The sequence below is a fragment of the Paraburkholderia sp. RL18-085-BIA-A genome, assembly GCF_046027075.1.
GTDB lineage: Bacteria > Pseudomonadota > Gammaproteobacteria > Burkholderiales > Burkholderiaceae > Paraburkholderia.
Map to the genome: position 1 here is coordinate 1 of NZ_JARESU010000047.1, position 57671 is coordinate 57671.

Consider the following 57671-nt stretch of genomic DNA (forward strand, 5'->3'; position numbering starts at 1 on the left):
ATGTCACCCGGGCAGTGGTAAATGAACCTTCGGCCCTGCGTGTCAGAGGACGGCATTGCGCGCGCGCCCGCAGGTCCCATCATTCGGCTTGCTTTCTGCGCTCGTGAGAGCTTTCTTCGGCCGGCTCGGTCGCGTAGGCAAGAAAGTTTGAGGAGATGCCCGGCCTGTCCAAGCCGGTCGACGGTACTAACAAAAGAAGCATAGTGTTGCTGGCAGCCGCAAGTCATCTGCGAAAACATTACGGCACGAGAACGTCGGTCGCCTCAGCGCTCGTTTTGGCCGTTATCTAAAACAAGAGTCGCGCAAGATTCCCGCAAGGGCAACGCGTTGATAGGACGTCTCCCGCCCTCCGCCCCTAAAATTTCGACGACGACGTCACGACATTTTCCTTTTGCGTCCGATGGGCCGGTTTTTGTCTTGCAGTGTTTTGAGGCCTCGGAAGTGTTCCGTGCTCACAGCGGAGTACGCACTGTTGAGCGGCGATGGCAATCTTGGGGACGCCGTGTCGGCTTTTTTTATGTCCGACTGCAGCGGGAACGCTCTCGGACAATCTAGCAAACGCCGTAGCAACTCACGACGTCGACAACCTCGGCGTGAAGCGCGCTTGAGTGACGCATCATCAGAGTTCTACCTTGAGCAGTCGTCCGGCCGCGCGTTTGGGGGCGACCGTTAGCAGCCGGCAAGACAGCAACACCCGACCGCTCCTGCAAACCGTCCCCGAAATTCTCAGCCACGACTATCCTGCGCTGGTCGTCGCAAGATTCGTCGGGGCGACTCTCAACAAAAAGCTTACCGCCCCCCAACGCGCGTTAATGGGCCGGAGGCCGGAGCCCGCCCGCCCAGATGCAAAGGTATGCCATCGTCCGGCTCAGCTAAACTCTCGACGCTAAATTTTAGGCAATCGCGCGTTCGCACGGTTCATGGTGACATCCCGCGTTCCTTGCATCTAAAATTCAACGACGACCTCACGAACTTTAGATTTGCTCTGTCAGATATTTTAGACTTGCGCCGGCTACGCCCGTTTGTCTTGTCGTGCTCGGTTACAGGCTCGCGCGTGGGTCGCGGCGTTACGCTTCGGGTCGCAAAGTTTCATATGGGCAGCCGCAGTCGCAAACATGTGTTGATAGTCGAGCCGACATTTGCAGGGCAGATTGTGCTCGTGCTGGTGGACTGACACGTCCGCCCTGGCTTCCGGCCGCCGAAGATGAATGCCGGAAAGTCATGTCGTCAAACGGAGTCTCGCCGGGGGTCGGCTACCAGCTTCAGACCTCGCATCGGATGGATAGTCGTCAGGGGAGGCAGAACGAAGGGCAAGGCCTCGTGCTTGTAAGATTCAACGAGGCGCCCGGTTCGCGGTGCAGTTGAGCCAAGTTAGCGCCAAGCGGCACCCGTGCGAAGGTTTCACGTGACCGCAGGGCGAGATAGCATAGGGCGTGGGCCGGACGCAAACTTTGACTCGCCAACCAACCATCAGAACCATTGATTGGGAGTTTAGGAGCATGGATTACGACGCCGAAGCAAAGAACTTGTTGCGCGCCCAGATGGCGAGCAAAGGAGTTTCGCTGGCTCAGTTGGCTGAGCTGCTGATTGAAGATGGAGTGAAGCAGAATGCGGGACCGCTCTCCAACAAGATAAACCGCGGAAGATTTCCGCTCGCGTTTTTTATCCGGTGCTTGAAGGTCATGGGCCTCGACGGCACGTACGTTCTCATGCCGAAAGAATCCACACGCAGAACTGCGAAGACCAGTCGCACTCAGATATCTCGGCACGCGTCTAACGTGAGCGTCGACGCCACGTTTCCTCCAAAATCGACGCCTTCGACACCGGCTCTGGGCCGACGCAAAAGGTCAGTCAAAGAGCTCGCCTAGGCCCTAATTTAGTCACACGCTTTATCTGCCGTTCAAATTCTCATGCCCGCGCGCCTCTTTTAGTAGAATGCAGACTCTAAATAGAGCGCACGCGCATTTGTAAGTTTTACTAGCGCGGGTCTTGGCGACTGCTAGGCCGCCAATATTTGGGACGGATTTTTCACAAGTCCCAGCAACGTTTCTCGAGCGACCTTAAGACGTTTCGCCCTTAGAACAGGCGGCAACCTGCCGCAGCCTCTCAACCCGATTGACTCCATGAGGAACGCATAAAACCGCTGCACGGACCGATGCGCTAACAGGCCTGGAGCTACCGATTGGACTTTTCGCGAAGTTGGGAATTCTCGGAACAGGACGCAAGTCGTAACCGCCACGAGTAACCGTTTCTTAAGCTCCTGCTCTTTTTGCTTAGCCCTGGAGCGCACCCATTCACTGTGCCGCGCTGATAACTTTGCGCAGTCGTCAGGGAATTTAGCGCGCAACCCTCGCTCGTGTACGTTCAGCATGTCGGCTGCTTGGCGAACTGAAGGCGGGTGCTTTCTAACTAAAAAGCTCTTCAGTCTCTTTCCAATCTTGGCTACATCAAAAGCAGGGCGTCTTTGGAACTGAACCTTCGCCGGTACTACGAGCGGTATGTCGGGATGCCTGCGGCGAGCTCGTCGATTCAGCGCGGCTCCGATAAGCAGTTGCCTCATAGGTACATCTGATGCGACAGACAAAGCAATCAGCATCTCCACGGTCGGCCGAGTTTTCTCAGACATTAGCGTGCTTACGGTGCTTTTGCCTACATTCAACGCCCGACAGAGCTCTGCTTGGCTCTCAAAGTAGTGCTCTGCTGCAAACTTCAGAATTGTCCCTGACCCAAGCGAAGCGATTCTGGTGTCGTTTAACGCATCCATTAGGCCTTTCAACATTTCGCTAACTGCAAGCTCATATCGGTTGGCGCTTTCCGAAACGACAGATTGAAAGCTTGGTCCACCTAACCAAGCCCCGCAGTTACCACAGCACCCGACTCGCTTGTTCGTCCGGGTCCGCCCGATGTTGCTGCCGCCGCATACAGAGCAGTGTCTGGTCATGCACACATGATGTTTGGCGCAGATGGTGTAGTCCCGCAACGACCAGCAGAGGGGCTGATAGACCGCGCTCGGTCGCATCTCCCGTAGACATTCAACGCAAACAGAGCCAATCTGCAGGAGGCTTCCTTCGAATCGAATTGCGTGCATTCCGGGCAGGAATGTCAGTCTGGATAAATTTTCCTGTCCGGTCAAAGCCTCAAGCGTGTCAACCCAAAACCTCGTGTACATGCCGCCGAGGTTAATCAACTTCACTGCAGACGACATCGAATGATTCTCCGGCCCCCTCCAGCTCGCATCAGTCCAAATAACTCGTCTAATCAAGTCACCGACAACCATGTGATTCCATTCCGCTAACCGACATATATAGCTCCACAGACTCTCGCGTTCCCAAGTTGTCTGGTTGCCGGGGTCCAAGCTCCACAGTTTTGGCATGGCGCTACTCTAGCAACAGCTTCTCACCATCAGCCGCGTCAAGAATGATTTGGGTCGAAGCAGCACTCTTGAAGGGAAGGATATGCCGGTCTTTGTAGTACCCGATTTGGTCGATGCTAAAGAGTTTCTCACGCGCTTCTGGGTCGCTCATAGCGCGCCAAAGAGCGTGGTCATTGTCAAGTAACGTACCGATGCCTCCGTCTTCCATGTGCCGTCTAATGCATTCAAACAGCAAGTCCGCTTTGAGCGGTTCTCCCGTCTCCCAAAGTGCTTCGTTCACTGCGTAGCCAATCATATCGAGAGCGATACGAACACGCCCTCTGACCAAGGCCATAACCCTCAACGAATGTGTAGCGTCCAAGGTTCCTGACACAATGTACTCGCCGCCCAGGTCACTCTCGACGGCGCCTAAGATTGCCATAAAACGTCCTGCATCCAATCCGTTTTGTGGGTCGTATGGCTCCGTCGTCACTATCGCGATGTTCGCACCGGTCTCCGCAGTCTCCCAGCACAGAGGGGCAAGCTCGGGGCCCGCGACCAAGACAATGGAAGAGCGAGCGTCGTTTGCCAAACGTCTTAGAATCCCAACCACCTCCCTTGCCTTACAAATCCGAAGCGCCAAGAAGACTTCCAGTGCGTTTTCAACGATGACTGTCCTTCGATTCCTCTGCAGCACATTTGCCAATGACTCGAACAGAGCGATTACCGTCGGCAGCTTGCCGGCCCGGGGAATCAAAGCAGTGGATACCGCCCCCTCAGTAATCGGCCCGATGCTCACTTTGTATTCTGGACAAACATCACCCTGACGAACCAGCGCGTCAATAAGCGCCTTCTTCAAGTCGACACGGTTACCGAAGACAGGCAGTTGAATCCGCGCTGTCTCCCATGTCGGGCGCCCAAGCGCTCTCGCCCTTTCGATTGAAAGTTGGTCCGCTATGTCTGCGACCTCTTCTCTTCCAACTCCACAGGGTCCAAGCAAAACTATGAGTTTTCCACGGGCATTGAACTGCATCAGACTAATCAGCTTTTTGACCGAAGCCTCGAGATTGGGGTGATACCTAGACGAGTCCGTGGTACACGCAACAATGTGGTTGAGACGCTCTTCGTCGACCCAATTGATGCTTCTATATATCTTCTTGATGTTGAACGTCATCTCTTCCCCAACAATCAAGCGGGTCACGGACCCGAGCCGTCTAAGCGAGCAACTGATAGTTCTCCAGACTGCATTAGCTGGAGCCGAGCTAGGCTGAAGACCGGTCAAGAGCTGCTGTCGGCAACGTGCACGGTTGCCGACCCGGCATCGGATAGGTCACCCAGGTTCGTGGGCTACGCTTGACAGCCCGCTGTTCTCCTCAGAGTAGGAGATTTGCTAGCGGAAGCAAGAAGTTCCTGCATTTTTCTGACTTTAATCCCCCCGAAATCCCAGTCTCTCATGCGGGTTTACGATGAGCAACAAGCAATTTGCTTCATTTAAGATGATTTCTGCTCATCCGCAGTTTACATCGGCAGCCTGACCGCCTATAACACACTCAGGCCTTTACATGCAGTTCGGCGCTCGTAGAACTTTCGGTAGGCCAAGCCGGTAGGGTTCTGTCTATCAGGCATGTTGTGCAGACTCCGCCGGCGATAACTCGTCAGGCAGGAGTCCTTCCAGTCGCCGGCGTCACTTTTCGTGCCAAAACGTGATAGGCCTCAGGCCGATGCATTGATAGATGTTGCGCCGCTGACATCGCAATTCACTGAGCGACGCTGCGTGCGGTCTGAAATGGTCCCGGCGGCAGCGAGGTCATGAGGTGAATGATGGAAGAACCAGTGACGCAATTTGGGCGACTGTCAAACAGCCTTCTTGACAGGTTGTTACTTCGCGCTGGCGTAACGAAACCGGTCGCGCATTGATTCGAACGATTCGCGAATCGCCACCGAGCCAAGCGGGTACCGCCGGAATATATAGGTCGAGCCTTATGGGCTTCGGCATCCAGCTGGCGAATAGGCGAGACAACCTCGCGATGTTTATCGATTTGGACAACCATGTCCGGCACCCGAAATTGATTGAATATTGGAACGCCCCTTGCATCCTTCCCGTTGTCTACCGTGACAGCAACGGAAAACGTTCCGGAAAAATACAATATAGGCCCCAGTGCCTTTGTATTGAGGAGGAAGAGGTATATTTCCTCGACATGCTTCGTCTAGAAAAGCTGCAAAAGGTCGAGAGTAAGGGTGGGAATCTTTATCAACGTACGTCAAATGGAGAATGGGCCTCTGGTGCCATATACGAGACCCTAATGGGGCTTGGCATCAAGCATAAGATTTGGACGTCAGAGCAGTTTGGCCGCATTTTTAGGGGAAACGCGCTTTTATTAAGTGCAGAGTTCGAACCAGCGCGCGAGCCGCCGCCCCAGCACGTCGTTACAAGTGTAGTCAACCTCGTTCAAGCGAAAAGAGTCGTTTTGTTGAGCGAACTCGTCGAAGCTGGTTTCAAGGCGGACGACGTCAGATGGATGGTTGCGCATAGAGATGTCTATTTCCCTCTCGATACCGAAAATTTTATCAGCGAACAATGTCGAATTTATATCGACGAACAAGCCTACGCTGACGTGCTGTTTCAGCGCCGCGAAGAAGGTGCTGGCTCCCCGCCGCCAGCACTCATAGCTCTCCCGTCCAAGGACCAGAAAATCGACTGGAATGGACAGTCGTGGATTGTCGTCAATGACGGCAATCCATACACTCTTATCAACGGCAATGGTAGGCTCTGGAACATCCAATTGCGGGATGTATGGAACTACGTGACATCAAAGGAATGGAAATACGACGCTCCCGTTCAACCAATGCAAGTGCATCTTTCGCCGGCAAGGGAGCATGAAGCACTAGAGAAGCTGGCTTGGTTCACCCATCCCGGCACAAGGCCAATTTGGACTTTTGGAGGGAGGAAAGGAAAGAAAGTCTCTGACTCGTCCATCGCGCGCGCTAAGGCAAAGCTGGTAGCAGCAGACTTGCACGGAACGTCGCGCATCCTAGCCTTAGCGAACAGTTACGATAACTGTGGCAACCGCTCGACGTGGGTCGACCCGACCGAACAAGAATGCTGGAACCACGCGCTGGATTCTGCGTATCTGCAGAACTATCGGCCAAGGTTTTCGTATGCAATTAGTGTTTATCGAATTCTTTGTGAACAAAAGAACGTGGAGCCCCGGAGCGAGTCCACACTGAGAAAGCGATTGGCCGAGCTGGATGATTCGGAAGTCGTGGAACTCAGAGAAGGCCAATTTGTGGCTTATCAGCGCGGGAAGTACACACCCGACCTTGAAATCGATTGGACGATAAAGGGCCGAATTCCTTGGGAAGTTGGCCACATAGACCACGCGATGCTGAAGTTATGGCTGCGCTCTAAGATAAATGGGGAAATCGTCGAAGCAGAGGCATGGCGCACTGTTCTAAGGGATGCATGCACCTACCGGGTATTGGGGAGTGTTTTTTACTTCAATAGGCCCTCTTATATCACCTTATACCGTCTTGTGTTGGATGTCGTTCGGCGATGGCAGCGGCTTCCACGTCTAATCATCTGCGACAACGGCCCCGAACTTAAAGGCTATAACTTTCAGAATATCCTTGCGCAACTCAAGGTCATTCTTCTTTACCGTCGTGTGCGACAACCGCGCGATGGGCAAACAGTTGAATCGGGGTTCAAAAAAGACGTTGAGATATATACTGCCAATTTACCGGGAAATAAAATAGGAGAACCGCCCTACCGCTCGCAAGCGGCGGGATTCAGACCCAAAGATAGCGCGCTTCACACACTTGAGGAAGTCGCGAAACTGTTTACGACCGGCTACTACATCGAAGAACCCAAGTATCCTAGCTCTCGGACCTATGGAGAAAGCATTCTTGCATACGAGTCTCGTCTACTGAAGAAATACGGGGAAAACCACATCCGGGGAGTGCGGTACGACACGGATTTGATATTTGATTGCATGCCGGGCGTCGAACGAAACGGAGGCAACCGAATAGTGATGCCAGACGGGACGGTTGAAACCAACGGATTCCAATACTTTTCTGAGGTCTTTGAGAAGCATGGCCTGCTCGGTAGCAGCGTAATACCTCGCATCGACCCGGAGAATTGCGGACGCGTTTTCTGTTGGGCACAAGGAAGTCATGAGTGGATTGAGTGCCAAAGCAAGGAGTATGAAATACTCTGTGAGTTCACGCACGCCGAACGAAATGAAATCGAAACATATCTAACTCAGTCAGGCCATATCGATAAAAGCATCCCCCGACGCGCCCTCGCAGAAACGATTGCAAGGGGAATCATGGAGCTTCGTGGGGATGCTTGGCTCACGCAACTGCACGACAATGCCCGGCAAGGCTATCCCCGTATCGATGGTCTAGTGTTCAAGGACGGCAAGCCCTTCATCGACATTCCTGCAGTTTCTGAACCGACCGTCGCAGAGGTTACACCGGACATTCAGAGCATCGCTCGTGAGGCGGCCCAAAGGATGCGCGACTTCGAATAATCTTGATTGCGGTCGCGGTCGCATGCCGTGCGCAAATCCGGCGCATCTTCTCGATACACTTTAATTCCCGCATGTCCCGTTCTCGCACCCGCGCCTAAAGGACCTGGAGCACCTTCTCCTCGTGCCTCGCTACCTGCTCTGCGGTCGTCGGGACGTTCGCCTCCTCGCGGTTCACACAGCCCACAAGGCACTTTCGCTTTCACGGAGCTTGGCAGAGTTGTGGCACTCGCCAAACTTCGACTTGATTCCGACAGACTGTCAAAGTTAGAGGAATTAAAGGGTCGCCAAGGCGACGTTATCGGCAACTTCTACTTGGCAAAGAGTCAAACTTCCCCGGGGTGTCAAACTCAAACTTCACCGAGGTCAGCACACGGTGCTGTGCGGCTTCCTGCCTGAGTCCGCGCCTCAAACACTCACACGACTCGCCATCACGAGTTTTGATCGGTTAGCGTAGCGTTTCGACAATCGAAACGCGCCGACCTTTCCGATGAACTCAAGCCCTAGCTTCTGGATGATTCCGCAGGCCCCGACACCCGTCGGGCCTTTCTCCCACGCCGCCGAAGCCGACGGCTGGGTCTTCCTGACCGGCCAGATGCCGACCTCGCCCACCGACGACAGCGCGCCCTTGCCGGACGGCGTCGTCGCGCAAACGCAGCGCGTGATGGACAACCTGGTGCTGGTGCTGCAAGGCCTCGACATGGGCTTGCAGCACGTGGTCGCCGCGCGCACCTTCCTGACCGAGTTCAAGCGCGACTATGCCGCGATGAACGCCATCTACCGCGCCTACTTTCCCGCCGACGCGCTGCCTGCCAGAACCTGCATCGGCGTGACCGCGCTCGCGCGCGATGCGCTGGTCGAGATCGACTTCGTCGCGAAGCGGCCGGGTTGAAGCGGCCGGGCTGACCTGGTCCGCTGCGCGTCGCGGCACGTCCGTGCAGTGGATCATCGGCCAGGCAGTCCAGGCTGAACTGATCATAGGGCTCGTCGCGCAGCGAAATCGCGCGTGCGACTTCGAGCAACGCCCCCGCCAGTTCGTCAGATGACACCGGCTTCGCGACATACCCGCGAAGCCAGGCTCGCGCCAGCTATCGTTGCGCTGACCGTCCACGCCCGCGCTAAGAGCCAGCGCCGGAACGCTCGCGAGCGACTCGCCCGGCACACTGACGCGCCACGGCAACCTGGCCCCATCGACACAACCTTGCATTAACGGCAAGACACCTCACAAACCTGAGTGGTTTACTGGGAGACCCTAAAGACCGAGGGGTTAATTGCCGTTATTCCTTGCGAACAAGTCAGCGCCGCGCCCACGCGCGACAGCCATCTGCAAGGAAAGTCATGCGCAACAACCAGCCTGTCACTGGGCACGAGTACGAATTCCCGTCGTCCCACATGCTTGTTTCCGCGACCGATCTGACCGGCCGCATTCAGTACTGCAATCCGGCCTTCATCGCCGTGTCGGGTTTTACGCGCGACGAGCTGATCGGCCAGCCCCACAACCTGATCCGTCATCCGGACATGCCGCGCGAAGCGTTCGCCGACATGTGGGCGACAATCCGCGCCGGCCGCCCGTGGACCGCGCTCGTCAAGAACCGCCGCAAGAACGGCGATCACTACTGGGTGCGCGCGAACGTCACGCCGGTGGTCGAGAAAGGCGCGGTGGTGGGCTACCTCAGCGTGCGGGTGACACCGCAACGCGATGCGGTGCGCGCCGCCGAATCGCTGTATGCGCGCATGCGCACAGGCGAGTCGCGCGGCCTAATGCTGCGCCACGGCGTGGTGGTGCGCACCGGCTTGCGCGGACATCTGCAGGCGCTGATGCGTCTGCCGGTCGCGACGCGCGCCGCGGCCGGCTACGCGCTCACGCCGCTGGCGTTGCCGCTGACCGGTCTCGCAGCAGGCACGCCGCCCGCGCCGTTCTGGATTGCGTTCGGCGTCGCCACGACGATCAGCGTCGTGTCGTGGCGAGCGCTGACGCGCCAGCTCGCCGCGCCGATCGCCGACATGTCGGGCTTCGCGACCCGTCTGGCCGCCGGCGATCTGACCACCGATCTGGAGATCGCCCGGCACGATGACCTCGGCGACGTGCTGCAGGCGTTGAACCAGCTGAAGGCGAATCTCGCCGCCATCGTCTACGACGTGCGCGCGCAGATCACCGGCATGCTCGACAATGCGCGCGAAATCTCCAGCGGCAACGTGGATCTCGCGCGCCGCACCGAATTGCAGGCGGCGTCGCTCGAAGAGACCGCCGCCACCATGGACGAGCTGACCACCACCGTGCAGGCCAACGCCGATGCGAGCGTGCGCGCGCTCGACCTGGCGCGGGACGCCCAGGCCGCGGCGGCCGAAGGCGGCAAGATCGCGGGCCAGGTCGAGCAGACCATGGCCGGCATCACGGCGGCGTCGCGGCGTATCGCGGACATCACCGGCGTGATCGACGGCATCGCGTTCCAGACCAACATCCTCGCGTTGAACGCCGCCGTCGAAGCGGCGCGCGCGGGCGAAGCCGGCCGCTCGTTCGCGGTCGTCGCGAGCGAGGTGCGGATGCTCGCGCAACGTTGCGCGGCGTCGTCGAAGGAAATCAAATCGGTGGTCGAAGCGAGCGCGAGTGAAGTCGCCGCGGGCACCGAGCTGGTCGCACGGACCACATCGCAGATGCGCACGATCGACGAGGCGGTGGGCCGCGTGTCGTCGATCATCGTCGAAGTGGCAAACGCGAGCAGCGAGCAGGCCGAGGGGATTCGCCAGGTCAACCAGGCGGTCTCGCATCTGGACGGCGCGACCCAGCAGAACGCCGCGCTCGTCGAGCAGGCGGCGGCCACCGCGCAACGTCTCGCGGAACAGGCCGACGTGCTCGATGCAGCGGTGCGTCTGTTCACGGTCGCCGAGGCCACGTCCGCGCCGCGTGGCGCGGGCGGCGCGCAGCGCACGTTTGGGGCCGGTGCGGCGAACCGAGCGGCGCCCGCACGTCTCGTCAGCACAGCCGCCGTCGAGCAGGAAGAAGCCACATTGATCTGACAGATCGGCATTACTCCCACCTCGACAGGCCACTATTGGCGCGTGAGGATGCAACCGTCAGCGCCCACTTGTTGTATGGGCAGTTTGACCCGAGTAACAACGGCGTTTAGCAGCCCGTCCCTTTCCGGACGGGCTATTTTTTTGCCTGCATGGTTGCGCTTCGAGGGATGGTTTGAAGCCGGAGCCTGACTTGGCTCGCGAGCAGGGTTGCGATGCGCCGGAATAGCCCGCTAAGGTGAGCCAATACGGGAGCCTTTGTCCACGCGGTTGCCGCCCGCCGCCGGTGCGCTCACACTTGAGTGCGCCTATGCCGGTTGCAACCACAGGAGGCCGACGTGATCCCTTCCGACTCGCCGCGCGCCAACTCGCTTGCCGCGCACTTCCTCGCGATGGCGCGCAACAACGCGTGGTCGAATCTGCGCCTCTACCGTGCGTGCCTCACGCTGACCGACGACGCGTTCGCCGAGCGCCGGGTGAGCTTCTTCCCGTCGCTGCAGCTCACGTTGAATCACATCCTGCTGGTGGACCGGTATTACTTCGACGCGCTAACCGGGGGCGGCGAGGGGCTCACCATTTTTGACAACGAATTGCCCTATCCGCGCGCAGCCGACTTGTGGGATGCACAAGCGTGGAGCGACCAGCGGCTCGTCGCCTTCTGCGAGTCGCTCGCCGACGGAGATCTGCAACGCGACGTCCAGATCGACCGCGGCCCATTGGTCGGCATTCAGCATGAAGCCGTCGGCAGCGTACTGCCACATATGTTCGTCCATCAAATCCATCATCGTGGCCAGGTCCACGCGATGCTGAGCGGCACCACGGCCGCCCCGCCGCAGCTCGACGAATTTTTTCTCGCCGCCGACGCGCCACTGCGCACTGCCGACCTGCGCGAACTGGAGCGCTTGAGCACGCCGCGCTAACCCGCGCGCTTGTAACCGGAACGTGCGTCAGCAGCATGACAGCAATGGAGAAGAGCCGCCCCGCCACGGGGCACGAAAAATGCGTCCGTGGTAGCGGGGAGTCGCGTTAAACTGGTTGCCACGCTTGGGATGTCACGGCACGCACTGTCCGGCGAACCGCGCCGGGCGACCTTCGGGACACTATGCGGGCGGCGGCATCCCTGCGAGGCGGGCGGGCGGCGCGCAGGCCACATGCAACGCGCGACATCGCGGGAAAGACGGCGCGCCAGCCTGCCCGTACAATGGTTCGATCAACAACGGAACAAGGACAACTTCGATGCGCACTTCCGGGTCCTCCGGGTCAATGGCCCTGCTCACCGAATACGACGACGCAACGGCGCGCGAACTCCGCTCGCTGCGCCTCGAATCGACAGAAGACGGCAAAGGCATTCTTCTGATCGAGGTCGACGAGCGCAAAGCGGGCATACACCGCGAAGTGCGTTACGAAATCACGCCTGCCGAGCTGATTGCCGCGATTCGCGCGCATGGCGCCGAATTGCCGGGCGAACAGCACAATCATCGTCAATGAAATAACACATGCGGTATTGCGCTCGCGCGAATGCCGCATGTTTTACCGGCTCTGCCTGCTATGAGTGGTGAGTGGCGAGATACGGGCACACGCCGTTCGCAGCGCTCCAACGGACACGGTTCGCGCGCTTGCATGCCGGGCGGGTTTCAATCTTTTTCTGTTTGTTTCGCTTGCGCCGCTAATCCGCGCTTTGAATCATTCGGCGCGCCGCAATAGCGCTTTTACCACCCGAATATCGGGCACCTTTTCAAGCCGTTTGCACGTCTTGAAAATGCGTCCATAATCCTTGCATTCTCCTTTGCTTTTGCTACCGCGCCGCACCCGAAAGGGCCGCGGTTGTAAGCCAATGCTACATGATCTCGTCGAGCAATATGGGCCGGCGCTCATCTTCGCCAACGTGCTGGCCGCCTCACTCGGGCTACCCGTGCCGGCGATGCCGTCGCTCGTGCTGTTCGGCGCGATGGCGGCAATGCATCCCGGCTCGGTCGGCACGCAATTGCTGCCGGTTCTGATTCTGTCGATCTTCGCCACGCTGATCGGCGACAGCGCGTGGTATCTCGCCGGCCGCGTGTACGGCGGCAATACGTTGAAGACGATTTGCCGCCTGTCGCTCTCGCGTGACACCTGCGTGAAAAAGACCGAGCGCTTTTTCGGCCGTTGGGGCGTGCGCGTGCTGGCCGTGGCCAAATTCGTGCCGGGCCTGTCGATCGTGTCGATTCCAATGGCCGGCGCCATGGGCACGCGCTACCGCACTTTTCTCACCTACGACAGCATCGGCGCCGCGTTGTGGTCCGGCACGGGCTTGATCATCGGCGCCTTGTTCGCGCGGCAAATCGACATGCTGTTCGCGATCGCCGGTCGGCTCGGCCGCACTGCCGCGCTCGTGGCCGTTGCGCTGCTGCTGTTGTACGCGGCGTATCGGTGGTTCCGGCGCCGCCAGTTGATTTCGAAGCTCGCGTCCGCGCGCATCGAAGTCGAGGAACTCGCGAAGCTGTTCGCGGCCGGCAAATCGCCGGTGCTGTTCGACATCCGTTCGCAGGAGAAGCGCAAGCTCGATCCGTACGTGATTCCGGGCTCGCAATTCGCCGATGAGCGCCAACTCGACGAGATCGTCGCAACCTATCCGCACGATCAGAAACTGGTTATCTACTGTTCCTGCCCGAATGAGATTTCCGCGGCATGGATGGCCAAGCAACTGAACGAGGCCGGCTTCTCCGACGTGCTGCCGCTGCGCGGCGGCATGGAAGCCTGGCGCGACAAGGGCAAGCCGGTCGACGCGCTGCGCGACATGCCGCCGCCGGCAGTCACGGTCGACGACATCGCGCCGAAGGCCGTATAGCGCGAGCGCATCCGCATCGGCGCACCTCGCGCGCCGCGCCGCTTCGCCTCCCGTTCAAACCATCAATGAACACCGAAGGAGCGGTTCAATGCTTTCGATTCAGGAAGTTTCGACTCAGGAAGTTGAAGGACAACAGACGGTTGTCGCCGACGCGCCGTTTTCGTCGCTCTCGACGCGCATGCATCAGATGTTCCCCGCGCTCACCTGCGCGGAAATCGACCGCCTGCGCCGGTTTGGCGAGATCGGCCACTGGAAAGCGGGCGAATTGCTGTTCGAGACGGGTCATACCGGGCCCGGCATGTTCGTACTGCTCGAAGGACGCGTGAAGATCTATCAGCGCGACGGCATTGGACGCGAAGTCGTGATCAACGAACATGGCGCGGGGCATTTTCTTGCCGAGGTCGGCCAGTTGTCGGGACGGCCCGCGCTGGTGAACGGCCTGGCGCTCTGCGCGGTGAAAGCGTTGCTGATTCCTCCCACCGGGCTGCGTGCGCTGCTCGTCGCCGAAGCCGAACTCGGCGAGCGCATCATGCGCGCGCTGATCCTGCGACGGGTGTCGCTGATCGAAAAGGGCGCGGGCGGTCCGATCCTGGTCGGCAATAGCAGCGACGCGCGGCTCGTGATGCTGCAAGGCTTTCTGTCGCGCAACGGCCATCCTCATTCCGTGATCGACGAGCGCGACGAAGACGCGCTGCGTCTGATCGAGCAGTTCGCGGCGCAGCGGGAAGACATGCCGCTCGTGATCTGCCCGGACGGGTCGGTGCTGCGTCATCCGAGCATGCCGGAACTCGCCACCTGCCTCGGCCTGCTGCCCGACCTCGACGACTCGCATGTGTACGACGTGGCGATCGTCGGCGCCGGACCGGCGGGACTGGCGACCGCCGTCTACGCGGCGTCCGAAGGACTGTCGGTGATCGTGCTGGACAGCCGCGCGCCGGGCGGCCAGGCGGGCGCCAGCTCGCGGATCGAAAACTACCTCGGCTTTCCGACCGGCATCTCCGGCCAGGCGCTGGCGGGCCGCGCGTTCGTGCAGGCGCAGAAGTTCGGCGCGCACGTCGCGATTCCGGTTCACGTGACGGCGTTGAAGTGCGCGGAGTCGCCGTATCGGCTGGAACTCAAGTGCGGCGGGCATATCACTTCCCGCACGATCGTGATCGCGAGCGGCGCGGTCTACCGGCGGCCCGCGCTCGAAGGCCTCGACCGCTTCGACGGACGCGGCGTCTACTACTGGGCGTCTCCGGTCGAAGCCAAACTGTGCAAGCGCCAGGAAGTCGTGCTGGTGGGCGGCGGCAATTCAGCCGGCCAGGCGATCGTCTATCTGGCGACGCACGCGGCCAAGGTTCACGTGCTGATCCGCCGCAGCGGCTTTGAAGCCACCATGTCACGTTATCTGATCGACCGTATCCGCTCGCTGCCGAATGTGTTCGTGCATCCGAATTCGGAGGTTGGCAGGCTCGAAGCCGATGAAAGCGGGCTCGCATCGGTCGGCCTGAAAAAGCCGTTGCCCGACGGCGTCGATCACTTCGACACGCGGCACCTGTTCCTCTTCACCGGCGCGGACCCGAACACCGACTGGCTGCGCACCTGCGGCGTGCAACTCGACGCCAAGGGCTTCGTGTTGACCGGCACCGGCGCGGACGGCGTGGCCGCCTGCGATCTCGCGACGACTGTCGAAGGCGTGTACGCGATCGGCGACGCGCGCGCCGGCTCGACGAAACGGGTGGCGGCGGCGGTCGGCGAAGGCGCGGCGGTGGTCGCGCAGATTCATCAACTGCTGGCGGCTTCCGCCGGGGAAACGATCGCACTGGGCGCCTGACTCCACAAGCATCTCGCCGGGCCTTCGCGCTGCCGGCGCCCAAGCTCCATGCCCAAGGCTTAATGCCTGCAGGCCGGCGGGTAACCTGCTGTTACACACGCCTTCAACTCGTTGCACCTGCGTGTCTTTCTGTCTCGTAAGATTGTCGTCAGCCGTTCGACAGGGAACGGCCGGCCCTTTCGCACGGGACCGGAGCCAGCGCCAAAGCGCCAACTCCGGATCGACATTGGAGACACGCATGATCAAACGCGCGATCGTATTCGCCGCCTTCGGCCTTGCCACCGCCTGCGCATCGACTGCCGCCCTCGCGCGGGTGGACGTCGGCGTGTTCGTCAATACGCCGGGCCCGGTGTACGCCGCACCACCCGTCGTGTACGCGCCGCCGCCGGTCGTCTACGCGCCGCGGCCCGTCTATGGTTATGGATACCGCGACGATTACTATCGCGGCCACGGCTGGCATCACGACCATGGCCGCCACCGCGGTTGGGAACGGCATCATGGGCGCGACTGGTAAGCACGCCTCGCGGTGCGCGCCGCGTTCGGTTCATCTTCTCTATTCACGCTACAGTAGCGGCTGCTAATCGAGGTCGGGCTTCGGGCCCGTCCCACTCGCCGTCACTCACTGACCGACGCTCGCGTGAAGACTCTGCCGCTATCCGCAGCCCGCACCCTGCATCTGGCCGCGCAAGGCCTGTTGACGCCGCCGCGCCGCAAGGCCGTCAAGGCCGACGTGCTCGACACGATCCGCCGCATGACGCAATTGCAGATCGACACGATCCATGTCGTCGCCCGCAGCCCTTATCTCGTGCTGTTCAGCCGGCTCGGCGCGTATCCGCAGCAGTGGCTCGACGAACATCTCGCCGAAGGCAGACTGTTCGAGTACTGGGCGCATGAAGCCTGCTTTGTGCCGATCGAGGACTACGGCCTGCTGCGACATCGCATGCTCGACCCGAGCGGAATGGGCTGGAAATACGCGGCCGAGTGGCACGCCAGGCATCGCGAGGACATCGACACGTTGCTCTCGCGTATCCGTGCGACGGGTCCGGTGCGCTCGGCGGATTTCGTCAGCGAGACGGGCAGGAGCAACGGCTGGTGGGACTGGAAACCGGAGAAGCGTCACCTCGAAGTGCTGTTCGCGATCGGGCAACTGATGGTGGCGGAGCGTCGCAATTTCCACCGTGTCTACGATCTGACCGAGCGCGTGTTGCCGGGTTGGGACGACGCGCGCGACTTGCCGCCGGCCCACATCGTCACCACCGAGGTGCTGCGCCGCACCTGCCGCGCGCTCGGCGCCGCGCGCGCCGATTGGGTCGCCGATTACTACCGGCTGCCACGCCGTCCCTATCGCGACGAACTGCACGCGCTCGCCGATGCGGGCGAGCTGATTCCGGTGCAAGTGGAAGGCTGGAAACAGGACACGTTCGTCCATCGAGACTTCGCGCCGATGCTCGACGACGCGGCGAGCGGCAAGCTCGCGTCGAGCGTCACGACGGTGCTGTCGCCATTCGATCCGGTGGTGTGGGATCGCAAGCGCGCCGCAGCGCTGTTCGACTTCGACTATGCAATCGAATGCTATACGCCCGCGGCCAAACGCAGATACGGCTACTTCGTGTTGCCGCTGCTGAGCCGGGGCAAGCTGGTCGGCCGCGTGGATGCGAAAGCACATCGGACTCAGCGTGTGTTCGAGCTGAAGTCGCTGCACATCGAGCCGGGCGTGCGTCTGAGTGCGCGCCTTGCCGGCGATTTGCGCCGCGCGCTGCAGCGTTGCGCGGACTGGCACGGCACCCCGCAACTGGCGATCACAGCGGCGCCGCCCGATTGGCTCGAAGCGCTAAGCGTCGACAACGGCATGGACGCGTGACCATACCGCGCAAACGCACGCTCAATGCAGCGCAGCCCACGCGAGCGACGGCGAAAACACGCCCAGCACGATCGACGCGCCGCCCTGCACCCTCACCGCGCAACAGCGACGGCGACCACGGCAGCGCATGTGCCGCCTGCGCGAGAAAGCGTCCCCATACGAAAATCGACACGAGACGGCCGGCCAGTTCGGCCGCGATCAGCGGCAACGAGTGCCGTACGCCATGACGCAAACCGGCCGCCGCCAGCAGCGTGTTGGTGGGCCCCGGCGCAATCAACGCGACGATGCCGACAGCCCGCAACGCGATTGCAGGCGCGGAGAGCATACAAACGGCGCAGTGTTGGAAACAGTGCGCCTTTTATCACAAACAGGAGAATCACCGTCATGCGGCGGCGAATGAGTGGACGGCCAATGCGCGGACGTATCGCAATCGCCGCTTGCAACGGCTACGCGTGTTCCGCATCGGCACGCATGCCGACGCTTATGCCGATGCAAACCGCGCCGTCCACACGCGGCGGCGCGCCCTTGCTTCAGCGATCCAGTTTCGCGCGCAATTCGCGCGCGGCTTCCAGCAGCCCTTCGTAGCCCGAACGCGCGTGCTCCGGCAAATCGGGATCGCCAACGAACGTACCGAGCGTTTCGATCAGGCTGTACAGAATGCCCTTTGCTGCGCCCGACGCAATGCTGCCGGACGATACCTGCTGATCCACGTGACTGAGCGCTGCGTCGAGGTTTTCCAGATCGGGCCGGTCGCCCGTGGGCGGCTTTGGCGAAACGTCTTGCGTCATGATCGAACATCGCTCCGGTTGATGCAGCGTGAACAAGTCATCCTTTCACGTTGTTATATACCGATCGTGCGCCGCCGTCCATTCGTGATCAGCACGCACGCGGCACACATCAAGGCGTCCACCGATACATCAGGATTTTCGCGCGAGCGTCGTCTTCCAGCAGCACCACGTACTCGCCATTGGCGCGTTGCACCGCGCTAATGCCGAGGTACACGTCGACCCAGCCGCTCGTGTTGCCGACGCTCGCGCCCGGCGTCATGTAGCCGACCGCCTGGCCAGTGCGCGCGTCGTACACATCGACCTTCGCCGTGTACAGTTCCGCGACGAAAATGTAGTTGCCCGCCACCGCGACGCCGACCGTGGTCGTCTGCGGATTGCTCTGCGTATTCCAAGGCAGCGAGATCGCGTACTGTTGCGTCGGCGTGCCGGAGCTCCAGTTGTCGTAGCGCGCGAGCACGGGGCCCGCTTCCTTCCAGTGCGTCGAGTCCCACGGAATCGCGCTCGTGAAACCGGACAGATACATCGTGTCGGTCTCCGCGATGTAGACGAGCCGCGCGAGCCGCGTGAACGGTTGCGGCATCGCGAACATCTTCGAACTCGCGTACGTGTAGATCGGATTGCCGGCGGAGTCGAACCCCTGCAACGGCATCTCGCGAACGCCGCTCAACGGCGTAGCAAGCCATACGTTGCCTGGCGTGTCGACCCACCAGAAGCCGTTGCCGACCGTGCTGCCGGTCGAAGGATTGCTGCTGATTTCGCTGGCCTCGACGCTGCCGTTGCCATTGCTGTCGCGCCACAGCCATTCCCCGTAAGTCGGCTGCCCAGCGGGCCACGTGCCTGGCAGCGGATTCTGCGCGAGCAGACCCGACGGAATCGCCATTTCGCCATGCGCCGCGTCGAAGCGATAGACGTTCAGATAATGCGCGCCAGGATCGAGCGTATAGAGAAACGGCTTACCGTTGATCCGGCGCACCATCGGCTCGCCACGTACACCGCGCGGCTCGTGAAAGGCGGGGTCGTCGGGATAATCGAAACGGTCCAGCGTGAAGGCCGCATACGACCATTCGTGGCCGACCGGCTGGTTGTAGTCGAGCGCGAAGCGCTTCGAGCCCGTGTACACGGAATTGGGCGTGGCCGGATCGAACGCGGCGCTGTCGACGAACGTCAGGCCGTACAGCCGCCAATTGACCGCATGCGAGTTGAACACGTAGCTTTCGAGCACCGCGCCTTGCCCGACCGACGCCGAGCCCAACGCGCGGGGCCCCTCGCCGTTTTGCGCGACATACAGATTGCCCGCCGGATCGACACCGATACCCGTGATGCCGTTGAAGCGCACGTTGCCCGGTACGCCTTTGACCGCGTGAAACAGGCCATTGCGCGTGCCGATCGCCGTGCCAGCTTGCGGCTGACCGCTGGCGTCCTTGTTGAAGACGAGAATCTGCTGCGACGGCCCATTGTCGGCGACCAGGATTTGCCCCGACGGTGCGACCGCGATGTCGGACAGCACCGTGCCGGCGGGCAGCGTCAACGCGCCGAGCGCAGTGCCGTCGGCGGCGTAGTGCCCAATAGTTAGGGTTCCGGATGAAATGCCGCTCATCACCCATAACGTCGAATCGGTGTCGACCGCGATACGTCCCGGCGACGTCACGTTCCACGCGCGCAAAGGCTGCATCGACTCCGCGTCGAACACGACGATCCGGTTGCCGTAGGTGTCGGCCACGTACAGTTCGGTATCGGTGGCGGCCAGGCCGCGAATGCTCGCGTCGGTGCCGGTCGTCACCGTGTCGAGCGCCAGGAAGCTGTTCTTCGTCGCGTTCGCGCTATTGCCGATGCCGCCGCTGAACGGCGCACCGCTCGCCAGATTCGCGAGCGTGCGGCGCGTGATGCCGTACCAGGTCTGATTGGCCGGCGGATAGTCCGAGCCGACCAGCGCGTTGCTCTCGTTGCCGATCGACATCGCCGCATACAGGTACTTATGATTCACCGCGACCGCGTCACCGCCGGCCGCGCCCCAGCCATGCGTCGAACCGGCTACCGCGAGTTTGTCGCCTGCACGATAGGCGGCAATTTCGCTGCCGCTCTCGTCCCAGGGCGCATTGGTATAAACGGTGCCGTCGGCGCCGACGCTAATGGCCTGAATATCCTGCTGCATCCATTTGCCATCGCCAAAGCCGAAGCTATTGCCGATCCATGAAGTGGTGTAGCTGAGTTGGGATTGCGCGGACGCATTCAGCGGAATAAAGCTGTGAAATATAACCACAGCCAGGCCCAGGCGAGAGAGAAGTTTCACGGCGGTATTTCCTTACGAGTCGCGAAGCGCGCATGGCAGGCATGGCTGGCGCGCTTTCGCAGATATGCGCAGGCATCAACTCATGCGCATACGTCAATGTTGACGTTTTATCCTCTCATAGAAAATGCGTAAATAAATTCTAAAAAAATTGTTGATAAGCTTTTAGCCACATCAATTAATACGATGCGCATAGAATTACGCGGCAATAACTTGCTGTTTGAGTTTTATATGCGGATGTAATCGACATGTCACCGCGAAGGTGCATGGCATTGCATTGCGGCGTAGGGCGGGGACCGGCTTTTAGATGACCTGGGCGAGCGCGGTGACTCTAGCGAAATGAGCGGGCCTCCGCTTCTTCGCGACGAAACGGCGAAACGAAGCGAAGGCCCGTGTGCAGCAAGACGACGTTACGAATGGGTGGCGTGCTCCGCGACCGCCGCATGCGCGGCAGCCGCTTCGGCAGCGACGACAGCAGGCGACACGATCGCCGGTTTCCCCGTCTGCCCACGCGAACGCCCTGAACTCAGATAATCCGCGATCGAATCCTGCGTGACTTCGCCGATATAGCGGCCATCGCCGTCCAGCACCGGCATCCACGACGAATTGAACTGGTACATCTTCGAGAGCACGATGCGCAGATGTTCGTCGGCGCTGACGGTCGCCTTGAACGCGGTGAGATGATCGCCGCACACGCCCTGGCCCGCGCGCGCCGCGCGGCGCGTCACATAGCCGAGCGCCTGCTGGTTGTCGTCGACGATGGTCAGATAGCGATTGTCGCTGTCGTCCATCATCTGGAACGCGCGCGCCACCGGCATCTCGGCGCGCGCGGTTTCCGGCTGCGTGGCGGCGTCGCCGGCCTTCACCAGCAACAGGCGCTTCAGCGTGCTGTCCTGACCAACAAACGCGCCGACGAACTCGTCGCGCGGATGCGCAAGCAGCGTATCCGGATGATCGTATTGCACCAGCTGACCACGGCGGAACACCGCCACACGATCGCCGAGCTTGATTGCCTCGTCGATGTCATGGCTCACCATGATCACCGTCTTGTTCAACTGACGCTGCATCTGGAAGAACTCGTTCTGAATCGACTCGCGATTGATCGGGTCGACCGCGCCGAACGGCTCGTCCATCAGCAGCACCGGCGGATCGGCGGCCAATGCGCGAATCACGCCGATACGCTGCTGCTGCCCGCCCGACAGCTCGCGCGGATAGCGCTTCAGGTATTGCTTCGGATCGAGCGCGACCATCGACATCAGCTCGATGGCGCGCTCGCGGCAGCGCTTCTTGTCCCAGCCAAGCAGACGCGGCACGACCGTGATGTTCTCCTCGATCGTCATGTTCGGGAACAGGCCAATCTGCTGGATCACATAGCCGATGTGCCGGCGCAATTCGACTTCGTTCAGGCCCGAAGTGTCCTCGCCGTTGATCAGCACGCGGCCCGAGGTCGGCGCGATCAGACGGTTGATCATCTTCAGCGTAGTGGTCTTGCCGCAACCCGACGGCCCCAGGAACACGCAGATTTCGCCTGCGCCGACGGTGAGGCTCACCGAGTCGACCGCCTTGACCTGCTGGCCGTCCTTCTGCGTAAACGTCTTTGTCAGTTTGTCGAGTTCGATCATGTCTTTTGCACTCCCTTCGGTGTCAGCAGGCGTTGCAGCGCTTGCAGCAGCAGGTCGGCGACGATCGCGAGCACGCTCACGAGCACCGCGCCCACCAACAGTTTCATCATGTTGCTCTGGCCGATCGCGCGGATGATCAGCGTGCCGAGGCCGCCCGCGCCGATCACCGCGGCGATCGTCATCACGCCGATGTTCATCACCACGGCCGTCCTCACGCCGCCGAGAATCACCGGCACCGCGAGCGGCAGGTCGACGAGGCGCAGCCGTTGCCACACGGTCATGCCAATGCCGATGCCGGCTTCCTTGATGCCGGCGTCGACGTTGCGCAACGCGAGGTAGGTGTTGCGCATGATCGGCAGCAGCGAATAGAGGAACACGGCGGTGATCGCCGGTACCGCGCCGATGCCCTGGCCGAAGCGTGAGAACACCGGAATCATCAGGCCGAACAGCGCGATCGACGGCAAGGTCAGCACCACGGTTGCGACGCTCAGCAACGGCGCGGCAAGCCATTCGTGGCGATTGATCAGGATCCCCAGGGGAACGCCGACAATGATCGCGCAGCCCACCGCGATCCCCACCAGCCACACGTGTTGTGCGGTCAGTTGCAGCAGTTCGGGCCAGTTGGCCGATAAATAGTCGAATACAGTCATAGAAAGGTCTCCGCTCAGGGCAGCTTGTGCGTGCGTAGGAATTCCGCCGCGACTTCCCGCACCGGCTTGCCGTCGATGTCGACCTGCTTGTTCATCTCCAGCATCGCGTCGTTGTTCAGGACGCCGGAGAGTGCGTTCAGTTGCGTCGCGAGCTGCGGGTTCTGGTCGAGAATCGCCTTGCGCACCACCGGTGTGGCGTTGTATGCGGGGAAATAGTGCCGGTCGTCTTCGAGCGGCACGATGTTGAAGCCCTTCACGCGGCCGTCCGTCGTGTAGATCAGGCCGATCGGCACCTGGTTGTTATGCAACGCGGTGTAGACGAGACCCGGGTCCATCTGGCGCGTTTCGGCGCGGCTGAAGTCCATGCCGTAGGCGGCTTCGAGCGGCTTCAGGCCATCCGGGCGATTGGCGAACTCCGCATCCATCGCGAACACGTGCTTCTTTTTCGGCTCGGCCGCGAGCTTCGCGGCGAGTTCCGAAATCGTGCGAATGCCGGTTTGCTGCGCTAGTTGCTGCGGCAAGCCGAGCGCGTACGTGTCGTTCAACGGTGACGCATCGAGCCAGACGAGGCCCCGTTTCGCGTCGAGCTCCTTCACGCGCTCGTACATCGTCTTCGCGTCGAGCTTCTCGGTGATCTTGTTGTAGACGAGCGCGGCCGTGCCCGTGTATTCCCAGACCACGTCGATCTGGCCGTTCTCCTGCGCACTTCGCATGAGCGTGCTACCGAGCCCCGCGCGCGGGTCGATCGTGTAGCCCTTCGAGCGCAGGTATTGCGACGTGATCTCGGTGAGAACGTACTGCTCGGTGAAATTTTTTCCACCGACAACGAGCGTCGCCGCGCTCGCGTGAAGGCTCGTGAAGAGCAGCGCGCCTGCCGCAATCCAGCGGCTGCGCTTGAGCAGATTCATCATGCTGTCACCCCGCGTCGTGCGAGCAGGTAACGGCTGCCGGCCGAAACGATGCCGTCGAGAACCAGCGCGAGAATCGCGGTCGCCGCCGCGCCGAGCAGAAGCTGCTGCTGATTGTTCAGGTAGATGCCGGGGAAAATCAGCGTGCCGAGACTGTCCGCGCCGATCAGATACGCGAGCGGTGCGCTGCCCACGTTGATTGCGAGCGCGGTACGCACGCCGCCGATGATGATCGGCATCGCGTTGGGCAACTCGACGCGCAGCAGCGACTGCCATCCTGTCATGCCGATGCCGCGCGCGGCTTCACGCAGCGCGGGCGACACGTTCTTCATGCCTTCGTATGCGTTGCGCGTGATTGGCAGCAAGGAGGCGAGGAACAGCGCGACGAGCGCCGGAATATCGCCGATGCCGAAGATGCCGAGCGCGATGGCGAGTACCGCCAGCGACGGGATCGTGTTGCCGATGTTGAAGATCTGCATGAAGCGTTCGGCGTGACGCGCGAACGATGGACGGCTCAGCACAATGCCGGCCGGTATGCCGACCAGCAGGGCGAGGGCCATCGAGTAGCCGACCAGAAGCAGATGCCGTTTCGTGTAGTAGACGAGATCGGGCGCATATTGCTGCAATGCGCCGGGGTCGATCGCGTGGCCCAGCAAAGCGACGACCAAGCCGATGGCTACAAGACTGCCGATCAGTCTGGCAGGACGATGAATCATCAAGATGCGCCTCCTTGTTCGGGCGACGCGCGGAAATAGCCGCGCCGCACAGGCGTCGTAACGACGCTGCGAATGGGAAGTTCGGGACGCGGCAGGTGCCGCGAGTTGAACCGAGTGATGCCGGGATGGTGTGATTTGCCCGGCGCGAGGGCGGTGCGATGAACTGCTCGTGCCCTCGGTGGCTAACCAGTTAACAAACTGGCGCCAGATCCTTCGATGAGGTGGACAGCGGCGCTAGGTCGCTTGTCCGGCGGGGGTTTGGGAGCCCCTCGGAAATGCAGGTCTTTTACCGACAATGGGCAGGATGCAATGTGGCACTCATTTGCATTCAACCCCTTCTAACTTAGCCTATCTGGCTGCGATTTCGCGGTTAGGGAGCAGGGATTATACGGGCGGACAGAGTGTTCGTCTACCCATGTGGTTAATTTATGGGCAGCCGGGCAGGCTGTGGACGATAGAATCGGCTCCCGGAAACGCTCACCATTTCAGTTTTTTGTGCGTTGGCGGCTCCCGGAAATCCTCACCTGAAACGGCCGCCGCAGCGGCCGTTTCATACGATTCTTCATGCTCGTGTGTCGCGTCAGGCGACGTCGGCGATGACGTGCTGCATCACGATTTCGCCAGCGTTCTCCGCGTAAAAATCCGTCGCGTCAAATCGAACGCCACCAGATTGCCGGCCACCACCAGCATCAGTCCGACCACCGCCAACGCGGACCACCGGTAACCTTCGAATACCGTCGATGCGGCCAGCGCCACGATCGGAAACAGCACCGTGCAATACGCGGCCCGTTCGGGACCCATGCGGCCGACGAGCATCAGATACGCGGTAAAGCCGATCACCGAGCCGAACACCGCGAGATACGCGAGCGCGCCGAGATAGCGCACGGTCGGCTCGACCGCGAACGAAAAGCCCGCCACAAGGCTGCCGACCGTCAGGATGCTCGCGCCGATCAGCATCGCCCAGCTATTGGTGGCGAGCGGGTGCAAGCCCATCGACTGCATCCGGCTCGACAACAAACTGCCCGTCGAGAAACACAAGGTGCCGAGAAACGCGATTCCAAGTCCCATCAACTCGGTGCGATCGCCGAGGTGCCCCCCCATCTGCTGGACGAAGAGGCACAGAATGCCGACGAGCCCCAGCAATGCGCCGGCAATCGCCGTGGGTTGCAGCGGCCGGCCCATGAAGAGGCGTCCGTTGATCGAGTTCAGCAGCGGCGCGATGGAAAACACTACGGCCACCAGCCCGCTCGGCACCGCCTGCTCAGCGTAGTAAAAGCATAGAAAGTTCAGGCAGAAGAGCGTGAAGCCTTGCGCGAACAGAAAGCGCCACGCGGCGCGCGGCGGCCAGATCGGCCTGCGCATGATGCGCAGCAGCGCGAAGAGCAACAGCGCAGCGATCCAGAAGCGCCACGCAATCGACACCGGCGGCGGCACCGTGCCGAGTTGCCATTTGATTGCGAGCCACGTGGTGCCCCAGATCAGAACAGTGGTGACATAGAGCAAAAGATTCATGGTCGAGGTTGCGGCAGCAGATACGGAAGCTCGACTATGCGGCCGCGCGAGCCGCCGCACTTGTCCAGGATTGCTCACTTTTTCGCGCTAAGGTGCCGCCGCACGGGTACACACGTATACTCGTGCTCATCCAGTCATCAAAAACCGTTTGCCGTGAACGCCAGCCCGCCCGTCCCTGTGATGCCCGCTACCGAAACGCCGTTCGGCCTTCAGTCGGTGTGTCACACGCTGAGCAGCGCGGACGCGCATCTGGACCGCTTCGCGTGGCTCGGCGACGGGCTCGCGATCGCGTTATGGACGCGCGAGACGAAAGAAACTGAAACGGTCTACGAGCGGCCCGGCCATCACACGCTGTCGTGCTATCTGGATGGCGGCTATCGCACCGAGCGTCAGAAAATGCCCGGGCACTACGGCGCGCCGTCGCGGCTTTGCGCACTGCCTGGCGAACACGAATCGCGCTGGTGGGTGCGCGGCTACATGCACTTCATGCATCTGTATTTCCTGCCCGAGCACTTCACGCAGCGCGCCGTGCAGGAACTCGACCGCGAACCGCGCGAACTGACGCTCGCCGATCGCACCTATTTCGAAGACGCCCGCATCGCCAGCTTGTGCCAAACGCTCGTCAACGAAGAGTGGCAGAGCCCCGACGGTCTGTTGCGCACCAACGAAACCGCGCACGAAGTGCTGAGCCTGCTGCTGCGCGCGCAAGGCGTGCGCCGCAGCGGCGTGTCGCTCAAAGGCGGTTTGTCGGTGGCGACGCGGCGGCGTCTGCGCGATTACATCGAAAGCCATCTCGCGCAGCCGCTCACGCTCGGCGAGCTGGCCGGCGTCGCGGCGTTGTCGGAGTATCATCTTGCGCGCATGTTCCGCGAGTCGTTCGGCCTGCCGCCCGCCGCGTGGATCGCGCAGCAGCGGCTCGAACGCGCGCGCGCCCTGCTGCGCACGACGACGCTGCCGCTCGTGCAAGTCGCCGAGCAATGCGGCTATGCGAACGCCAGCCATTTCAGCCATCGCTTTCGCGAGAGCGTCGGCGTCGCGCCCACTGTGTTCCGGCAGATTGTCGGCGTTTGAGCGCGGCTAACACGGCTGGCGCTGGCGTCGCCAGCGTGATTACTGCAACGCCATCGCCAGCACGCGCGCCACGTGGATCGCGTCGACACCCGCGCCATCGTGGATCTGATGCCGGCAACTCGTGCCGTCGGCGACCATCACCGTATTGCCGTCGATCTTGCGCACCGCCGGCAGCAGCGACAATTCCGCCATCGCCTGCGACGTCGCGTAGTGCTCGGCTTCGTAGCCGAAGCTGCCAGCCATTCCGCAGCACGACGATTCCACCGTCGATACCTTCAGCTCGGGAATCCACTTCAGCACCGTCTGCACGGGCGTGAACGCGTCGAACGCCTTCTGATGGCAATGACCATGCACCAGCGCCTCTCGCGCGGCCAACGGCTTCAACGCAAGCCGCAAGCGGCCGGCCTTTTCCTCGCGCACCAGAAACTCCTCGAATAGAAACGCGTGCTGCGAAAGCCGCTGCGCTTCTTCGCCGAAGCCATAGTGCAGAAACTCGTCGCGCAACGACAGCAGACACGAGGGCTCCAGCCCGACCACCGGCACGCCCCGCTCGACGAACGGCCTGAACAGATCGAGCATGCGCCGCGCTTCCTGCTTGGCTTCATCGACCAGACCCGCAGCAAGGAACGTGCGCCCGCAGCACACTGGGCGCTCGCCCTGGCGTACGTTGAAGTGCACCGTGTAGCCGGCGGCCTCCAGCACTTGTTGCGCGGCGCGCGCGTTATCCGGTTCCATGTTGTTGTTGAACGTGTCGACGAACAGCAGCACTTCTTTCAACGCGCCGCTGCGAGCCGCTTTGCGTCGCACCGCATCGGACAGAAACGACTTCCTGAAGCGCGGCAAACTCCGCTCGGGCGCGAAGCCCACGGACCGCTTGAACCACGCCGACAACACCGGCACCTTATCGGCCAGCGCCATCAAACCTGGCATACGGCTCGCGGCGGCGGCATAGCGCGGCATGAACGCGACCAGCCTGTCACGCAGACGCAGGCCATGCCGCTTGACGCGCGCCGCCCGCGCCTCGATCTTGAACTTCGCCATGTCGATGCCGGTCGGGCAATCGCGCTTGCAGCCCTTGCACGACACGCATAGATCGAGCGTTTCCTTGACGTCGTCGCTCGCGAGACCGGCTTCGCCGAGCTGACCGGAGATCGCGAGGCGCAACGTATTCGCGCGACCACGCGTGACGTGCTGCTCATCCTTCGTCACGCGATAGCTCGGGCACATCGTGCCCGCGTCGAACTTGCGGCAGTGGCCATTGTTGTTGCACATCTCCACGGCCTTCGCGAGGCCACCGGACAGATCGTTGCCGCTGCCGGGCCGCGTCTCCTGTCCGGTCAACGGATCGCGCTCGACGTTCCATGCCGACCAGTCGAGCGCCGTATCGATGCGATGCTCCTTGTAGCCCGGCGCAAAGCGGAAATTACGCGCGTCGTCCATCTTCGGCGGACGCACCATCTTGTCGGGATTGAAGCGATTGTCCGGATCGAACAGCGTCTTGATCTCGCTGAACGCCTGGTTCAGCCGCGGCCCGTATTGCCACGCGACCCATTCGCCGCGGCATAGCCCGTCACCGTGTTCGCCCGAATAGGCGCCCTTGTATTCGCGCACCAGCGCCGCCGCTTCGTCGGCGATCGCGCGCATCTTCACCGCGCCGTCGCGGCGCATGTCGAGAATCGGCCGCACGTGCAGCGTGCCGACGCTCGCATGTGCGTACCAGGTGCCCTCGGTGCCATGCCGATGAAACACCTCAGTCAGACGGCTCGTGTAGTCGGCCAGATGTTCGAGCGGCACCGCGCAATCTTCGATGAAGGAGACTGGCTTGCCGTCGCCCTTCATGCTCATCATGATGTTCAGCCCGGCCTTGCGGACTTCCCACAACGCCTTCTGCTCGTTCGCGTCCGGCATCTCGACGACCGAACCGGGCAAGCCGAGATCGGCCATCAGTTCCGTGAGTTGCTTGAGCGACGCGAACTGCGCGTCGCGATCCTCGCCCGCGAACTCCACCAGCAGAATCGCCTGCGGCTCGCCGACCAACGCGCGGCCGATCACCGGACGGAACGCGGGATTGCTCATCGCCAGATCGATCATCGTGCGATCGACCAGTTCCACCGCCACCGGCTTCAGCTTGACGATGTGCTGCGTCAGTTCCATCGACTGCCGGAACGTCGGAAAGTTGACCACGCCGAGCGTTTTATGCGCGGGCAGGGGTGCGAGCCTGAGCGTCAATTGCCGGCTGAACGCGAGCGTGCCTTCCGAGCCGACCAGCAGATGCGCGAGATTCGCGATGCCGTCATCCGTATAAGCGCGCGGGTTCTGGCAATCGAACAGGTCGATGTTGTAGCCCGCCACGCGCCGCAACACCTTCGGCACGCGCGCGACGATTTCATCGCGCTCGCGTTGAGCGATGCGCGTCACGCCTTCGAGAATCTGCTGCAAGCGCGCGCCTTGCGGCGTTTCGCGCAGCGACGCGAAGCGCGCTTCGCTGCCGTCGGCGAGGATCGCGTCGATCGCGTCGACGTTGTGCACCATGTTGCCGTATTCGATCGAGCGCGAGCCGCACGAGTTGTTGCCGGCCATCCCGCCAATCGTGCACTGCGCCGCCGTCGACACGTCCACCGGAAACCACAGGCCGTGCGGCTTGAGCCACGCGTTCAGATGATCCAGCACGACGCCGGGCTCGACCGTCACGGTGCGCGCTTTTGCATCGAACGCGACGATGTTGTTCAGCCACTTGCTCGTGTCGATCACCAACGCTTCGCCGACCGTCTGGCCGCATTGGCTAGTGCCCGCGCCGCGCGCGAGCAACGGCACTTTCTCGCTGCGGGCGATCTCCAGTGCGATGCGCAGATCGTCCTGATCGCGCGGCACCACCACGCCGACCGGCATGATCTGATAGATCGACGCGTCGGTTGCGTAACGGCCGCGGCTCGCCGCATCGAACAGCACGTCGCCGCGCAGCGACTTGCGCAGATGCTGTGCGAGCGGACTCGTCAGGCGCGCGGCGGACGGGACCAGATGAATCGGCTTGACGAGTAAAGCGGAAGTGGGGTTCGTCATATCGTCGGCCTGTGGAAAAGCTGGGGAATTGAAAAGCGGGCGAAGCCGCTTAGTACAACGTCACGCTGACCGGCGCGAGTCCTTCGATGCGCCCGCTCGCCGTGCCCGCCTCGCGCGGAAAAAACATCCCCGTGTACGACCCCGTGGTCACGACCATCTCCGGTGTCACCGCGATGCCGCGCGAACTCGCGTGATTGACGAGCCACGTCAGCAAGCGCCGCGGATCGCCGGCCGGATTCGCGGGCGCGGTTTCGACCACATCGTGTCCGTCGAAACTAAAATGCAACGACGGCGCGACGAACGGAAAGTCCTCGCGATACGGCATGAACTCGCCGACGATCAGCGCGCCGTGATTCTGCAAGTCCGCGAGTTGCGCGAGCTTGTCGATGTCGGGCCACGCGGCATAGCGGCTCGCGACGACTTCGATGGTCGCGCCGATCGAACCGATGCCCGCCTTCACTTCGTCTTCGCTATAAGGCGTGGTGGACGGCTCGAAGCGGCGGCCGAAGCGAAACGCGATCTCCAGTTCGAGCCCGAGCGGCGCGAAGCCTTCACGCGGCAAACGCGCCCCATCTGCGTGCAGGTCGACATCGGGCAACGGCGCGCCCTGGATCGGGCCGCTCGCGGACTTCGCGCCGATCTTCCAGCCGCCGATCCGCGCGCCGGACGCGCTCAGGATCTCGTGCTGGATCGCATAGGCCGCGCTGGCGTCCGCTGGGATTTGTTCCGGCGGCAACGTGTCGAGCGTGACGCGAACGCGGCGTGCATCGGCAAGACGCCGGCTGAGTGATGAGGTCATGTCTTTAATCGCGAACAGTGAGTGAACAGTGGATTGCGCTTACACGCCCATGCGGGTGGAGACTTGCGCGTTGTCCGCGGCATCGAGCGTGAACTTGCTTTCCGGCTGCATGCGAAACGCCAGCACCACGCCGACGCCCATTAACAGTATGCTGCCGACGAACGGCAAATCCCAGTTGCCGAAGTAGTCGATCAGAAAGCCGCCGACTACCGGCGAGATGATCGCGGCCAGCGCCGAACCGGTGTTCATCATGCCGCTCGCGGTGCCGGCAAATTCCGGCGCGATGTCCATCGGAATCGCCCACATCGGGCCGATCGTCATTTCGGCGAAGAAGAAGCCGGACGCGAGACACGCAATCGACAGATACAGGTTGTGCGTGAACATCAGCGGAATCAGCGAGAGCAGGCAGAACAGCATGCAAATGGACACCATCCAGCTGCGCGCGCGTTTCAGGCTGCCGGTGCGCTTGAAGATCCAGTCGGTCACGATGCCGCCGAGCGTATCGCCGAGCACGCCGGCGAAGAACACCACCGACGCGAAGATCGCCGACTTCTGCAATTGCAGATGATGGTTGCGCAGGAAGTACAGCGGAATCCAGCTCAGGAACAGCCACAGTGTCCAGCCGTAGCAGAAGTACACGACCGTAACCGGCGCCATGCGGCGAAACAGTTTGCTCCACGGCACGCCGGCCGCTTTCGGCTTCGGCGTGGGCAGCACGGCGAGTTCTTCAGTCGTGATGCGCGGATGATCTTTCGGATGTTCGGTGAAGGTGAATGCCCACACGGCGACCCACAACAGGCTCAACACACCGCAGATGTAGAACGATTCGCGCCAGCCCCAGGTTGCCATCACCAGCACGATCAGCGCGGGCGCGATCGCATTGCCGATGCGCGACGCCGCATGCGTGATGCCCTGCGCGAAGCCGCGGTTTTCCTTCGCGACCCAGCGCGACATGGCGGACGTCGCGGCGGGAAACGTGGCGCCCTCGCCGAAGCCGAGCAGCACGCGCGCGGCCAGCAACGAGGCGAGGCCGCCGGCGAGGCCGGTCAGCACGGTGGCCACGCCCCAGATCGCGCCGCACCACAGCAGCGTGCGTTTCGCGCCGAAGCGGTCGCTCACCCAGCCGCCTATCACCTGAAAGATCAGATACGGATACGCAAAGGCCGAGAACACGAGGCCGACCTGCGTATGCGAGAGCTGAAATTCCTTGCCGAAGCCGGCGGCCGCGGTGCTGACGTTCACGCGGTCGAGGTAGGTGATGAAGTACATGATGCATAGCATCAACAGCACGATACTGGGTGCACTGGTCAAACGAAACCGCCTCATCGTCTCTCTCCATTGCATGTGTCGACGGCGCGCCTGGGATGGCGCGCTGCGTCGTTGACCGGCAGCGGCACACGTCGCTGCGGACGTCTTGCATGATGTTCTGCCCGCGTTCTATGCGCGGCTTTTTTAGTCTCGGGGGAAGTGCTCCCCGCCTTCCCTTTCCGCCTGCTGCTTATTGCTTGTTCTTTTTAAGGCTGACGGCGCGGCACTTGCGGCGCGCGCCGTGCGATTGCGCGCGGCGCGCTTCAGGCCGCGGCTTTCAGTCCCGAGGCCTTGGTCGGCTGGCTCAACCACTCCATAGCGGCAGGCAAGCCGCTTTCCTTGAGCGGCACACCCGCGAGACGCAGACCCATTTCGCAACCAGCCAGCGTGGCGAGCAGCATCAGGTCGTTGCAATCGCCCAGGTGGCCGATGCGGAACATGCGGCCTTTCATCTTGCCGAGGCCCGTGCCGAGCGACATGTCGAAGCGTTCGTAGATGATCTTGCGCACCGCGTCGGCATCGACGCCGTCGGGCATCATCACGCCGGTCAGCACCGGGCTATACACGGCCGGGTCCGCGCACTGGATCTCCAGGCCCCACGCGCGCACCGCGCGGCGGGTCGCTTCGGCGAGACGCTCGTGACGGGCGAACACGTTGTCGAGCCCTTCGCCGAGAATCATCTCCAGCGCTTCGTGCAAGCCGTAGAGCAGGTTCGTGTTCGGCGTGTACGGCCAGTAGCCGGTCTTGTTCATCTCGACGATTTCGCTCCAGTCCCAGAAGCTGCGCGGCAGTTTCGCGTGCTTGCTGGCGGCCAGCGCTTTCGGCGAGATTGCGTTGAAGCTGATGCCCGGCGGCAGCATCAAACCCTTTTGCGAGCCCGACACGGTCACGTCGACGCCCCATTCGTCGTGGCGATAGTCGGCGCATGCGAGACCCGAGATCGTGTCGACCAAGAGCAGCGCCGGATGGCCCGCGGCGTCGATTGCGCGGCGCACGGCGGCGATATCCGACGTGACGCCAGTGGACGTTTCGTTATGCACGACGCACACCGCCTTGATTGCGTGCTGGGAGTCGGCGCGCAGACGCTCTTCGATCATCTGCGGCTGCACCCCGCGCCGCCAGCCTTCGATACCGGCCAAGCCGAGAAACTCGGGCTTGAGGCCAAGGCTTTCCGCCATCTTTTTCCACAGCGTCGCGAAGTGGCCGGTCTCGAACATGAGCACCTGATCGCCGGGGCTCAGCGTGTTGGACAGCGCGGCTTCCCATGCGCCCGTGCCGGACGCCGGATAAATCACCACGGGTTGCTGCGTCTTGAAGATCTTCTTGATGCCGTCGAGCACCTTCAGACCGAGCTCGCCGAACTCCGGGCCGCGATGGTCGATGGTGGGATTGCTCATTGCCCGGAGGATCCGGTCCGGCACCGGGCTCGGACCCGGAATCTGCAAAAAGTGACGACCAGCGGGATGAAAGTCTAGTTTGAGCATTTGGCTCCTCCGATTGAATTTTGCATGCAAAAAACTATATCAGACGAAGTGCTACGTTCCCAAGACGAAATTAGCGCCCAGAGACCCGTGTTTACCCGCGCTATTAACTAATCTTTCAGCTTCCGATAAAATCCCACTCATGTTAGATGAGGGTTTTTGTATGCAAAATTCGGATTTCAATGCGGGTGTCACCGCGTCCCCGCTGATGCCGAAGGTCGAGCGGCAGCGCCTGCACGACACGGTGGTGGAGCACATCCGCCGCTTTATCGTCGAAGGGGCGCTGGAGCCGGGCAAGAAACTGAATGAGCGGGAGCTGTGCGAAACGCTCGGCATTTCACGCACGCCGCTGCGCGAAGCGCTGAAGGTGTTGGCCGCAGAAGGGCTGATCGAGATTTCGCCGAATCGCGGCGCGTCGGTGTCGAAGATGTCTGAGGCGGAGTTGCGCGAGACCTTCGAATTGATGAGCGGTCTCGAAGCGTTTTCCGGCGAGCTGGCGGCGGAGCGCATGACCGCCGCCGAGCTGGCCGAGATCAAGGCGCTGCACTACGCGATGCTCGCGTGCCGCACCCAGAACGATCTGCCTGGCTACTACAGCCGCAACCAGGCGATCCACGACAAGATCAATGAGGCGGCGCGCAATTCAGCGCTGCGCCAGACGTATATCGCGGTGAACCGGCGCTTGCAGGCGCTCAGGTTCCGCTCGAATTTCCAGACCCCCAAGTGGGACAGTGCGATTCACGATCACGACGAGATGCTGAAGGCGCTCGAAGCGCGCGACGGCAAGAAGCTGAGTGCCATTCTGCGACAGCATCTGCTCGACAAGCGCGATGCGGTTTTGCAAGTGCAGTCGCAGGAAACGGCGGCGGCTTCGCCATTGAAGACTTAAGCCACCTAAAGGTGTTTTGCGTTCGGCGTCGTGACGGCCGGCGCCGTCCGAACGCCCGCGTCGAACGCAAAAACTTGTCCACCTAAAATGTTCGCAAGCCTGTGGACAACGTTCGCATATCCGAGCCAAGTGGTTGATGAAGCAGCAGTATCGGCTTGCGGCTCATGTGTAGGCACGGTGGGTCGTTACGTGGTCCTTGACGCTGCGGAATCCGTTTAGCAAGGACGCCATACGAGCCGCGTCCGACGCCACTCCTAGTTGTCCACATAATTTGGGCACAAGCCTGTGGACAACCTGCGCACAGCCCAGCCAAGTGATTGATGCCACAAGGCTATCTTCTACCGGCTCAGTCGCGTGCAGCACCCGGCGCATCGTTTTTCCGAATGCCAACAGGCCGCCCGCGCTTATTCAAATCACGCTCACTGCGCCACTTCCTCCTTACGCCGCAGCGACTCGGGCAATCCGTACAACACGATCAACGCGCAAACCACGCTCATCGCGCCGATCACGTACAGCGCCGGCGTGGTGCTTCCGGTCAGATCCATTACACGCCCCACCATGACCGGGCTTACGATCCCGCCAAGCTGTCCCAGCGTATTGATCAACGCGATCCCGCCGGCCGCGCCGGCGCCCGTCAGGAGCTTGGGCGGCAGCGCCCAGAAGGCCGGAATCGATGCCACCACACCCGCGCCCATCACGGCCAGCGCGACGACCAGCAAGCCGGTCTGCTTGTCGAAGAACCCCGCGGCAAAGAAGCCGATCGCCGACATCACCAGCAAGCCGAACACGAACTTGCGCCGCTCGCCGGTCGCGTCGGACAGGCGTCCCACCACCACCATGCAGATCGCGCCGCACACGTAAGGCACCGCCGTCAGCAAGCCGATGAAGGTCGGGTTGTGAGTGCCCGACACTCGAATCAGATGCGGCGCCCAAAAATTCAAACCGTACGACGCCACCTGAATCAGGAAGTAAATCAGGCCCAGCGTGAGAAAGCCGGGTGTCCTGATGGCACCCATCAGCGAACGCCCCACGTCGTGATGACGGCTTTGCTGCGCAATCTGTGCCGTCAGAAAAGTCTTCTCCGACGACGACAGCCAGCCCGCGTCCTCGATACGATCCTTCAGCAGCTTCAACACCATGAAGCCGAGTACGACACACGGCAGCCCGCCGAGCAGAAACAGCCAGTGCCAGCCCGGCATGCCGAGTACGCCATTCATGTGCCCGATCACCAGGCCCGCGAGCGGCGCGCCGACCAGGCCCGAGAACGCGGATGCGAGAAACAGCATCGACGTGATACGCCCGCGATAGCTCGGCGGGAACCACAGCGTCAGGTAATACAGCACGCCAGGCGCAAAGCCTGCTTCCATCGCGCCGATCACGAAACGCAGTCCGTAGAACTGCCATTCGTTGCTGACGAACACCATTGCCGCCGTCGCGAGGCCCCACGAAATCATGATCCGCGCGATCCAGCGCCGCGCGCCGACCTTGTACAGAAACAGATTGCTCGGCACTTCGAACAGCACATAGCCGATCACGAACAGACTCGCGCCCAGACCATACGCGGTATCGGACAAGCCGAGATCGCTCTGCAACTGGAACTTCGCGAAGCTGATGTTGATGCGGTCGAAGAACGCGAACAGATAGCAGATCATGATGAGCGGCATCAGCCGCCATGCAACTTTACGGATGATGGCCGCGGCATCGTCCGCGCTGTGCTCACGGCTGCCGCTTGCGACTGCGCCCAGGTCACTCATGCTTGTCTCCAATGCCGGATTCGGCGAGGCCGTCCGGTCGTTTAATCAGTTAATGGTCAGGGGATGTTCAGATCTGTAGAACGTATTCAGGTACCGGATGCAGGTCGCAATTGCGGCCCGCCTTCGCGAGTTGCCCCGGCACGTCGTGACCGAGCAAGCCGGGCAAACCGCGCGACAGCGCGATGAGCTTTTCCAGATCGATCGCGGTGGGGATGCCCATCTCGTCGCACAGATTCACGAGGTCTTCCGTGCAGATGTTGCCGGATGCGCCCGGCGCGAACGGGCAGCCGCCCAGGCCGCCCAATGCGGCGTCGAAGCGGCGCGCGCCGGCATCGTAGGCCGCCAGCACGTTGGCGAGGCCGAGCCCCCGCGTGTTGTGAAAGTGCAGCGTGAGCGCCGCGGCCGGCAGCCGTCCGAGCACGCGCGTCACCAACCGCGCCACCTGGCGAGGGTTTGCCATGCCGGTCGTGTCGGCGAGCGTGATGCCTTCGATGCCCATCTCGCGATAGGTATCGACAATGCCGACCACGCGGTCTTCGTCGATCCGTCCTTCGAACGGACAGCCGAACGCAGTTGCCACCGTCGCGTTCAGCAGCACGCCCGAACCCTTGACGTGCCGCACGATGTCATCGAACGCCAGCAGCGACGACTCGCAACTCATGCGCATGTTGGCGCGGTTGTGGGTCTGACTCGCGGACATCACGAGATTCAGTTCGTCGGCGCGCGCGGCGAGTGCACGCTCGGCGCCCTTCAGGTTCGGCACCAGCGCAACGTAGATCACGCCGGGATGCCGCTCGATCTGCTGGAACACGGCCTCGCCGTCGCGCAATGCCGGAATCGCTTTCGGCGACACGAATGAGCCGGCCTCGATACGCGTGAAACCGGCGGTGGATAGCGCGTCGATCAGCGCGATCTTGTCGGTGGTCTCGACCCACGTAGGTTCGATCTGCAAGCCGTCGCGCGGCGACACTTCCTGCACGATCAGCTTGTCGAACTGGGTGTCATGAATGGGGGCGCTCATTGCACAGCTCCTTCGCGGCGCAGCCGCTCGATGTCTTCGTTGGCGAATCCGAGTTCGGCGAGCACGCTGCCGGTGTGCTCGCCGAGCGACGGTCCTTGCCAGCGCACTTCGCCCGGCGTGTCCGAAAGCTTCGGCACGATGCCCGGCATCTTCACCGACGCGCCGCCCGGCAATTCCGCCTGCAGCAACATGTCGCGCGCCTGGTAGTGCGGGTCGGCGACGATATCGGCCACCGAATAGATCCGGCCCGCCGGCACTTCGGCGCTTTCGAGCGCGGCCAGCACGTCGTCGATTGCGTGGTGCGAGGTCCATGCGCTGATGGCCTCATCGAGCAGCGCGCATTGCTTTACGCGGCCGTCGTTGTACGCGAGCGCGGGGTCGTCGGCGAGATCGGGGCGGCCGATCAGATGCATCAGGCGCTTGAAGATCGGGTCGCTGTTGCCGGCGATCACGACGTAGCCGTCGTCTTCGGTGCGATAAGTGTTAGAAGGCGCGATGCCCGGCAACGCGCCGCCGCTGCGCTCGCGCACATGGCCGAGCAGATCGTATTCCGGCACGAGGCTTTCCATCAGATTGAACACGCTCTCAACCAGCGACACGTCGACCACCTGGCCTTCGCCCTGGCCCGTCTTCACGCGCAGCAGCGACATCAGCGCGCCGATCACGCCATGCAGTGAAGCGAGCGAATCGCCGAGACTCACGCCGACGCGCGCCGGCGCACCGTCCACTTCGCCGGTCGTATAACGGATCCCGCCCATCGCTTCGCCGATCGCGCCGAAGCCCGGCCGGTCGCGATACGGGCCGGACTGGCCGTAGCCGGAGATGCGGACCATCGTCAGTTTCGGGTTGATCGCGTGCAGCACGTCCCAGCCAAGGCCGAGCTTTTCGAGCGCGCCGGGACGCAGATTTTCGATCACCACATCGGCTTCGGCGGCGAGCCGCTTGACAATCTCGACGCCGTCTGCCGACTTCAGATTCACGCACACCGACTTCTTGTTGCGCGACTGCAGATACCACCAGAGCGAGGTGCCTTCATGCAGCTTGCGCCATTTGCGAAGGGGGTCGCCGGTTTCGGGCGCTTCGATCTTGATGACGTCGGCGCCGAACTCGGCCATGAGGCGCGCGGCAAACGGCGCGGCGATGAGGGTTCCGATCTCGACGACGCGAATACCCTGAAGGGGTCCACCCATGATGCTGTCTCCGAAGCTGGTTTCGTGTTGGGAGACAGCTTAGGAGCGGCGCGGCGACGGCGTCCAACCGCAATTCGCCAACGACCGTTCGCGAACGGCGAACGCTCAGCGTTTGGCGGCGGCCGGCGGGGCTTTGGGGGATACGGTGGCGGCGTCGGTGGCTTTGGCGGCTTCCGCTGCTTCGATCGAGCCCAGGTGGTCGAACAACAGGCGGCTCACCGGCGAAAGCGCGTCGACATCGCGCACCACCAGCACGAGGCTGCGCTCGGACCAATCGTCCTCGAGCGGCGCGCCGGCGAGTCCGAGCGGGGCGCCCATCAGTTCGAACACCTTGCGCGGCAACACGCCGACGCCCATGCCGGCCTGCACCATCCGGCAAACCGCGTCGAACCCCGGCACATGGATGCGCAAGCGCAGCGGCTTGCCGGCCTGCCGCGCGGCCAGGTGAGTGCGGGCGTTGATCGAACTCGCGGCATGCAGGCCGACGTGATCGCCGTCCAGGGTTTCGGCGAAGGCGATACTGGCCCGCCCCGCCAACGGATGATCGTCGCGCATCACGAGCACCAGCGAGTCGTGCCGATAGTGCGTCACGTGCAGCTCGTGCGTGTCGGCGTCGCCGGAACAGATGCCGAGATCGGCGAGGCTGTCGTCGACGGCTTCGACCACGCCGCCGCTCGGCCGCTCTTCGAGGTCGAGCTTGACGCGCTCGTGCTGCAACTGGAACGCGCGCAAATCCTCGGGCAGAAATTCGACAATCGCCGACAGATTGGCCATCATCCGCACGTAGCCGCGCACGCCGCTCGCATGACCGGCCAGCTCGATGCCGATGTTCTCGATGTCGCGCATAACGCGGCGCGCGTGATGCAGCAGCGTTTCGCCGGCCGGCGTCAACGTCATGCCGCGCGCGTTGCGCTGAAACAGCGTGGCGCCAACCGCCTGTTCGAGTTCGAGTAGACGCTTGCTCGCGGCGGACACGGCAATCGCCTCGCGCTCGGCGGCACGCGTGAGCGTGCCTTCTTCGTAGACGGCGAGAAAGAGCTGAAGCGTGGTGAGGTCGAGCCTTCGGAGAAGGTTTTTAATTACCATAGCGGGGCGCCGCGTTGTGTGCGAGTCATCTATTCTGACGCCAGACGCGCAAAATAGGGCAGCGCCCTGTCAATCGCTCAATCCTTCCAGACCGAGCCGAGAATCATCGTGCAAAAATTCTCGCGATGGTAATGCGGATCTTTCAGCGCCAGCACATCCGTCTTCACGTTGCCGAAGGTCGTCTCCGGTTTGTGAATCGTGCCGTGCGCGATCGCGTCGATGATGCCTTCCTTGAAAGGCGCGCCACGCGGATGCGCGTGGAACACCTCGTGACGCTGACAGCGCGACCACCGGCTTCATATGCTACGGAATGCCAGGTGTGGTGTGCAGCGCGATCGAGTTCCACACCTGCTCGATGTCGTTCTCGCGGCTGCCATGGCGCCGCAGGAAATCGCGCGCCGCGTTCGCGCCATCCACTTCGAAGCGCTCGTGCTCGCGGCTATTCGGCGCAACGAGTACCATGTCGTGAAACATCGCGCCGATGTACAGTCGCTCGGAAACGTACTTCAACTGTTTGCGCTCGCCAGCCAGCGAGCCGAACAGAAAGACGCGCCGCGAGTTGTGATACAGCAGTTCGGTTTAGGCATCGCGCACGAGTTGCGTGGCTTCGCGCGCCGTCATGCTGTCGGCAATCTGAATGCCTGCGATCGTGGTCACGTGATGTATTCCGTGACGGATTCTGACGAACGGGACGCGCGATCCTCGCGACTTCAAAGCGCGTTTCGTATGCTCGTTTGCGGCGTTCCTGATACGGTTCAGGCCGCGCGTCCGAAGAAGCTCAGAATTGGTCAACGCTCCGCCACGGACAATCGCCACGGACCGTTGAACACTGCCAAAACGCGCCGCGTTGACCGCCGCGTCGCGCGAATTCCGTCCCTCGTCAAAGGAAGTGTTTTGATGCCCACTGTCGCGATCACGATCTTCCCCGGTGTGCAAGCGCTCGATGTCGCTGGTCCCGTCGATGTCTTTTCCGAAGCCAACCAGTTCATCGCGCCAGACCAGCACTACGAGGTCAAACTGGTGAGCGCGGAGTCCGCACCGCTGCGCGCGTCGAACGGTATGACGCTGATCGCCGACACCACGTTCGGCGACGCGTGCGAGCCGTTCGATCTCGCGCTGGTCGCGGGCGGCCCCGCGCTACCTCACGACCCCGCGCCCGATGCGCGCCTGCTCGACTGGCTGACGAACGTCGCCACACGCTGCGGCCACTACGGCTCGATCTGCACCGGCGCGTTCGCGCTCGGTCACGCCGGCTTGCTGGACGCGCGCAACGTCACGACGCACTGGCAACATGCGGCGCAACTGGCCGCGCAATTTCCGCACGCGCGTGTGGATTTCGATCGCATCTATCTGCGCGACGGGCCGCTTGTCACGTCGGCGGGCGTGACGGCCGGCATCGATCTGTCGCTCGCGCTGGTCGCGGAGGATCACGGTCCGCACATCGCGCTGGCCGTCGCCAAGCGGCTGGTGGTGTTCGCACAGCGCCAGGGCGGTCAGTCGCAATTCAGCCCCTACCTCACGGCGCCCGCCGACGACACCTCGCCGGTCGCCAGAGTCCAGGCGCACGTCATGGAACGGATTGGCGAGAGCTTCACCGTGAAGCAACTGGCCGATGTCGCGGGCATGAGCGCCCGAAACTTCGCCCGCGTGTTCGTGCAGGAGACTGGCGTGACGCCGCACGAATTCATCGAGCGGGCTCGCATGGATGCGGCGCGCAAGCTGCTCGAAAGCAGCGGCGCGGCGCTCAAGGCCGTTGCATACGATTGCGGCTTCGGCACCGCGGACCGCATGCGGATCGTGTTCGGCAAGCGCATCGGCGTGACGCCGATGCAGTATCGCGAGCGCTTTCGCTCGGCCTGAAAGCGCCGCGCAAGCAAACCTGTATGAGAGCGCCGCTGCGCGCATGAAACACTGCATGAGAAAATGACGGCCTTCGCAAGCCAACGCTCACAAGGACCGACATGACTTCCACTTCTACGATTCGCGCGATCGTCACTGGCCACACGCGCGGCCTGGGCGCGGCGCTCGCCGAACAACTGCTCGCGCGCAACGTCGCGGTGCTGGGCTTGTCGCGCTCGCGTCATACGACGCTCAACACGCGCTTCGCGGCCCAGTTCGAAGAAATCGAACTGGAACTGGCCGACCCCACGCGCGTTGCGCAATGGATCGCGACCGATGCGTTGCGCTCGTTCGCCAGCGGCGCGCAAACGGTCGTCCTGTTCAACAACGCGGGGATGGTGCAGCCCATTGGGCCGATCGAAGGGCAGGACGCGGCGGCTATCGGGAGCGCGGTGAGCCTGAACGTGGCCACGCCGCTGATGCTGGCAAGCGCGCTCGCCGGCGCCACCGCCAATGCGAGCGACCGGCGCATCGTGCACATTTCCAGCGGCGCTGCTCGCAATGCGTACGCTGGCTGGAGTATCTACTGCGCGACCAAGGCCGCGCTCGATCATCACGCGCGAGCCGTCTCGCTCGACGCGAATCGCGCGCTGCGTATTTGCAGTCTCGCGCCGGGCGTGATCGATACGAACATGCAGGCGGAGATTCGCGGCAGCGGCGAAGAGCAGTTCCCGATGCGCGCGAAATTCGAAGACCTCAAGCGCAACGGGCAGTTGTCGTCGCCGGACCAATGCGCCGCTCAACTGATCGACTACGCGCTTGGCGATGCGTTCGGGCAGACGCCGGTGGCCGACATTCGCGAGATCGCAAAGCCGGTGTGATGGTCGTGCCGGCGCTATCGGCGGCTCCCGAAAAGCCTCACCTTTGACACGAAACGGTGGGGATTCGGCGCAAGGCATCCACCGGATTACTCCCGAAAACGCTCACCTTTCGAGCTTGGGGGCACAGCGCAAAGGCATGCTGGGCTTGGCACGGAAGGTTCGGAATGGGCTACTCCCGCAAACTCTCACCTTTGGAGCGCGCGGAGTAGTCTGCATACCCAGGTAAGAGGTTGCAGGTTGGCGTGGTTCGCGCGTTGAAGAAAGCGCGCGGGTGATGAACTTCGCGCAGATGCCGTAGCCGACGCAATCGCGCAGCGCGCGTGCGTTGCGCTGTCTGTGCGCTGGACCACGTTACAGCGGGTCATGTGAGCCGTGAGCACATACGTGTGCAAGATCGTCGCCGGAATGTCCGCAGGCGAAAGGTGAGGCGCAACGGAGCATACGCACTCACGTATCGCTCATCGCGGCCGCGCTCCCGAATATCCTCACCTTTTGCGCAATCAGACTGCTGCGCACGGGCGGCCGCGCTCATTGAGTCGATCGATTTACCCCTGAAATCAAGGGGTTTCGACAAACATCGCGCCTACGCAACCGCCCTTTGAAAACATCTCGCTTGCCGCTCCCGAAAACCCTCACCGTTCAAGAGTCGCGCCACGCCTGAGCCGCTTAGCTCGCCAGCTTACGGAACGTTTCCAGCACCGCATCGCCCTTGAACGGCTTGACGATCCAGCCTTTGACGCCGGCCGCCTTACCGCGCTCCTTCATCGCCGGACTGCTCTCGGTCGTCAGCATGATGACGTTTACGGTCTTGTTCGCCATTTCGCCGCGAATCTTCTCGACCATCGTCAAGCCGTCCATATTCGGCATGTTGACGTCGCTGATCACGAGCTTGATGCCGGGACTGGCCTTCAGTTTGGCGAGACCGTCCTTGCCGTCCACCGCCGTATCGACATCCAAACCGTTCTTCTTCAGAAAGCCGGCCACTTCGTCGCGCACCGTGCTCGAATCATCCACCACCAGAATTTTCGACATGTTGTTTCCTTTGACACTACTCAGAACAGATCCAGTTCGCCTGCCGCGACCATCGCGCCAACATCGCCCGTGACTTCACTGAAGTCCTCCGGCGACCAGTTCAGGCTGAACACGAAACGTTGATGCAATCTGACCGCGCGGCCCGACTGCGGGTCTCTCAGCCAGTACATGAAGCACAGTTGCGGATTGCCGCTGCCGAACGAGATGTACTTATGCTTGTGATTCACCAGCAGCGGCACCTGCACATCACTGCGTTGCCACGCTTGCGCAACGCCGACGTAGCGGTTCTTGAACGAGCCCCACACGAGATTCGTCACTTCGCCGAGCACGCTATTCAGATCGCGGAAATCCGCCTCGCCGTCCGGTGCGTTGCCGGTCATCCGGTAACGGTCGAGCAGTTCGAGAATCGGCGCCTCTTCGGCCTGCATCATCATGTAGCCCCTGCACCACGCGCTTTCCAGCGGAATCAGGCTGAACACTTCGCCGAAGATAATGCGGTCGCGCACGATATGCGGCGTGTCGCACGTGATGGTCAGATCCTTGAACACGTCGCCGAGAATCGCCTGGGTCATCTCGGCGATGCCGCGCACCAGCGCGTTCGGATAATCGAGGCTGAAGATGTATTCGTCGATCACACGGCGCAGCGGCGCCATATCGTGCGCGACGTAAGCCGCGCAGATCACACGACGCAGGCTCTCGGGCAGGCCGTCCATGCTCGGGTCATGGTCCCGGCGCATGATGATCGGCAACTCGGGACGCACTGCGTTGATCCTGATCGCCAGTTCGGCGCTGGCCTCGGGCGAGCCGCCATAACTCTCGGCGAACAGAACCGCGCCCAGATCGATGTTCGAACGCAGCACCGACGGCAAGCGGTTCTTGCCCACTTTCACGCCGACCAGATGGCTCTCGTCGCAAAAGCGCTTCAGCGCATCCTTGTGCACCGGGCAGTCGTCCAACACCAGCACCTTGCTGACCGGTTCGTTGAAGTTCATTTCACTTTCCTGCTCACTTTCCTGCTCATTTCCCTGATTACGGCGGCGGTCGCTGCCGCGCTCAAAACAATTCCAGCTCGCCGCTGGTTTCTTCGACAGCGCTCGTGTCCGCAACGAAGTCGAGCGGCGCATGCGTGCACACGCACACAGTCGCGGCCAGCGGCACCGCACCGTTGAGCATGAGCGAATACGACGACACGTGCGCCGGTTTCAATTCATGCAGATGCGGCAGGCAACGCGCGTTCAACACATACGGCGTCGACATGCCAAGGTCCGAGAAATAGTGCAGCAGTTCCTGGTTCATCGCGCCGCAGCACAGGTTGCAGATTTCCAGAAATACTTCCTGGAAGGGCCGCTCGTCGCCGTCGTTCAGGTAATAGCCGCGCGTGGTGTCGTTTTCGTCGAAATGCAGAATCAGCAGCAGCCGGAACACGATCGACGAAATGGTCAGCACGACCACTTTCGATTCGCGGTTTATGCAAGCACCGGCTTTTGCCATCGGCGCGATCTCGCACAGGTCGCCGGCAGCCACCGGCAGACGCGCCTGCGCCGCCTTGCGGAAGATGCGATCGAAGCTGTCCTTCGCGTGGGCCGAGATCACATCGGCACCTTCTCGAGCTGCGCATGAAACCGGTTGGCGAGCGATTCGACGCTGGCGAGCGACGCCGCGATCATCTTGCCGCCCGCCTGGATGTCCTGGAACGTGGACGTCGTGGTCAAGTCGTTGCGGTGGAGGCTGTCGCGATAGCTCTTCGACAGCTCTTCGGAACGCGCGGCGAGCGCGCGCACTTCGCTTGCCACCACCGCGAAGCCGCGACCGGCCGGACCCGCGCGCGCCGCTTCGATCGACGCGTTCAGCGACACGATCACCACATGCCGCACGATCGACGACAGCTCCTGATTCTTCGCGTGCATGTCGTGGTTTTGCGTCATCAGCGAAATCATCTGCTCGTGCCAGCGCTCGAACGTCGCGCCGAGATGCTTCAGACGCGCGGCTTCGGCGGCGATCTGCCGCGCCTGGTTCGTCCACTGTTCGCGGTCGACGTTCACGACGTCGAGCGTTGCGCGCAGTTCGTCGGCGCTGGCCGATTGCTGCATCAGCTCGTCGCGCAGTTGCGCGGTCAAAGCGTGCAGCGTTTGCTCGGCCTGCTCGCGTTCACGCAGCGCTTCTCGATGAGCCGCGTGCTCCACTTCGAGCGTGTTGATTTGCGCTTGCGCTTCGGCGCGCAGCCGTGCCGTCAGCTTCGCGCTGTGCAGCTTGTGCGCGGTCCATGCCAGCAGCGCGGTCGATGCGCCGCCAGCCAGCGCCGCCAATAAGTACTGTTGAATCACAACCATTCCTTGCGAAGTCCGTCGATCCGCGCTTAGTTCGCCATCGCGTCGGCTTGCAGTTCGCCGGCTTCGCCAGTGTCCCCGCGCAATTGTTCACCCAACGTGTCGACGGCGACGCTGTCCGGCAGGCAGATGATCGTCTGGAACTGACGGAATGCCGCGCCCTTGTGGTCATCGGTAAAGCGCAGCTCGATGCCGCCGTGCTCGCGCCGCAGAAAGTCGCGCACGGCGTCCATGCCGACGCCGCGGCCCGACACTTCGGTGACCGTCTGCGCCGTCGAGAAACCCGGCCGGAAAATGAACTCGGCGATGGCCTCGTCGCTCAGCGTATCGTCGTTGCCGATCCAGCCGCGCTCCTGCGCGATCCCGCGAATCCGTTCGAGCGCGAGGCCGCGGCCGTCGTCGCTGAGCGTGAATTGCATTGCGCCGCTGTCCACGCCCACTTCGATATCGATCGTACCGGCCTGCGGCTTGCCTTGCGCGCTGCGCGCCTCGGCGGTTTCGATGCCGTGGTCGAGCGAATTGCGCAGCAGATGCATGAACACGTTGCTCAGCGTGCCGCCTGCGTCGCCGCGCAAGCGGTAGCCGTTGTCGTCGATTCGCACGTCCGGCGCCGGCTTGCCCAGCTCTTGCGCGAGCGACGGCAACGAATCCAGCACACCGGACAGCGCGTCGCCCACGCTCTGGCTGCCCAGTGCGCGCAGCGTGCGGCGCACTGCGTCGCGCATCGCTTGCAGTTCGTGGAGTTCGCCGGCATTGGTCTGCTCCAGCAGGCCCAGGGTGCGCTGAATCTCGTCTTTGTCGACCATCACGTAGCGGCCCGCATTGCCGGCGCGGTTAGCCGGGCCTTTGCTCTTGCGTCCGAGGCTCTGCTCGTTGATCTTCGCGTAGCTCTCGATCGCCTCGCGCACGCGCGTCAATTCGCGCATCAGATGCTCCTGATCCCACGAGCGATCCGCGTCCGGCTCGCGCAACTCGTGATAGCTGCGTTCGGTTTCGTGCACGACGTCGGTCAGATGTTGAAGGTTGTAGGTCCGCGCATTGCCCTTGATGGTGTGCATGTTGCGGAACAGCTCGGCAATCGCCGCGTGATCGGCTTCGGAATGCTTGCGAATGATGCGCTCGTTCTCGCTGACAAAGCCGGCCGAGCTTTCGATAAAGTGCTGGAACTTCTCTTCGCTGACCGCGAGAATCTCGCCGATCATGTCGAGACGGCGGCGCTGTTCGCTCGCTTCGGCCGCGAGCTTGCGCAGCTCGGTGACGTCGCGCACGCACAGCATCAGCCGCACCACGGTGTCGTCTTCATCGGTAATCGCCGACCAGCTCAGGTCGAGTATCTTCACCCGGCCATCCGGCATGCGCTTCTCAATCTCGCCAACCAGCAAGTGCTGATTAAACGCGAAGTTGATGCAGTCTTCGCCGAGGCACGCATGCGTTGCTGCGTCGATTTGCGAAAGCGCGTCGGCGCCCAGCTCGGTGTCCGCGAAAACCAGATCCATCAGCGCACGCCCGGCGATGTCCTTGGTTTCGAAGATGTCTTCCAGATACGCCGAGTACTCAGCGTGGATCAGCGCGCCGTCGACCACCGTCAGAATGCCCTGCTGCATGTTCTGCAACATCGCCTGGATGTCGGCGGTTTTCTGCTTGAGCTGCGCGGAGCTTTCCTGAATCTTCTCGATCATGCCGTTGAAGGCGACGATGGAGTGACCGATCTCATCGAGCCGCCCCACCGGCACCCGGCGCGTGAAGTCCTGGCTCGACGCGATCTCGCTCATCATGGCCTGCATGCGGCTTAACGGCCGGGTGATCTGGCGATACAACAGCGCGCCGATCGAAGTCAGCAAAATGATCGCGATGCCGGTGACGAACGCAATTGCCGTGGCGGTGGTCGCGAGCGTGGCGTTCAGCGACGTGATCGCGTCGTCTTTCTCGCGATTCTTCTCGACGCGCAAGGTTTCGACAATGCCTTCGAGTTCGTCGCGATACTGCGCGACGTTGGCGAACAGATACGCCTGCGCGAGTTCGTTCTTGCCGTCGGCCTTCATTTTCGCGGTCTCGGCAATCGCGGAAAAATAGTTCTCCAGACTGTCGTTCGCCTGGGCAACGAGGCCTTGTTGCGCGTGGCTTGCCGCCTGCTTGGCCTGCGTCGCGAGCGCCTGTTGCAGCGAGGCTTTCTTCTTCTTCAGCTCGTCCTGTGCCTGGGCGACCATGTTGGCGTCAGGCGCGTAGACCAGCGTCATCGTGGCGAGTTGCACGTCCTTGACTTGCGACACGAGGTCGGCGGAGGCGAGCGCGCTGGGCACCACGCCCTCCGTAACCTTGCGCACTTCGGCGGCGCCGCCGCGCGTCTGGTAGACGGCATAGCCGCTGATCGCCGACAACGCGACGAACATGAGAACAACCAATAGCGTGATGCGATGACGGATAGTCATTGGAACCCCCCGGGGTCTGGCCTTCGCGTTCGCTCTCGATCGGAGCGCGCGTTGTGTGCGAAACGTAATCTGACTTGCAGCGCTGCGGAGTATTGCCGATGCATATTACTGAGCGATGACTGCGTGGTTTTTGTGCACGCCAGCGGGGTGAAATTTCGTTCTCAAGTTTTCGTGCGAAAGGCCGTTAATTCAGGGCCTTTCTTTCGCGGCGAGGATGACGCGAGCCGGGCTTCGAGGAAGCGGTGGGGGTGGAAACCTCACCCGCGAGCACAGCCGTCAGCGCTCCCGAATTCCCTCACCTTTGCATCCGAAGTGCGCCGACAGGTAGCGAGATTCTCACCTAGCCGGCTCCCGAATCTTCTCACCTATGCGCTTTCAGCCGCTCTCCCAACCGCCGCCGAGCACCTTGTAAAGCGTCACGAAGGGCTTGCCGCGGCAGGCTGTCGGTCGCGAGTTGCTGCTGCGCGGTGAAGAGCGTGCGCTGCGCGTCGAGATACGTGAGAAAGGCGTCCGTGCCCGCCTTGTAGCGCGCTTCGGCGAGCGTGTAGTAGCGCTGCGCCGACGCCACATAGTCGCGATCCGCCTGCACCTGATCGACGTAAGGAGCGCGCGCCGTCAGTGCGTTCGACATTTCCTTGAACGCGGTCCGAATCGCGCTTTCGTAGTTCGCCACCTCGATCTGCTTCTCGATCTGGATTTTGCTCGCGAGACCGCGGACGCGTCGCCCAACACGAGCGTCGACGCGCAATGCCGCCGGCACTACGGCGACAGTCTCGCGGACGACGCGCTCGTGCGTTTCGACCTGCAAGCCGGCGATGGCTTCGGGCTGCCGCTCGTCGACCTCGACCGGGTTCTGACGACCCTCATTGAGAACGCGCTGACCTATTGCGAGATGCCAGTTGAAATCGCCACGTTAAGGCACGACGGGCATTACGCGCTGCGGGTGCGCGATCACGGCAGCGGCACTCCCGGCAATCAACTCGGGCGCGCGTTGCAACCGTTCGTGCGGCTCGATGAAGCGCGCAGCGGCGATGCGCACTGCGGGCTGGGGCTGGGGCTGGGGCTGGGGCTGGGGCTGGGGCTGGCGATCGTGCGACCACTCGTGCGGTATAACGGCGGCGGTTTTCATGCGGATAACGACGACGATGGGGGTTTTGCGGTGTCGATGACGTTTCGTGCTTAGGGTGGTCGTTTGACTTGTTGCTGAGGTTGTTTGCTGACGCTGCCTGAACGGTTCGCTGTTCAGGTAGCCGCGCGGTTACTGCATCGCTGCCGCAGCGTCGCTGCATGGTTGCCGCGCGACTCACGCCGGATTCATGCCTCAACCCTGCGCGACGTTGTCAGGAACGATGATCGCCCCACGCGGCCCGTCGCCTCCGCCCGGGCCACCACCGCCAGGTCCGCCGCCGCCTTGACCGCCACCGCCCCAACCCGGCGGCGGCCCCCACCAGCATCCGCTCAGGGTCGCGCTCAGAGCGGCCAGTGCCGCGATTGCCAACAACTTCTTCATGCTTTCTCCTTCGCTCAATCTACGGTCGCGCGACATCGTCGCTCGGGTGTCGAGTGACGATGCGAAGCGTCGTCCGCAACTTATCAATCGGCGGAAGATCATGCTTTACGGAGCCGTTACAAGCTCGGCCAGGAATCGCGGCTGAGGGACAACTGGTCCGCGTTGTATATCACCGCGCACGGCGGCTCACACGGCAATCGCGGCATCATGCAGGACAAGAGCACGCGCTCACGCTTTGTTCGTATATGGAAGAGGATGTAAGGAGATTGGCGGCTTCGGCCACATAGCGTGTGCACGATGAGTGAGTTCTTTGAAGGCGTGGCACGTCACCTTAAGGGGCTATGCGACGGACTCCCTGGAAATTCTCACCTCGGCATAGGTGCGAATTCAGCGTGGCAATCGCTCACCTCCTGGAATCGCTCACCTTTGCGGCTGATCTCCTGGAACGCCTCACCTTAAGGCACTTCCGGAGGCCTTCACGGTGCCGTTTGGCTCCTGGAACGGCTCACTTTCCAGCGAATAGGAAAACGTCTCCTGGAACTCCTCACCTTTGATCTCAGTTGAGGCGATCTCCTGGAATTCCTCACCTTTGCGCGCGACGGCATCATCTCCTGGGAACCCTCACCGTTCAGCGCGAGACCAGCATCTCCTGGAAATCCTCACCATCTTCGAATTTGCTGGTTGCTGCAACTGGCTTTGCGCTCCGCTGATGCGGTGTTCGACGTCGGGCCCGCTATTCACGCCGGCACCTCAGCGAGCCGTCGCGACGTTGCTACTTTGGAGACGGCGACTCTTCTGCAATGCCGGCTGTCAGTTCGAGCGCAGAACTCAGCCGCCAGAAGGGATGACTTGCCCAGCTTCGGGGCCTTCGTGGAACATCCCTAGGTCTTTCCAGAAATGTGACCTATTCTCGTTTTGACATTGCAGAGCCTTGGGATCATCGAAAACGGACGACTAATGAGGGCCAGCCATGGAAAACGATGACGAGCGTTTGCGAGTGGCGATTCAGCGATATTTGAATGAGGAAAAGAAGTACGACCTCAGATTCCCTTATAACGATGACGCTGTTACCCGAGATTTCCTGGAGAACCTGAGGAACCGACCTGAGGAACAGTCCGCTCCGCTACGAGAGCTCGTCAATGAAGCGGAGACCGAAATACGTTTGTTCATCGGCGTTCGGTCTAACTTCATGTCGATGCTCGCCCATTTGAAAATGACATGGGAGCAACTGGGACAAGCAGCGGTCATTCGTGTCATCGAGGAAGCGCTCAAAGTGGGCAAGCCCGCGCCAGCGGGCTTAACCCCTCTGGAAGCCCTCAGATACTATCTCTCCGACCTGAAACAGACCCATGCAAATACGCAGGATGCAGGCGCTGACGTCACCGCGCGCTTGCACGAAACTGTCGAAGAGCTAATAGCGGCCCTGGACGGCGCCACCGGCATTATTGCCATGAGGCTCGCAACGCTTGAGACATTTCGACGAGCCCATCTGCTCAGCTCCTGGGATCAGTTACGGGCGCGACTCGATGAAACTGTCGAAGACGAGATACGCGACGCGTTCACTGAAGAAACGGTCAAGCGCGTCGCCGAAATACTTCTCAAACATGGCCTCGATGCTGGTGATGTCTTCGTGCCGGGCGTAAAGCTGATAGTGAAGCTGGTATTGGTCTACTACAAATTCACCAACCCCCCGGAGAAGTACAAGAATGTTGGCGGAGCCGATATTCTCCTGAGCCTGTTGGGAGCTTTGCGCAAAGAAAAAGAGGTTTTCGGTCAGTTCGAAAAGCAGCTATCGACGACCTTCAAGAAGTTTATGGCGATTCACGAAGAGATTCTGGGGAGTCCTTGAAGCTGCCTTGACTCCCGTTCACCACACGTGCGAGCTTCATGCAGACACGAGGTGCTCGTGAGTCTCGCTGTCAGAAGCGACCGGTCGAACACGAAACCCATAGCTCAGAACTTCACCTTCACCTGAAACCCCACCGTAAACGGCAGATTGTCCGATGGAATCGGCGGGATCACGATGAAGTTCGCGCCGACGCGCTTGTATTCGACCATGACGATCGGCGCGACCACTGGACCGATCGTATGGTTGCTCCCTAAGCCCCAGTTGCCGTAGTTATAGCCTGAGATGATCCCGGCGATCGCCGCGATCCGCACGATGCCCCAGTGCGCGAACTCCGGCGCCCAGACACCGCCGCCATAGTACGAAGGCCGGCGCAGCGAGTTGCGAAAGCCCCCGGCGGTCAGCGCCCATTGATTGTTGAGCCAGCATTCGACGCCAAGGCCGGGGTTGAACTGTTCGAAATCGGTATTCGGATCGGGGTTGATGTGATACGAGCCGAGCATGGCATCGACCCACACGCCGCCCTCGCACCAGTTGCCTGCCTGCGCGGCCGAGGCCGCCGCCAGGCTCGCGACGAGCGCCACTGCAGTACGTCGGATGTTCTTCTTGATCTGCCGAAAGTCCATATGCTCTCCGCCACCGGTCGAGCGCCGATGTCTTCTATGTTCTGGCTATGAGTGTGCCGCCCGTCGCGCACTGTACCTCAACCCGCACACGCGATGTTGAGGATGCGCTCGGGCACTCGGGCACAACACCTGCACGTGCCCAAAGCCGCAACGATAACGGAGAACCGATGGCAAAGCGGTGAATGCGCGCGCATCCACCGGCCATTTTTGACGAAAGTCTAAAGACCGAGGTCCGACAGGCCCGGATGATCGTCGGGACGGCGGCCAAGCGGCCAGTGATACAGGCGGTCGGCTTCGCGGATCGGCAGATCGTTGATGCTGGCGTGACGGCGCGCCATCAGCCCATGTTCGTCGAACTCCCAATTCTCGTTGCCGTACGAGCGAAACCAGTTGTTCGAATCGTCGTGCCACTCGTACGCGAAACGCACGGCGATGCGGTTCTCGGTGAATGCCCACGGTTCCTTGATCAGCCGGTAGTCGAGCTCCTTCGCCCACTTGCGGCGCAGCAGGCCGACGATCTCCGCGCGGCCATGCACGAATTCGGCACGGTTGCGCCAGATGCTGTCCGGTGTGTATGCGAGCGACACGCGCTCGGGGTCGCGGGTGTTCCAGCCGTCTTCCGCGGCGCGCACTTTCTGGATTGCGGTTTCGCGTGTGAACGGCGGCAGCGGCGGGCGGGTTTCGATCGTGTCGGCCATGATGGTTCCTCAGTCAGGTTGCGGTGCGCCGGGGTGGCGGTCGCTTGTTTGCGGAAGCGTGGGTGGGCTTGCTTATGGTCTTGCTTGTTGTCTTGCTTGCCGAAGTGGTTGTGGCGTTGCTCGTGGATGCGCCTCGCTCGCTGGCGAACGAAGTCTCGGCGTCGAGCAAGACCCGCGCTGCGGTCTGCGCTTCGAGGGCGGCATCGACTTCGCCGCTCACCAACGCGACGGCGATTGCGCCATCGAGCAGAATCAGCCATTGGCGCGACAAACGCGCGGCGCGGCGCGCATCCATGTCCGACTCCGCCGCGAACGCATCGCACTGGCTGCGTACGAAATCGAGCAGGCGTTCCTTGTGTTTGCGCGCGACGATCCGGATCGGGTCGTCCGCCGAGGCAATCTCGCCGGCCGCGTTCAAAAAGGCGCAGCCGTGAAAATCTTCCGACGCGAACCATTCGCGCAGTACCTCGAACATGCCGAGCAGACGCTTGCGTGCAGTCTTGCCACGCCGCTGCGTGCCCGCGATAAACCAGTTCATCCAGCGTTCGTCGCGCCGTTCGAGCGCAGCCGCCACCAGCGCGTCTTTCGATTCGAAATGGGTGTAGAAGCTTTTGCGCGCGGTGCCGGACTGCTTGACGATCGCGTCCACGCCGGTTGCGTGGATGCCGCCGGCGTAGATCAACGCTTCGGCGGCGGCCAGCAGACGCTCGCGCGCGCTGCCGGACGCCGCGGCTTCAGTGATAGTTTCGGTGGCCATGGACATAAGGTAGAACGATCATTCTCCTTCGTCAAGTTTTTCGTGCGTTTCGGCGGATGGGTGCGCTTGCTGCTATCGTGATGACCATCGGTCAACTGGAACGAATTTCATGAGCCCCTCATCTGTCCGCGTCACGCTGGCGCGCGCGCTGCTAGGCGCAACCCTACTCACCGCGATGGCCTGCACGCCGGTGCAGGTGCTCACTCATTCGGTCAGCCAGAACGAAGCGCGCGTGCCGGCCGGCCGCTACGAGATAGACCCCGACCATTGCAGCATCACCTTTGACATCGATCACTTCAAATACTCGCGCTTTACGATGCGCTTCGATCGCAAGCAGGGGCAGCTCGACTGGAACGAGGGCGGTCTCGATCGGAGCACGGCGTCGGTCACGATCGACGCTGCCAGCATCGATACGAATGTGCCGCTGCTCGACAAAATGGTGAAGAGCGCGAGCATGCTCGACGTGTCGCGCTATCCGGAGATTCGCTTCGTGAGCACGCGGTTCGATCGCACCGGCGAATCGCGCGGCACGTTGACCGGCGATCTGACGATTCGCGGCGTCACGCAACCGGTGACGCTCGATGTCACGTTCAACGGCTTCGCGCCCGATCCGCTGACGAAGAAAGACACGCTAGGTTTTTCGGCGGACGGTCGCTTCAGCCGCGCGAAGTTCGGTTTGTCGACGTGGTATCCCGCCGTCGGCGACGAGATTCATGTGCGTATTCAGGCGGAGTTCGTGAAAACGCCCGCAGGCGGGTGAACACAGTGCGGGCGTGGGGGGTGGGCGTGATGTCGGGTGCAAGCGCGTTAGCTCACGCAGCAGTCCAGTCCAAGATCACCTTGCCGCTCTCGCCGGAAAGCATCGTGGCAAATGCTTGCTGATAATCATCGACCTTGAAATGGTGCGTGAGGATCGGCGACAGATCCAGCCCGCTTTGCAGCATCGCGACCATCTTGTACCAGGTCTCGAACATTTCGCGCCCATAAATGCCCTTGATTTCGAGGCCTTTGAAGATCACCTGGGTCCAGTCGATCGCGGTCTGCGCAGGCGGAATGCCGAGCAATGCAATCTTGCCGCCGTGATTCATCGCTTCGAGCATGCTGGTGAACGCGCTCGGCACGCCGGACATTTCCAGCCCGACATCGAAGCCTTCGGTCATGTGCAAGTCCGCCATCACGTCGCGCAACGATTCGCGCGACACGTTCACAGCGCGCGTCGCGCCCATCTTGCGCGCCAGGTCGAGGCGGTAATCGTTGACGTCGGTAATCACGACATTGCGCGCGCCGACGTGTTTCGCGATCGCCACCGCCATGATGCCGATCGGTCCGGCGCCCGTGATCAACACGTCTTCGCCAACCAGATTGAACGACAGCGCCGTATGCGTCGCGTTGCCGAAGGGATCGAAAATCGCCGCTAGATCGTCGGAGATCTCGGGCGGAATCTTGAACGCGTTGAACGCCGGAATCACCAGGTATTCAGCGAACGCGCCTTCCCGATTCACACCGACGCCCACCGTATTGCGGCACAAATGCCGGCGTCCCGCGCGGCAGTTGCGGCAGAAACCACAGGTGATGTGTCCTTCGCCCGACACGCGATCGCCGATCGCAAAGCCGCGCACTTCCTGACCCATCTCGACGATCTCGCCGACATATTCGTGGCCGACGTGCATCGGCACCGGAATGGTTTTTTGCGCCCAGTCGTCCCACTTCCAGATGTGAATATCGGTGCCGCAAATCGCGGTGCGGGTGATGCGGATCATCACGTCGTTATGACCGACTTCGGGCTTCTTGACGTCGGTGAGCGTGAGGCCCGGCGCGCGTTCGATTTTTGCCAATGCTTTCATGTGCGCCTCTGTTTCAGATAACACCCAGTTCACGGCCGACACGCGCGAATGCATCGACGGCCCGGTCGATCTGTTCGGGCGTATGCGCGGCACTCATTTGCGTGCGGATGCGAGCGCGGCCCTTGGGCACCACCGGGAACGAGAAGCCGATCACGTAGACGCCTTCCTTCAACAGCGCGTCCGCCATTTTCGAAGCGAGTTGCGCGTCGCCGAGCATCACGGGGATGATCGGATGTTCACCCGGCACGAGCGTGAAGCCGAGCGCGCTCATCTTGCTGCGGAAGTGCGCGCCGTTTTCGCGCACACGTGCGCGCAATTGCGCGCCTTCATCGCTCGCCAGCAGTTCGAGCACTTTGAGCGACGCGGCGGCAATGCTCGGCGTCAGCGTGTTCGAAAACAGATAGGGACGCGAGCGCTGCCGCAACAACTCGACGATCTCCTTGCGCGCCGCGACGTAGCCGCCCGATGCGCCGCCTAACGCTTTGCCGAGCGTGCCGGTAATGATGTCGACGCGCGACAGCACCCCGCAACGCTCCGGCGTGCCGCGCCCGTGTTCGCCGACAAAGCCCACCGCATGCGAATCGTCGACCATCACCAGTGCGCCGTAGCGGTCGGCCAGATCGCAGATACCGGCGAGGTCGGCGATGATGCCGTCCATCGAGAACACGCCATCGGTCGCGATCAGCTTGAAGCGCGCACCGGCGGCATCCGCTTCTTTCAGGCGCGCTTCGAGATCGCCGAGGTCGTTGTTCTTATAGCGGAAGCGCTTGGCCTTCGAGAGCCGCACGCCGTCGATAATGCTCGCGTGATTCAGCTCGTCGCTGATGATCGCGTCGTTTTCGTCGAGCAGCGTTTCGAACAGGCCACCGTTCGCATCGAAACAGCTCGAGTAGAGAATGCAGTCGTCGGTTTGCAGGAACGCGGCGAGCGCACGTTCGAGTTCCTTGTGGACGGTTTGCGTGCCGCAAATGAAACGCACCGACGCCATGCCGAAGCCGTCGTTGTCCAGACCTTGCTTCGCGGCCTCGATCAGCCGGGCGTCGTCGGCGAGGCCGAGGTAGTTGTTCGCGCAGAAGTTCAGCACGGCCGTGCCGTTGGCGAGACGCACGTCGGCCGACTGCGGGCTCGCGATCACCCGCTCGTTCTTGTAAAAGCCGTCGGCGCGGATCTGTTCGAGGGTGCCGCGTACATGGGCGAGGTATTGGTCACGCATGAACCAGACTCCTGAATAGGTGATAGGGCCGCCGCATAAACGTCAGCGTCAACGTTCCAGCTCGGGCGACGGCGAGGCGGCCTGTTATAGTCGGCTGTCAGTTTTATCGGATTTTTTCGTTTTTCCGAACTAAAATCCGGTATATCGAACAACTCTAAACGATGGGTCAGGAAATGGCAAGTTCGGGTATCCGCCGCGTCGCGGCCAACGCGGCGCCTGCGTCAGGCGCGACTACGGTGCCGGCTAGCGCTGCGCCGCCGCGCGTCGGCGAGCAGATTCAGCGCCTGCGCGCGGAGCGGCGCATGACGCTCGACGATCTGTCGCGTGCGGCCGGCGTGTCGAAATCCATGCTATCGGAAATCGAGCGCGACAAGGCCAATCCGACGATCGCGGTCGCCTGGCGTCTGACCAATGCACTGGGCGTTAGTCTCGACTCGCTGTTCGCGCCGCCGAAGGCGCCCGAAGCGATCGCTGTGTCCGGGCCGCACGACATTCCCACGCTGAGCGGGCACGAGGCCAAATACCAGTTGCGAGTGTGGGGGCCGATCGAGCTGGCCGGCAAGTTCGAATGGTATGAATTGACGCTGCAGCCGGGCGGAGCGCTGGTGTCGAACGCGCATGAACCGGGCACGCGCGAGCATCTGACCGTGCTGCATGGATCGGTTGAAATCGAGGCGGCCGGCGCGACGAAACGGCTCAAGGCCGCGGACACCGCCCGCTATGTCGCCGACGAACCGCACGCGATCCGCAACGCCGGGAAGGGTGAGGCGAAAGCGTTGCTGGTGGTGATTCACGGCTGACGCCGGGCTCGTCGGCCTCGTCGGTCGGGCGCATCGTGGCTAGTTGTTGGCTGAATTAGCCATTCAGCCGAGGTTGCGCCAGACACTGTGTATTTGTACAGTATAGGGTGTCGATTGGAGCCGAAAATGAACAACCTGAAAGCCGATCCTACCGATCAAGCTCTGGCCGCGCTGCGCTATCAAACCGCGGCGCGCGATCTCGAACATATCGTGCGCAATATCGCCGCGCGCTACATCGTGCAGCAGGTGCCGCTCACATGGCGCCTGCTGCACGCAATCGAAGCCGAGGCGCTGGCGGACCTCGGGTTTGCCAGCCGGCACGACGCATTG

The 57671-nt window shown here is 62.0% G+C and carries 46 protein-coding genes and 4 pseudogenes (1 of these 50 running past the window's edge); 19 read left to right on the plus strand and 31 right to left on the minus strand.

Translation table 11 applies throughout. The features are described 5' to 3' along the window. Nucleotides 1–1499: 1499 nt before the first annotated feature. On the plus strand, nucleotides 1500–1868 hold the full coding sequence (locus tag P0D89_RS27030; protein ID WP_408362403.1) for a DUF6471 domain-containing protein: 369 nt from the start codon (nucleotides 1500–1502) through the stop codon (nucleotides 1866–1868). Nucleotides 1869–1999: 131 nt separating this feature from the next. Here the strand turns inward: P0D89_RS27030 and P0D89_RS27035 are convergent, their stop codons facing one another. After that, nucleotides 2000–3373 (minus strand): TniQ family protein, encoded by a 1374-nt coding sequence (locus P0D89_RS27035; protein WP_408362404.1) that lies wholly within the window; start codon nucleotides 3371–3373, stop codon nucleotides 2000–2002. Nucleotides 3374–3377: 4 nt separating this feature from the next. Beyond that, nucleotides 3378–4553: a hypothetical protein gene (locus P0D89_RS27040; protein ID WP_408377485.1), complete on the minus strand. Its 1176-nt coding sequence runs from the start codon at nucleotides 4551–4553 to the stop codon at nucleotides 3378–3380. A 781-nt stretch (nucleotides 4554–5334) separates the two neighbouring features. Between P0D89_RS27040 and P0D89_RS27045 the strand changes: the two genes are divergently transcribed. From P0D89_RS27045 to P0D89_RS27085, 9 genes are all read left to right on the plus strand, one after another. Then, nucleotides 5335–7881, plus strand: coding sequence for a hypothetical protein (locus P0D89_RS27045; protein ID WP_408362406.1), 2547 nt, complete (start codon nucleotides 5335–5337; stop codon nucleotides 7879–7881). Between the two features lie 487 nt (nucleotides 7882–8368). Further along, nucleotides 8369–8770 carry a RidA family protein gene (locus tag P0D89_RS27050; RefSeq protein ID WP_408362407.1) on the plus strand — a complete coding sequence of 134 codons (402 nt, stop codon included), beginning with the start codon at nucleotides 8369–8371 and terminating at the stop codon, nucleotides 8768–8770. 446 nt (nucleotides 8771–9216) lie between these two features. After that, nucleotides 9217–10896: a methyl-accepting chemotaxis protein gene (locus P0D89_RS27055; protein WP_408362408.1), complete on the plus strand. Its 1680-nt coding sequence runs from the start codon at nucleotides 9217–9219 to the stop codon at nucleotides 10894–10896. Between the two features lie 335 nt (nucleotides 10897–11231). Next, on the plus strand, nucleotides 11232–11813 hold the full coding sequence (locus P0D89_RS27060; RefSeq protein ID WP_408362409.1) for a DinB family protein: 582 nt from the start codon (nucleotides 11232–11234) through the stop codon (nucleotides 11811–11813). A 316-nt stretch (nucleotides 11814–12129) separates the two neighbouring features. Continuing rightward, the gene (locus P0D89_RS27065) at nucleotides 12130–12381 is read left to right on the plus strand and encodes a hypothetical protein (protein WP_408362410.1); all 252 of its coding nucleotides are present in this window, start codon (nucleotides 12130–12132) and stop codon (nucleotides 12379–12381) included. A 346-nt stretch (nucleotides 12382–12727) separates the two neighbouring features. Continuing rightward, nucleotides 12728–13720 (plus strand): DedA family protein/thiosulfate sulfurtransferase GlpE, encoded by a 993-nt coding sequence (locus P0D89_RS27070; protein ID WP_408362411.1) that lies wholly within the window; start codon nucleotides 12728–12730, stop codon nucleotides 13718–13720. A gap of 88 nt (nucleotides 13721–13808) precedes the next feature. Continuing rightward, a complete protein-coding gene (locus P0D89_RS27075) occupies nucleotides 13809–15536 on the plus strand; it encodes an FAD-dependent oxidoreductase (RefSeq protein WP_408362412.1) in 1728 nt (575 codons plus the stop codon). Between the two features lie 238 nt (nucleotides 15537–15774). Continuing rightward, nucleotides 15775–16050 carry a hypothetical protein gene (locus P0D89_RS27080; protein ID WP_408362413.1) on the plus strand — a complete coding sequence of 92 codons (276 nt, stop codon included), beginning with the start codon at nucleotides 15775–15777 and terminating at the stop codon, nucleotides 16048–16050. Between the two features lie 123 nt (nucleotides 16051–16173). Further along, nucleotides 16174–17397: a winged helix-turn-helix domain-containing protein gene (locus P0D89_RS27085; RefSeq protein ID WP_408362414.1), complete on the plus strand. Its 1224-nt coding sequence runs from the start codon at nucleotides 16174–16176 to the stop codon at nucleotides 17395–17397. 97 nt (nucleotides 17398–17494) lie between these two features. On the opposite strand, the pseudogene P0D89_RS27090 reads toward P0D89_RS27085, so the two are convergent. From P0D89_RS27090 to P0D89_RS27125, 8 genes and pseudogenes are all read right to left on the minus strand, one after another. Then, a pseudogene (locus P0D89_RS27090) lies at nucleotides 17495–17722 on the minus strand (LysE family translocator); the annotation flags it as partial. Between the two features lie 205 nt (nucleotides 17723–17927). After that, nucleotides 17928–18185, minus strand: a complete 258-nt coding sequence (locus tag P0D89_RS27095; RefSeq protein ID WP_408362415.1) for a hypothetical protein — start codon at nucleotides 18183–18185, stop codon at nucleotides 17928–17930. Nucleotides 18186–18294: 109 nt separating this feature from the next. After that, nucleotides 18295–20475: an NHL repeat-containing protein gene (locus tag P0D89_RS27100; RefSeq protein WP_408362416.1), complete on the minus strand. Its 2181-nt coding sequence runs from the start codon at nucleotides 20473–20475 to the stop codon at nucleotides 18295–18297. Nucleotides 20476–20882: 407 nt separating this feature from the next. Further along, nucleotides 20883–22094, minus strand: coding sequence for an osmoprotectant ABC transporter ATP-binding protein OsmV (locus tag P0D89_RS27105; RefSeq protein ID WP_408362417.1), 1212 nt, complete (start codon nucleotides 22092–22094; stop codon nucleotides 20883–20885). Beyond that, nucleotides 22091–22744: an ABC transporter permease gene (locus P0D89_RS27110; protein WP_408362418.1), complete on the minus strand. Its 654-nt coding sequence runs from the start codon at nucleotides 22742–22744 to the stop codon at nucleotides 22091–22093. The genes P0D89_RS27105 and P0D89_RS27110 overlap by 4 nt, the downstream gene beginning before the upstream one ends. A gap of 14 nt (nucleotides 22745–22758) precedes the next feature. After that, on the minus strand, nucleotides 22759–23655 hold the full coding sequence (locus tag P0D89_RS27115) for a glycine betaine ABC transporter substrate-binding protein (RefSeq protein WP_408362419.1): 897 nt from the start codon (nucleotides 23653–23655) through the stop codon (nucleotides 22759–22761). Continuing rightward, a complete protein-coding gene (locus tag P0D89_RS27120) occupies nucleotides 23652–24368 on the minus strand; it encodes an ABC transporter permease (protein ID WP_408362420.1) in 717 nt (238 codons plus the stop codon). The genes P0D89_RS27115 and P0D89_RS27120 overlap by 4 nt, the downstream gene beginning before the upstream one ends. A gap of 609 nt (nucleotides 24369–24977) precedes the next feature. Next, nucleotides 24978–25880: a DMT family transporter gene (locus P0D89_RS27125; RefSeq protein WP_408362421.1), complete on the minus strand. Its 903-nt coding sequence runs from the start codon at nucleotides 25878–25880 to the stop codon at nucleotides 24978–24980. 180 nt (nucleotides 25881–26060) lie between these two features. On the opposite strand from P0D89_RS27125, the gene P0D89_RS27130 reads away from it, so the two are divergent. Beyond that, nucleotides 26061–26951 (plus strand): helix-turn-helix domain-containing protein, encoded by an 891-nt coding sequence (locus tag P0D89_RS27130; RefSeq protein ID WP_494478165.1) that lies wholly within the window; start codon nucleotides 26061–26063, stop codon nucleotides 26949–26951. A 39-nt stretch (nucleotides 26952–26990) separates the two neighbouring features. Here the strand turns inward: P0D89_RS27130 and P0D89_RS27135 are convergent, their stop codons facing one another. The 4 genes from P0D89_RS27135 to P0D89_RS27150 all read right to left on the minus strand — a co-directional run bounded on the left by P0D89_RS27135 (nucleotide 26991) and on the right by P0D89_RS27150 (nucleotide 33602). After that, nucleotides 26991–30011, minus strand: a complete 3021-nt coding sequence (locus tag P0D89_RS27135; protein ID WP_408362423.1) for an FAD-binding and (Fe-S)-binding domain-containing protein — start codon at nucleotides 30009–30011, stop codon at nucleotides 26991–26993. 49 nt (nucleotides 30012–30060) lie between these two features. Continuing rightward, a complete protein-coding gene (locus P0D89_RS27140; protein WP_408362424.1) occupies nucleotides 30061–30810 on the minus strand; it encodes a 2-keto-4-pentenoate hydratase in 750 nt (249 codons plus the stop codon). Between the two features lie 39 nt (nucleotides 30811–30849). Beyond that, nucleotides 30850–32136 (minus strand): MFS transporter, encoded by a 1287-nt coding sequence (locus tag P0D89_RS27145; protein WP_408362425.1) that lies wholly within the window; start codon nucleotides 32134–32136, stop codon nucleotides 30850–30852. Nucleotides 32137–32381: 245 nt separating this feature from the next. Beyond that, a complete protein-coding gene (locus tag P0D89_RS27150) occupies nucleotides 32382–33602 on the minus strand; it encodes a pyridoxal-phosphate-dependent aminotransferase family protein (RefSeq protein WP_408362426.1) in 1221 nt (406 codons plus the stop codon). Between the two features lie 160 nt (nucleotides 33603–33762). On the opposite strand from P0D89_RS27150, the gene P0D89_RS27155 reads away from it, so the two are divergent. After that, complete coding sequence (locus P0D89_RS27155; RefSeq protein ID WP_408362427.1) at nucleotides 33763–34488, plus strand: GntR family transcriptional regulator; 726 nt, start codon at nucleotides 33763–33765, stop codon at nucleotides 34486–34488. A 419-nt stretch (nucleotides 34489–34907) separates the two neighbouring features. Here the strand turns inward: P0D89_RS27155 and P0D89_RS27160 are convergent, their stop codons facing one another. The 5 genes and pseudogenes from P0D89_RS27160 to P0D89_RS27180 form a co-directional block, all read right to left on the minus strand. After that, nucleotides 34908–36242, minus strand: a complete 1335-nt coding sequence (locus P0D89_RS27160; protein WP_408377487.1) for an MFS transporter — start codon at nucleotides 36240–36242, stop codon at nucleotides 34908–34910. Between the two features lie 67 nt (nucleotides 36243–36309). Next, a complete protein-coding gene (locus P0D89_RS27165; protein WP_408362429.1) occupies nucleotides 36310–37263 on the minus strand; it encodes a hydroxymethylglutaryl-CoA lyase in 954 nt (317 codons plus the stop codon). Next, nucleotides 37260–38453 carry a CaiB/BaiF CoA transferase family protein gene (locus P0D89_RS27170; protein WP_408362430.1) on the minus strand — a complete coding sequence of 398 codons (1194 nt, stop codon included), beginning with the start codon at nucleotides 38451–38453 and terminating at the stop codon, nucleotides 37260–37262. The genes P0D89_RS27165 and P0D89_RS27170 overlap by 4 nt, the downstream gene beginning before the upstream one ends. 105 nt (nucleotides 38454–38558) lie before the next feature. Further along, complete coding sequence (locus tag P0D89_RS27175; RefSeq protein WP_408362431.1) at nucleotides 38559–39539, minus strand: LysR family transcriptional regulator; 981 nt, start codon at nucleotides 39537–39539, stop codon at nucleotides 38559–38561. A gap of 77 nt (nucleotides 39540–39616) precedes the next feature. Then, nucleotides 39617–40112, minus strand: a pseudogene (locus P0D89_RS27180) (HD domain-containing protein). A 324-nt stretch (nucleotides 40113–40436) separates the two neighbouring features. On the opposite strand from P0D89_RS27180, the gene P0D89_RS27185 reads away from it, so the two are divergent. Both P0D89_RS27185 and P0D89_RS27190 read left to right on the plus strand, forming a co-directional pair. Then, nucleotides 40437–41399 carry a GlxA family transcriptional regulator gene (locus P0D89_RS27185; protein WP_408362432.1) on the plus strand — a complete coding sequence of 321 codons (963 nt, stop codon included), beginning with the start codon at nucleotides 40437–40439 and terminating at the stop codon, nucleotides 41397–41399. A gap of 101 nt (nucleotides 41400–41500) precedes the next feature. Continuing rightward, a complete protein-coding gene (locus P0D89_RS27190; protein WP_408362433.1) occupies nucleotides 41501–42259 on the plus strand; it encodes an SDR family oxidoreductase in 759 nt (252 codons plus the stop codon). Between the two features lie 666 nt (nucleotides 42260–42925). Here P0D89_RS27190 and P0D89_RS27195 read toward each other — a convergent pair. From P0D89_RS27195 to P0D89_RS27220, 6 genes and pseudogenes are all read right to left on the minus strand, one after another. After that, complete coding sequence (locus tag P0D89_RS27195; RefSeq protein ID WP_408362434.1) at nucleotides 42926–43291, minus strand: response regulator; 366 nt, start codon at nucleotides 43289–43291, stop codon at nucleotides 42926–42928. Between the two features lie 20 nt (nucleotides 43292–43311). Beyond that, nucleotides 43312–44283 (minus strand): chemotaxis protein CheX, encoded by a 972-nt coding sequence (locus tag P0D89_RS27200; RefSeq protein WP_408362435.1) that lies wholly within the window; start codon nucleotides 44281–44283, stop codon nucleotides 43312–43314. Between the two features lie 61 nt (nucleotides 44284–44344). Further along, nucleotides 44345–44884 (minus strand): hypothetical protein, encoded by a 540-nt coding sequence (locus P0D89_RS27205; protein ID WP_408362436.1) that lies wholly within the window; start codon nucleotides 44882–44884, stop codon nucleotides 44345–44347. Then, nucleotides 44881–45615, minus strand: coding sequence for a methyl-accepting chemotaxis protein (locus P0D89_RS27210; protein WP_408362437.1), 735 nt, complete (start codon nucleotides 45613–45615; stop codon nucleotides 44881–44883). The genes P0D89_RS27205 and P0D89_RS27210 overlap by 4 nt, the downstream gene beginning before the upstream one ends. 32 nt (nucleotides 45616–45647) lie before the next feature. Further along, nucleotides 45648–48047 (minus strand): ATP-binding protein, encoded by a 2400-nt coding sequence (locus P0D89_RS27215; protein WP_408362439.1) that lies wholly within the window; start codon nucleotides 48045–48047, stop codon nucleotides 45648–45650. Nucleotides 48048–48422: 375 nt separating this feature from the next. Then, nucleotides 48423–48807: pseudogene (locus P0D89_RS27220) on the minus strand (TolC family protein). Here P0D89_RS27220 and P0D89_RS27225 point away from each other — a divergent pair. Beyond that, a pseudogene (locus tag P0D89_RS27225) lies at nucleotides 48739–49230 on the plus strand (ATP-binding protein); the annotation flags it as partial. The pseudogenes P0D89_RS27220 and P0D89_RS27225 overlap by 69 nt on opposite strands. 138 nt (nucleotides 49231–49368) lie before the next feature. Here the strand turns inward: P0D89_RS27225 and P0D89_RS27230 are convergent. Next, on the minus strand, nucleotides 49369–49557 hold the full coding sequence (locus P0D89_RS27230; RefSeq protein WP_408362440.1) for a hypothetical protein: 189 nt from the start codon (nucleotides 49555–49557) through the stop codon (nucleotides 49369–49371). A gap of 970 nt (nucleotides 49558–50527) precedes the next feature. On the opposite strand from P0D89_RS27230, the gene P0D89_RS27235 reads away from it, so the two are divergent. Continuing rightward, on the plus strand, nucleotides 50528–51406 hold the full coding sequence (locus P0D89_RS27235; protein ID WP_408377489.1) for a hypothetical protein: 879 nt from the start codon (nucleotides 50528–50530) through the stop codon (nucleotides 51404–51406). A gap of 104 nt (nucleotides 51407–51510) precedes the next feature. Here P0D89_RS27235 and P0D89_RS27240 read toward each other — a convergent pair whose 3' ends face one another. The 3 genes from P0D89_RS27240 to P0D89_RS27250 form a co-directional block, all read right to left on the minus strand. Continuing rightward, a complete protein-coding gene (locus P0D89_RS27240) occupies nucleotides 51511–52029 on the minus strand; it encodes a hypothetical protein (RefSeq protein WP_408362442.1) in 519 nt (172 codons plus the stop codon). Nucleotides 52030–52247: 218 nt separating this feature from the next. Next, nucleotides 52248–52727, minus strand: a complete 480-nt coding sequence (locus P0D89_RS27245; protein WP_408362443.1) for a nuclear transport factor 2 family protein — start codon at nucleotides 52725–52727, stop codon at nucleotides 52248–52250. 13 nt (nucleotides 52728–52740) lie between these two features. Further along, complete coding sequence (locus P0D89_RS27250) at nucleotides 52741–53484, minus strand: TetR/AcrR family transcriptional regulator (protein WP_408362444.1); 744 nt, start codon at nucleotides 53482–53484, stop codon at nucleotides 52741–52743. Nucleotides 53485–53593: 109 nt separating this feature from the next. Here P0D89_RS27250 and P0D89_RS27255 point away from each other — a divergent pair, with 109 nt between their 5' ends. Continuing rightward, nucleotides 53594–54244 (plus strand): YceI family protein, encoded by a 651-nt coding sequence (locus P0D89_RS27255; RefSeq protein WP_408362445.1) that lies wholly within the window; start codon nucleotides 53594–53596, stop codon nucleotides 54242–54244. A 52-nt stretch (nucleotides 54245–54296) separates the two neighbouring features. Here the strand turns inward: P0D89_RS27255 and tdh are convergent, their stop codons facing one another. Beyond that, nucleotides 54297–55328, minus strand: a complete 1032-nt coding sequence (gene tdh, locus P0D89_RS27260; RefSeq protein WP_408362446.1) for an L-threonine 3-dehydrogenase — start codon at nucleotides 55326–55328, stop codon at nucleotides 54297–54299. Nucleotides 55329–55341: 13 nt separating this feature from the next. Further along, entirely contained in the window at nucleotides 55342–56541 is a 1200-nt protein-coding gene (locus P0D89_RS27265) for a glycine C-acetyltransferase (protein WP_408362447.1), read from the minus strand. Nucleotides 56542–56702: 161 nt separating this feature from the next. Here P0D89_RS27265 and P0D89_RS27270 point away from each other — a divergent pair, with 161 nt between their 5' ends. Both P0D89_RS27270 and P0D89_RS27275 read left to right on the plus strand, forming a co-directional pair. After that, nucleotides 56703–57341: a helix-turn-helix domain-containing protein gene (locus tag P0D89_RS27270; RefSeq protein WP_408362448.1), complete on the plus strand. Its 639-nt coding sequence runs from the start codon at nucleotides 56703–56705 to the stop codon at nucleotides 57339–57341. 126 nt (nucleotides 57342–57467) lie between these two features. Next, nucleotides 57468–57671, plus strand: partial view of a DUF2471 family protein gene (locus tag P0D89_RS27275; protein ID WP_408362449.1) — the 5' portion only. The gene runs 195 nt beyond the window's last position; the window shows 204 of its 399 coding nt (coding positions 1–204); the start codon lies at nucleotides 57468–57470; its stop codon lies beyond the right edge, outside the window.

What these genes read in the sequence shown, in the direction of transcription:
- P0D89_RS27050 (WP_408362407.1), top strand. Translation starts at nt 8,369, where the DNA reads ATGAACTCAAGCCCTAGCTTCTGGATGATTCCGCAGGCCCCGACACCC.
- P0D89_RS27150 (WP_408362426.1), bottom strand. Translation starts at nt 33,602, where the DNA reads ATGCTCAAACTAGACTTTCATCCCGCTGGTCGTCACTTTTTGCAGATT.
- P0D89_RS27195 (WP_408362434.1), bottom strand. Translation starts at nt 43,291, where the DNA reads ATGTCGAAAATTCTGGTGGTGGATGATTCGAGCACGGTGCGCGACGAA.
- P0D89_RS27270 (WP_408362448.1), top strand. Translation starts at nt 56,703, where the DNA reads ATGGGTCAGGAAATGGCAAGTTCGGGTATCCGCCGCGTCGCGGCCAAC.
- P0D89_RS27030 (WP_408362403.1), top strand. Translation starts at nt 1,500, where the DNA reads ATGGATTACGACGCCGAAGCAAAGAACTTGTTGCGCGCCCAGATGGCG.
- P0D89_RS27125 (WP_408362421.1), bottom strand. Translation starts at nt 25,880, where the DNA reads ATGAATCTTTTGCTCTATGTCACCACTGTTCTGATCTGGGGCACCACG.
- P0D89_RS27055 (WP_408362408.1), top strand. Translation starts at nt 9,217, where the DNA reads ATGCGCAACAACCAGCCTGTCACTGGGCACGAGTACGAATTCCCGTCG.
- P0D89_RS27160 (WP_408377487.1), bottom strand. Translation starts at nt 36,242, where the DNA reads ATGAGTGACCTGGGCGCAGTCGCAAGCGGCAGCCGTGAGCACAGCGCG.
- P0D89_RS27165 (WP_408362429.1), bottom strand. Translation starts at nt 37,263, where the DNA reads ATGAGCGCCCCCATTCATGACACCCAGTTCGACAAGCTGATCGTGCAG.
- P0D89_RS27035 (WP_408362404.1), bottom strand. Translation starts at nt 3,373, where the DNA reads ATGCCAAAACTGTGGAGCTTGGACCCCGGCAACCAGACAACTTGGGAA.
- P0D89_RS27075 (WP_408362412.1), top strand. Translation starts at nt 13,809, where the DNA reads ATGCTTTCGATTCAGGAAGTTTCGACTCAGGAAGTTGAAGGACAACAG.
- P0D89_RS27170 (WP_408362430.1), bottom strand. Translation starts at nt 38,453, where the DNA reads ATGGGTGGACCCCTTCAGGGTATTCGCGTCGTCGAGATCGGAACCCTC.
- tdh (WP_408362446.1), bottom strand. Translation starts at nt 55,328, where the DNA reads ATGAAAGCATTGGCAAAAATCGAACGCGCGCCGGGCCTCACGCTCACC.
- P0D89_RS27140 (WP_408362424.1), bottom strand. Translation starts at nt 30,810, where the DNA reads ATGACCTCATCACTCAGCCGGCGTCTTGCCGATGCACGCCGCGTTCGC.
- P0D89_RS27215 (WP_408362439.1), bottom strand. Translation starts at nt 48,047, where the DNA reads ATGACTATCCGTCATCGCATCACGCTATTGGTTGTTCTCATGTTCGTC.
- P0D89_RS27110 (WP_408362418.1), bottom strand. Translation starts at nt 22,744, where the DNA reads ATGACTGTATTCGACTATTTATCGGCCAACTGGCCCGAACTGCTGCAA.
- P0D89_RS27070 (WP_408362411.1), top strand. Translation starts at nt 12,728, where the DNA reads ATGCTACATGATCTCGTCGAGCAATATGGGCCGGCGCTCATCTTCGCC.
- P0D89_RS27230 (WP_408362440.1), bottom strand. Translation starts at nt 49,557, where the DNA reads ATGAAGAAGTTGTTGGCAATCGCGGCACTGGCCGCTCTGAGCGCGACC.
- P0D89_RS27045 (WP_408362406.1), top strand. Translation starts at nt 5,335, where the DNA reads ATGGGCTTCGGCATCCAGCTGGCGAATAGGCGAGACAACCTCGCGATG.
- P0D89_RS27115 (WP_408362419.1), bottom strand. Translation starts at nt 23,655, where the DNA reads ATGATGAATCTGCTCAAGCGCAGCCGCTGGATTGCGGCAGGCGCGCTG.
- P0D89_RS27095 (WP_408362415.1), bottom strand. Translation starts at nt 18,185, where the DNA reads ATGACGCAAGACGTTTCGCCAAAGCCGCCCACGGGCGACCGGCCCGAT.
- P0D89_RS27235 (WP_408377489.1), top strand. Translation starts at nt 50,528, where the DNA reads ATGGAAAACGATGACGAGCGTTTGCGAGTGGCGATTCAGCGATATTTG.
- P0D89_RS27135 (WP_408362423.1), bottom strand. Translation starts at nt 30,011, where the DNA reads ATGACGAACCCCACTTCCGCTTTACTCGTCAAGCCGATTCATCTGGTC.
- P0D89_RS27185 (WP_408362432.1), top strand. Translation starts at nt 40,437, where the DNA reads ATGCCCACTGTCGCGATCACGATCTTCCCCGGTGTGCAAGCGCTCGAT.
- P0D89_RS27240 (WP_408362442.1), bottom strand. Translation starts at nt 52,029, where the DNA reads ATGGACTTTCGGCAGATCAAGAAGAACATCCGACGTACTGCAGTGGCG.
- P0D89_RS27105 (WP_408362417.1), bottom strand. Translation starts at nt 22,094, where the DNA reads ATGATCGAACTCGACAAACTGACAAAGACGTTTACGCAGAAGGACGGC.
- P0D89_RS27190 (WP_408362433.1), top strand. Translation starts at nt 41,501, where the DNA reads ATGACTTCCACTTCTACGATTCGCGCGATCGTCACTGGCCACACGCGC.
- P0D89_RS27080 (WP_408362413.1), top strand. Translation starts at nt 15,775, where the DNA reads ATGATCAAACGCGCGATCGTATTCGCCGCCTTCGGCCTTGCCACCGCC.
- P0D89_RS27245 (WP_408362443.1), bottom strand. Translation starts at nt 52,727, where the DNA reads ATGGCCGACACGATCGAAACCCGCCCGCCGCTGCCGCCGTTCACACGC.
- P0D89_RS27175 (WP_408362431.1), bottom strand. Translation starts at nt 39,539, where the DNA reads ATGGTAATTAAAAACCTTCTCCGAAGGCTCGACCTCACCACGCTTCAG.
- P0D89_RS27200 (WP_408362435.1), bottom strand. Translation starts at nt 44,283, where the DNA reads ATGAACTTCAACGAACCGGTCAGCAAGGTGCTGGTGTTGGACGACTGC.
- P0D89_RS27265 (WP_408362447.1), bottom strand. Translation starts at nt 56,541, where the DNA reads ATGCGTGACCAATACCTCGCCCATGTACGCGGCACCCTCGAACAGATC.
- P0D89_RS27120 (WP_408362420.1), bottom strand. Translation starts at nt 24,368, where the DNA reads ATGATTCATCGTCCTGCCAGACTGATCGGCAGTCTTGTAGCCATCGGC.
- P0D89_RS27065 (WP_408362410.1), top strand. Translation starts at nt 12,130, where the DNA reads ATGCGCACTTCCGGGTCCTCCGGGTCAATGGCCCTGCTCACCGAATAC.
- P0D89_RS27155 (WP_408362427.1), top strand. Translation starts at nt 33,763, where the DNA reads ATGCAAAATTCGGATTTCAATGCGGGTGTCACCGCGTCCCCGCTGATG.
- P0D89_RS27255 (WP_408362445.1), top strand. Translation starts at nt 53,594, where the DNA reads ATGAGCCCCTCATCTGTCCGCGTCACGCTGGCGCGCGCGCTGCTAGGC.
- P0D89_RS27130 (WP_494478165.1), top strand. Translation starts at nt 26,061, where the DNA reads ATGCCCGCTACCGAAACGCCGTTCGGCCTTCAGTCGGTGTGTCACACG.
- P0D89_RS27145 (WP_408362425.1), bottom strand. Translation starts at nt 32,136, where the DNA reads ATGAGGCGGTTTCGTTTGACCAGTGCACCCAGTATCGTGCTGTTGATG.
- P0D89_RS27250 (WP_408362444.1), bottom strand. Translation starts at nt 53,484, where the DNA reads ATGGCCACCGAAACTATCACTGAAGCCGCGGCGTCCGGCAGCGCGCGC.